Raw genomic sequence first — 56,794 nt, 5'->3', positions numbered from 1 at the left:
TGCTGATTGTGCTGGCGGTCCTGATGATCCTGTCCTGTGTGTTCCAGCTGATGAACCTTTACGCCGAAAAGTGACGGCCGGACACCCCTTGCGCGAAGGGGTCAGAGGCTGATCACGCTGCCTGTGCAGGCCAGGTCGATCAGTTCTGCGGCAGAACCCATCCGGGCGCCGTCGATCAGGTCCGCCTCGGTGATCTGTCGGGTTTTGGCGCAGGGGGTGCAGACGATAATGGGCACCTCGAAGGCCTGGAGATGGGCCATCAGATCCTCGGCCACGTCGCCGGTGGCGGCCCGGAGAAACTCGATGACGCCTTTTTTGGCCAGATAGACCGCCTCGTCGAGCAGAAAGAGGCTGACGCGCTTGCCCTGCTTCTGGGCCACGGAGGCCAGATGGATGGCGCGGGTCGAACGATTGGGGTTGTCGGTGCCGCACGAGGCGACGATGGTGATCTGATCGGTCATGGACTCCTCCGGATGACGGTTTGGGGTGATCGGGTTAGGCGCACCGGCCTGATGTCTGACAATGGATGCCATTATAGGCCGGACGTCGGGAAAAGAAAAGAGGGAAGGGGATCGGCGTACAAGATATCAACAATCATCTTGACAATACCACTGTATATAGTATTGATAAGGCATGTTACGATCAGCGGAAGGGGTGCCGGGCATTCCGGCGGCCGAATGCCCGCCGGGATGGATCCGATCTTCAACGTCATGGCCAAAGATAAAGGAACGATATGCTGACAACCCTGTCCAGCGCGGATTTTCTTCGTGCCTGCCAGATTCTTTTCAGTCCGGATATTCCTTTTTCACCGTCGTTTGTCAACACCCTGGATCCGTCGGTTCTGAAAACAGCCTTTCGGAAGAAAGCTCTGGAAACCCATCCCGATCGCGCCCGGGCCCTGGGACGAGCGGAAGCGGATCAGTCACGGATGTTCCAGGAAGTGAAACGGGCCTATGAGGCCCTATTGCCCGTGGCCGAAAAAACAGTGACCGTCGATGCCGGCGCCGGAGTCCGGCGGGGGCATCCCGGCGCCGCGACCCGACCCCGGCCCCGGCCCGGCAACGGCCCGGTCCGGTCTGCGGCGGGCTCGTATTACCGGGGTATTCTTCCCGGTCAGCGCCTGAAGCTGGGGCAGTACCTCTACTATTCAGGTGTGATCACCTGGCGCCACCTGATCGACGCCATCTCCTGGCAGCGCAGGATCAGGCCCCGCTACGGTCAGATCGCCCTTGACTGGAACATCATCACGGCCCACGATGTGGTTCAGATCCTTCAGAACAGAGCCCGCGGAGAACGGTTCGGGGAATACGCCCGGCGCGAGGGGTTTGTGTCCGGGTTCCAGCACATGGCCATCATGGGCAAACAGAATCGGTTCCACCGCAGGTTCGGGGATTATTTCGTGGTCCACGGCCTTTTGTCGGAACGGCAGGTCGAGATCCTCGTCCGGAGGGCGATGCAGCACAATCAGATGCACGGATGACGGCATCGGGAGTCATACGGATACAGTCAGCCGGATCGGCTCGCGACGGAGCCGGTCCGGCTTTTTTTTCATGGGTTTTCGATAAGGTGGGGGTATGAAGGTCTCTTCGGTTTGTGTGTGGGTCTTTCTTGCGATGATGATGACGGCATGTGTGTCCTCATCCCGGGGGATCAGGGAGGGCGGCGGTGAGTGTGTCGGCGGGAATTGTATCGACGGCTCGGGCGAGAAGCGCCTGGCCGACCGGGGGGTCTACCGGGGAGATTTTGCCGAGGGGCTGTTTTCCGGGGCAGGACGTTACGAGTGGCCCGACGGCCGGGTGTACATCGGTGAATTCAAAAACGGTCTCATGGACGGCAAGGGGAACGTGAACTTTCCCGACGGCGCCTGCTACAGCGGAGGGTTCGCCGGGGGCGCCATGAACGGGTTCGGCTCACTGTCTCTTTCGGGCGGGGCGCGTTACGCCGGGGAATTCAAAGACGGGCTGTACGAGGGTCTGGGCACGCTGACCCATGTGGACGGCCGGCGATACAGCGGCTATTTCAAAGCCGGTCGCAAGCACGGATTCGGAACCACGCTGTTCACCGGCGGGGTCCGCTATGTGGGCGAACACCGTGACGGCCGCATCGAGGGCACCGGCACCCTGATCTATCTGAACGGGGACCAGTACACCGGTGCGTTCAGGGAAAATACCTTCAACGGGGAAGGGTGCCTCACCGCCGCCGACGGCAGCGTGTGCGCGGGACGATTTGAGAAGGGCGAGCCGGCCGGAGCCGGCCGGCTCGCCTTCCGGAACGGAACGGTGTACGAGGGCACGCTCAATGCCGACTACCGCATGAACGGGACGGGCACCCTGATCCGTAGCGACGGCACCCGGTACCGGGGGGAGTTCAAAGACAATCTGTTTCATGGTAAGGGGCAGTTTTTTTTCGCCGAAGGGGTCTGTTTTTCCGGCACCTTCGAAGACGACGGCATTGCCGGAGCCGGCATCTGGCTGTTTCCCGACGGCAGCCGCCTGACGGGCCGACTTCACACGGGGGGGCTGTTGACCCGCGATGCCGCATCGCCGTTTGCAGGCAGACAGGGCGACGGGCCGGCCTTCAGGGTCTTTGAGGTCACCGGTGAGGGCGTGTTCCGGTATGCCGACGGCAGCGAGTACACCGGAGCCTTGATCCGGGGTGTGAAACATGGTATGGGCTGGTTGAAACTGGCCGACGGCAGTCGTTATGAAGGGCATTTCGACCAGGATCGCTATCACGGCGAAGGCTGCCTGACCACCGGCGACGGCAGGCGTATCGAGGGAATGTTTAAAGATGGCCGGCCACCGTCGCCTGAAACGCCGGCCGAAACGATCATCGAGTCCGCCGATGGCGAGGCGGCCGCGGCACCTGCCGACAGTACATCAACGGAAAACAGTGAGGACACCGATGAAAAAGACCGTCACATCGATTGATGAGCAGATACTGAGGGCCAGTAAGGAAATTATCGTCAAATTCATCGAGGTGGGGCGTGTGTCGCCCTCGGGCTTCGGCGAATCGTTTCGGGATATCTATCGCGCCATCGATGCCGCGGTCAAGGGTGCCCAGGATCCGGATCAGGGCGTTCAAACGACCGGCGAGCAGGCACCGCCCGAGGCCTGATCCCCCGCCGTTTCGGGTCCTTCTCCTTACCGTCGATCCCGACCGAGCAGTCGCCTGCTCCGGGAGAGGGCCGCATCAAAGACACCCATGTCTTCCCGCGCATAATCATCGAACCCCTGCTGGATTTCGATCTCGACCTCGTCGATCATAACGGGGTGGTAGGGGTGTCCTTCCCTGAAATGCCCTTTTTCGATGAGGGTGTTGATCAGGTCGATGCCCGCTTTTTCCGCCGCGTAGATCGCGTTGATACCGATTTCCGTTTTCATGTCTTCGAGTTCGGGGCGGGTTTTCGGCAGTTCGCCGATCCATCGCGTGTTGACGGGCCTGACCACAAACACCCGATCCATGGCCACAAGCTCCCGCAGAATCACCGGTCTGAAATATTCCCCGTCGATGTTGGGGCCCAGGTCCTCGGCAAATCCGTAGTCGTAGAGCCGGAGGGCGTCCCGGACCGCCGAGGGGGTGATCGCCCGGTACAGGACGTTCCGCGACCCGGTCCGGTCATGGAGGTTGAGCGCCTGACGAGCGGTATCGTTGACATAGACGGTTTCACAGCCTTTGCCCGGGTTGTAGCTGTTGAACAAAATGCCGACCCGCCCCTCGTCGTTGAAGCACCGGCTGACGGCATGGTAAAACGAGTCGGGGAAACAGGGTGTCAGCCATTTTGAGGGAATCAGGTGATAGAAATCGGACAGGGTCGTGAATGACGCCGGGCGGGTCAGGTTTCTCAGGACCAGCTGCCAGCTGTTCATGGCGACGTCGTTGAAAAATTGGGGATAGTCCGGCTCGATTTTCCCCGGCCGCCCCCACAGCAGCTGGGAGATCGCGCCCATGGGGCCTTCGGGCACGCTGTCGATGTCCTCCTTGAGAATCGAGCGCAGAGAAGAGGCCGTGTCCGCAGCCCGGCCCGCAGGCGGTTCGGCCGGATCATTCAGGGCTTTCAGATAATTGAACACCCAGTAGATCTGGCCGGATGTGCACGAGATGACCCGGGGGATGACGCCGACGGCCAGGGCCGCCTGGAGAAATCCGGCCCCGTGGGCATTGTTGCCGGCAAGACCGCTCAGGGCAAAGGCGATGTTTTTCGGTGGATGGTTCATGGTGGTGTCCTCCGCAGACGGCCGACCGGAGTCGGCCGGCCGTCGTCATGGGTGATGGTGAGACGTGTCGGGCTCCGGATCCGGGTAGTTGCCCGGAACCGGGGTCGGGGAAACAGGCGGGAATATAATAAAATGTTACCTCTAAAATGTCAATATTATGATTGATCGGAGCGTGGTGCGTCTCTGCAATGACGTTGACAAAGAAGATTGATGGTGATAAAAAATAATAAAAGCAAATAATTATATCTCAGGCCTTTGGCCGTGAACGCCCCTTAGCGCCCTCTTTATTTTAGGAGCTGGGCCGCCATGAAGAACGCGACAACATACCGCCCGTCGGATCTTTACGATCAGATGGAAAGCCCGGCCTTTTATCCCCATCCCGCGGACACCGTCACGTCCCTTGAAACCCACATTTCCCATGTCGTTTTGGCCGGTGATTTTGTTTACAAGATCAAGAAGCCGGTGAATTTCGGATTTGTCGATTACGATTCGCTGGACAAGCGCCGGTTTTTCTGTGAACGGGAGGTGACCCTGAACCGCCGTCTGACCGACGGCGTTTATCGGGGCGTTGTCCCGATCACCTGTCAACACGGGCGCTTTTGTCTGGACGGCCCGGGTCCCCCCGTGGAGTATGCCGTGGTCATGCGGCGGCTTCCCGAATCATGCAGTTTGAAAAATCTGGGCCGGCCGCCGTCCGATGCGGTTCTCCGGGACCTGGCCGCCCTGATCGCCGCGTTTCATGAACACAACCCCGCGGCCGAGCCCCCGCCCCGGGCCGAGACCTTTAAACGGCTCTGCGGCCATTGCCTGGAGAATTTTGGGCCGGGGGCCGGCAGCCTGGTCAGCCGGGAGTGTTTCGACCGGGTCCGGATGCGGACGGAAAGGATTCTTGCCCGTGATCGTCCGCTTTTTCTCCGGCGGATGACGGCAGGACGGTTTCGGGACGGTCACGGCGATCTGCGGTGCGGCCATGTTTATCTGACCGATCGGGGGATTCAGGTTCTGGACTGCATCGAGTTCAACGACACGCTGAGGTATCTGGATGTGGCCTCGGATACGGCTTTTCTGGTCATGGACCTCGAATTCCTGGATCAGCCCTGGGCGGCCGGGCGGTTTCTCACGCATTATGCGGCATGGGAGAAAGACGCCGGGCTGTACCGGTTTATCGATTTTTATAAGGCTTACCGGGCCATGGTGCGATTCAAGGTCGATCGGATCCGGATGGAGACCGGACATCTTGCCGCGCCGGAAAAAACGGCGACGGCGTCACGTATCCGAAGGTACCTGGCCCTGGCCGAGCGGTTCAGCGAAACGGCCGACCGGCCCAGACTCTGGATGGTCTGCGGCCTGCCCGCCTCGGGGAAAAGCACCCTGGCCTCGGGCCTGAGCGGGGCCATGACGGCGCGGGTGATCCGTTCCGACGCCGTGAGAAAACAGCTGTTTTCTTCTTCGGGCCGGGAGCCGGACGATCAGCCCTTCGAAACGGGGATTTACGAAAAGACCGCCACGGAAACAACCTACGACCGGATGATGACCCTGGCCGCAACGGCCCTCCGCCGCGGCCGATCCGTGGTTCTGGACGCCACCTTTCGTCTGCGGCGGCATCGGGACGCCGCGGCGCGTCTGGCCGCTGCCGAAGGGGCCGATCGGATCGCCGTCGAATGCCGGGCGACCCGGGCCGACCGGACCGCCCGGCTTTACGGGCGGGAAGGACGCAGGGACCTTTTGACGGACGCGCGCATCATTCATCAGGAGCCCATGGAGGCGCAGTTCGAGCCCCTTGCCGAGGTTGACGCCGGATCACGCCTGATCGTCGATACCCATGCGCCGCCCGAGGTTTGTCTACGTCGGTTGCTGGCCGATGCCTACACCCGCAGTCAGCGGGCATTGATTGATATACCGTGAATCCGGCGCCGCCTGGTGTCGCGCGGCCGGAGAAAGGAGGTCCCATGTTCAGACAGATACTGGCCGCCACCGATCTGGTCGGTGTTCCCGATCCGGTGGTCCTTGCGGCCCTGACCCTTTCCGTTCAGCAAAACAGTCCCCTGCACATCCTTCATGTTGCCGAATCGGATCACACACAGGGCGGACGGCGGGTGAGGGATGTTGCGACCGGAAGGGACATCGACTGGGATGCGGGGTATGCGGACCGCGTGAGAACGGCCATTGGCGAGAGCCTGGCCCAGGCGGGACCGGTCCCGGTGCCCGTGACCATTCATGTGATGCCCGGCTTTCCCTGGGAGGAGATTGTCCGGTGTTCCCGAAGGATCGGTGCCTCGATGATCGTGCTCGGCCCCCATTCGGGCCGGGGCGAACTCAAGGGGGTCGTCCGGGTGATGGGGAAAATCGGCAGTACGGCCGAAGGGGTGATGATGCGGGAGCCCTGCCCGGTGATGATCGTCAATCCGCTGGCGCGAATGCCGAAAGAGGGGTTCAGGACCATCGTGGCGGGGGTTGATTTTTCCCTGTCCTGCGAATGCGCCCTGGCCTTCGCCCGGGATCTGGCCGAGACCTTCGGTTCAGGCATTTTCCCCTTCCATATGATTCCCGTTCCGCCCTATCCCAAGTATTCCCGCGACGACTACGAAGCCGACCGGGCCGCGGCCCTGGGACGGCTTGAGACGTTCTGCCGGGACATCCTGAAGGACACGCCCCGATACTGCGGGGTCCGGGGCGGCGTGTTGCCCCATCTCGAACTGCTTCGCTGGGCCGCTGAAAAAGGTGCGGATCTGATCGTGGTGGGCTCCCATACCAAGGAAACGGACGGGAAATGGTATGCCGGCAGCGTGGTCGAACGGACCGCCGCCCGGTCGTCCTGCCCGGTGGTGGCGGTGACGGATCCCGAGGCCCTCCGGGTCTGGGACGCGGATGCCGGCGACGCCGAAGCGGTGGGCCCTGACAAGGACCGCTCAATCCGCGTGTTTACCCGGGAGTCGACCCGATCCTGAGAAAACCGGGGAGGTCAATGGGCTTCGGCCCAGTTGTCGCCCCGGGCGATATTGACCTTGAGGGGTACCCGAAGCTCCCAGATGTGTTCCATGACCTCGCGGATCTGTTCCATGACCGCGTCGCACCGGGTTTCGTCGACCTCGAAAACGATTTCGTCGTGAACCGAAAGCAGCATGCGGGCCGGAAGATGCTCTTCGTCGATGCGTTCCTGACACCGTATCATGGCCAGTTTGATCAGGTCGGCCGCCGTGCCCTGGATGGGGGTGTTGATGGCCGAGCGTTCGGCAAACTGCCGGACCGGAACATTGGAGCTGGTGATTTCGGGCAGGTCCCGGATACGGCCCAAAAGGGTGCTGGTGCGTCCGGTGGCCCGGGCCTCTTCGACGGCCCGGTCCATGTAGCGCTTGACCCCCTGGTAGCGGTTGAAATAATGGTCGATGTAGGTTTTGGCCATTTTCTGGCTGATGTTAAGCTCCCGGGACAGGCCGTAGGGACTCATACCGTAGACAATGCCGAAGTTGATGGCCTTGGCCTGGCGGCGGAGTTCGGCCGTGACCAGGGACGGATGGTAGTCGAAGACTTCGGCGGCGGTCCTTGTGTGGATGTCCTGGTCACAGACAAAGGCCTCGATCAGGATGGGGTCCTCCGAGCAATGGGCCAGAATCCTCAGTTCGATCTGGGAATAGTCGGCGGACACCAGGACGTGTCCCGGTTCCGGCACGAAGGCGCTTCGGATCAGGCGCCCCTCCTCGGTGCGGATGGGAATATTCTGAAGGTTGGGGTCCGAACTGCTGAGCCGTCCCGTGACGGTGACCGTCTGGTTGAACGAGGTGTGGATGCGGCCCGTTTCGGGGTGTATCATCTCGATCAGGGCGTCGGTGTAAGTGGACTTGAGCTTGGAAAGGGTCCGGTAGCGGAGGACCCGTGCGGGCAGGTCGTGCCGGTCGGCCAGGATGGTCAGGACGTCCACGTCGGTGGAATACCCCGTTTTCTTCTTGGTTTTTTTCTGAACCGGCAATCCCAGTTTTTCAAACAGAATCTGCCCGAGCTGCTGGGAGGATTTGATGTTGAAGGGTTCACCGGCCAGGGTGTAAATCTCCTGCTCGAGGGTCAGGATTTCCTGCTCGAAGGTGTGTGACAGGGACTCAAGCCGGTCCCGGTTTACCCGGATGCCGTTCATTTCCATCCGGTACAGCACCCGGCACAGGGGCATTTCGACGGTGTCGAACAGGGCCCTCAGGCCGGTCCGGTCGAGTTCCTCGCTGAACAGACAGGCGATCTGCCGGGTGATATCGGCATCCTCACAGGCGTAGGGTACGGCCTTGTCCAGGGGAACCTCGGAAAAGAGCAGCATGCTGCGCCCCTTGCCGGCCACGTCTTCAAAGGAGATGGTTTTGTGGTCGAGCCGAGTAAGGGCGATCTGGTCCAGCCCGTGGGAACGAAGGGTCGGGTTCAGCACATAAGAGGCCACCATGGTGTCGAAGGAAACCCCGGCCACCTCGATGCCGTGGCGGGCCAGGACGATCATGTCGTACTTGATGTTCTGCCCGGTTTTTCCGATGCAAGGGTTTTCAAGGACCGGTCTTAGGGCGTCTAAGACCGCCGTCAGGGCAAGCTGGGCCGGGGCGCCCTCGTAGTTATGACCGCAGGGAATGTACACCGCCTCGTGGGGCCGGATGGAAAAAGACAGGCCCACCAGTTTCGCCCGCATGGGGTCGGTGGACGTGGTTTCCGTGTCCAGGGTGATCATGGATTCAGCCGCCAGGTCGGCGACCAGACGATCCAGATCGCCTGGGGTGAGAATGGCCCGGTAAACGGTGTCGGCCTGCACCCTGCGTTTGGGAAATTCCTGCTGGAATTTTTTGAATTCCAGTTCCGCAAACAGGTCGGAGAGCCGGTCGGTGTCCGGATCGGCCGCCCGGCAGTCCTCCACGGAAAAGTCCATGTCCGCCGCCGTGTCGATGGTCACCAGTTTCCGGCTGAGAAAAGCCAGGTCCCGGTTTGCCGCAAGGTTTTCCTTCTGCTTTTTCGCCGTGATCCGATCGAGGTTGTCGTAGAGCCCTTCCAGGCTGCCGTAAGTTTCGATGAGGGCGGGCGCGGTTTTTTTTCCGATCCCGGGTACGCCGGGAACATTGTCCGAGGTGTCGCCGGTCAGGGCCATGACGTCCAGGATCTGTTCCGGATCGACCCCGGTTTTTTCCCGCACCGCCCTGCGGTCGATCATCTGCTCCTTGACCGGATCGAAGATCAGGATGCGGTCGCTGACCAGCTGCATGAAATCCTTGTCCCCGCTGACCACGATCACCGTGAAACCCTGTTCGGCTGCCCGGACCGCCGCGGTGCCGATCAGGTCGTCGGCTTCGAAGCCCGGTTTTTCATAGCGTTTGACCCGGAACCCGTCGGTGATGTCCCGGACAAAGGGCAGCTGCACGGCCAGATCGTCCGGCATGGGCGGCCGGTTGGCCTTGTAGTCCGGATAGAGTTCATGGCGGAAGGAGGGGCCCCGGCTGTCGAAGAACATCGCCAGGTGGGACGGTTTTTTGTCTTTGATCAGCTTGACGAGAATGCCGGTGAACCCCAGAACGGCATGGGTGGGCAGCCCCCTGGAATTGGACAGGGGCGGCAGGGCGTGAAAGCTTCGGTAAATGTATGCGCTTCCGTCGATCAGATAGATGGTTTTCGGGCTGGTCATCGGGTTTTCCTGTGATGGTGTCGTTGACATTGACCGGGGTCTGAATTACGTTGGGCCTCTTGATGACATCGATAAAAGGTACACCTATCATGAATGACAGTAAACGACAACAGGAAGAACGGGCCTCGGCGCGGGCCGGGAAACGCTCCGCCTACCAACTGAAAAAAATGCGGGCCCAGGCCATTCCCTGCCACTGCTGCGGGGTTCGGGATACGTTCTGCTGGCGCTGCCGATGCGGCTTTGCCATGTGCCAGTCCTGCATGGACGAGAACTTCTGGGGCGTGACCTGCAACGGCATCACCTGGGACTGCCCCGATTGCGGGGCCCAGAACGGGTTCGGAAATCAGTGACTCGGAAATCAGTGACGCCGTTTGGGTTTTTTCCCCGGCCCATGTCCCCAACCGATTTTTTAGTGTTCGATGGCGACGGTATGAAGCTTCAGGGAACACGCTTTATGAACGTTTGAACACGAAATCGGGTCAATAATGTTCGGTTCTGAACATTATGGCCGATCGGTCTTCGTATTCAACGGATTTCGATGTTCGAATATGAAAAGATATAAGTGTTTGATTGCAAAGACTTTACAATTATCAATTTGTGGACTATACGGATATTTTCGAATGAATCGCCGGGATGGGGGGGGATGTCATCGCATCGTCGGGGCCTTCGGGCGCCCCGCCGGATTATCGTTTTCAGACAATCGAACATTCCCCCTGCGGCTGAAGGAGTGAAAGACGTCATGGAAAAACCGATGGTTATTGTTCTTGCCAGTAGAAACAAAGGGAAGGCCGCCGAGATCCGGGACCTGTTGAAAGGGTATCCGGTGACCCTGATGACCCTCGATGATTTCGGGCCCATTCCCGAGGTGGTCGAAGACGGGTTGACCTTCGACGACAATGCCTACAAGAAAGCGAGTTTTACCTCCCGGGTTCTGGGGCTTCCGGCCCTGGCGGACGATTCGGGGCTGGTTGTCGAGGCCCTTGACGGCGCTCCCGGCGTCCATTCGGCCCGCTATGCCGGTGAACATGCCACGGACGAGGCCAACGTCGACAAACTGCTGGCCGCCATGGACGGGGTCACCAACCGGAAGGCCGCCTTCGAATGCGTGATTTCCCTGGCGATTCCCACCGGTCCGGCCCTGACCTACGAAGGCCGGTGCGACGGCGAAATCACCCGTGCACCCTCCGGCGACAAAGGATTCGGTTACGATCCGGTGTTTTTCTATCCCGAACGGGGAAAAACCTTCGCCGAACTCTCCATGGAGGAGAAAAGCGGTCTCAGCCACCGGGGCAAGGCCCTTTCCGAACTGGTCCGTGAGTTCGACAAGGTGATGATCTGGCTTGAGCAAAACATGCCCAGGCCGGCCAAATCCGACTGTGTGATATAGCGTGTCTTACATTGCTTTTATAGTTTAATCATTTTAATCATAGGCGCGGCGACCCTGTCGCCGCGCCATTCGACAAAGGCAGGGAAAAATGGCAGACAAGCAGTTGATGATCGGTGGGATCAGCACCATCGACCAGGCATTTACGCTTTTTGAAGCAAAAATGGATACGGAGAACCTGGCCAAGATCAGGACGATCCGGACGGAAGGCGCTCTCTTGAAGATCGCCAACGCCGCGGCCATGTGCGAACCGGATTCGATTTTCGTCAACACCGGGACGGACGCGGACAAGGCCTTTATTCGGCAGGGTGCCCTTGCCCAGGGGGAAGAGGCTCCCCTTGCCATGGTCGATCATACCATTCACTTCGATCTCAAGGAAGAGCAGGGGCGCATCACCGATCGTACCTATTATATGGCCGAACCGGACGAGGACATCAGCTCCCTGGCCAACCGCATGGACAGGACCGAGGCGTTCAACGACGTGACCGGCAAGATGACCGGCATCATGAAAGGCATGGTGATGATCGTCGGGTTTTATTCCCGGGGGCCCGTCGGGGCCGCGGGGTCCAACCCCGCCATCGAAATCACCAGCTCCTTCTATGTGGCCCACAGTGCCGAACTCTTGTATCGCAACTGTTTCGACCGTTTTGATGAGGAAGTGGGGCGCCAGGGCTATTTTTATTCGAACATCCATTCCCAGGGCAAGAACCGACCCGAGGATCTTCCGTCCGCCCGGGTGTTCATGGATCGCCACGAACAGACCACCTACAGCATCAACTGCACCTACGCGGGCAACACCCTTCTGCTCAAGAAGGGCAACCACCGCTTTTCCGTGGACAAGGCCGTCTATAAAAACCGGGGCAACGAGCTGTCCGAGCATATGTTCATCACCGGTATCGAAGGCCCCGGGGGCCGTCAGACCTGGTTTGCCGGCGCCGCCCCCAGCGGCTGCGGGAAAACCACCACGGCCATGGCCGGTCACTTTTTCGTGGGAGACGATCTGGCCCAGATGTGGATTGACGAGGAAGGGTATATCCGGTCCATCAATCCCGAGTCCGGCATTTTCGGCATTGTCGAGGATGTAAACTGGGAGGGCGACCCCAAGCTGATGGAACTGTTGCGCAAGCCCGGCACCGAAGTGATCTGGTCCAACGTGCTGGTCGATGAAGCCGGTGTGCCCCACTGGACCGGCAACGGGGAAGCGCTGCCCGCCAAAGGAAAGAATTTTCAGGGCGAGTGGTATCAGGGCATGGTCAACGGAGACGGCAAGAAGGTGCCGCCCTCCCATCCCAACGCCCGGGCGACCCTGGTGGCCAAAGCCCTGGCCAATTACTCGACCGAAGCTGAAAATCCCAAGGGTGTCAAAACCAGCGTGATTACTTATAGCGGAAGGGACAGCGACACCATGCCGCCGGTCTGGGTCGCCAAGACTCCCGAGCAGGGCGTGGTCATCGGCGCCTGCATCGTGTCCGCCGCCACGGCCACCGAGGTCGGCGCCACGGGCGTCAAGCGGGCCCCCTGGGCCAATGCCCCGTTTATTCCCGGTTCCCTGGCCGATTACATGGACGCCCAGTTCAAGTTTTTCGGCAATGAAAAACTCAACGCCAACGGCGGTCGGCCGATCATGGCCGGGCTGAACTACTTCCTCACCGACGAAGCCCGGGGCGGCAGCACGCCGAAGCTTCTCGGAGAAAAACGCGATGTGAAGGCCTGGCTGGCCTGGCTTGAACGCCGGGCCCACGGGGAAGTTGCCGCCATTGAAACGCCCATCGGCCTGATTCCCCGGTACGAGGACCTGAAAACCCTTTTCATGGAGGTGATCGGCAAGGAATACGGCAGCGAGCTGTATACCCGTCAGTTCTCCCTGTATGTGGACAACATCGTCGCCCGGATCGATCTCCAGCGGGCGGCCTACGGCAAGGAAAAGAATCTGCCGGCCCAGCTGTTCACCGTCCTCGACGCCCAGAAAGAGGGCCTTTTGGCTCTCAAAGCCAAGTTCGGACCGATCGTCAAACCCCAGGATCTGGCCTGATCGGCCCCATGACGGATACCATAAAAAAAGGGGAGCGCCCGGCGCTCCCCTTTTTGTTTGTGCGGCGGTCCGTCGCGATTTACTCGCCCGCCACCTCCATTTTGCAGTGCTTACAGATTTTCGCCTGCTTCTTGATGATTTCCGCGCAGAAGGGGCATTCCCGCGTAAAGCACCGTTCGTGAATCTTCGCGATGGCCGTGTCCACGGTCTCCTGAAGCTTGAGGTTTCCGAATTTGGTGTTGCGCAGGGGATCCACGGCTTCGGTCTCGGCAAGGTCGCCGAGCATTTCGGCGGCTTTCAATCGGACCCGCGTGGGTTCCTGCCCGTCCAGGGTCATTTTGAGAATCTGGACCAGATCCTTGTTCACGTAACAGTCGGCAAGAATGGAAAAACCTGATTTGATCGCCTCTTCGTGGGCTTTCTGTCGGGCGACGGTTTCATCGGTGACCACCTGTCCGCTGCCGCCGAAGGAACTGAAGACCGGCAGCATTTCAAACTGCTTGGTGCCGGGGTAATTCATGCACCGGACCGAGGACCGTTGGCCCACCTGTTCCATGATGTCGTCCCAGCCGTTGACGAACAGCGGGCAGTTATCATTGAAGCAGACGTACAGGTAGGGCACGCCCCAGCCCAGTCCGTCGCTGAAGGAGATGGGAGGCACCTCCCACAGGTCCATGGGCTGATTGCAGTGCGGACACTTGGGTTTGGGTGCGGCCATTATTTTTTCGAGGGTTTCTTCCCGGCTTTCAAAAGACATGATGTTCAATCTCCATCTATAGAATCGTTTAAGCGCCGTAACGGGCGCAGAATATTCAACAACGTAAGACAGAGCCGGGCGTTGTCAACCGTCCCGGTGTCGTTTAAATCCTGATTGACAATACGCTTTGCCCTGCGGTATAATTCGCGAAAATTTAATCTTTTCATAGTCATAACCGTGTTATCATAACGCCCGGCATCAAGGCCGGGCGATGCCCAATCACTTCCCAATTGTTCAGCAAACAGGCCGGGCGGCGTGTCCTGCGTCACCTTTCCGACCGTGTCCGTCCTGTTCAAAAGAAAACCGTCATGGAAAATCCTAAGGAAACGATGGAACACATCAAAAACGATCTGAATCACATCGCCCTCATGGTCTCGAATCTTGCGAGCGATGATATTCCGGCCCTGGGGAAATGTCTGAACAGCCTCGAAACGCTGGAGAAACGCTCGGAGGAACAGGGCTGGGACGATGTGAAGGCGGTGACGGCCCAGGCCCGGGATTATCTTGGGACCGTGGTCCTTGACGACAACCGGAACATCGATCCGGTGCGTGACGCCGTCTTCCTGATCCGGGCCATGACACGCTATCGGCTTCGGGACGAGCCCTTCGGGTTCGATTATGACGAGGTCCTTGAAAATCTCTGCCGCCCGCAGCCGCCGGCGCCTCCGGCTGCACCGGAACCCGCCGCCCCCCGTCCCCGGGCTTCCGAGACACCGTCTGCCGTTACCCGGCGGCTCGACGAGGACGATGTGGCGATCCTCCAGGATTTCGTCATTGAATCCCGGGAAAATCTGGAAACCATCGAAGTCAATCTGATCGATCTGGAAGAGCATCCCGACGATACGGACATCATCAACGCGATTTTCAGGCCCTTTCACACGATCAAAGGGATATCGGGTTTTCTGGATCTCCGAAAGATCAACCAATTGGCCCATTGCACGGAAAACCTCCTGGACAGCGCCCGAAAGGGGCGGTTCGTCATCGACCGGGAGGTCACCGATATTATTCTCCAGGCCGTGGACCTGCTCAAGCGGCTGATCGGACGGGTGGCCAGGGGCCTGGAGGCCGGCACCACGGCCGATGATGCGGACATCGACATCGAGGCCCTTTCGGCCGTTATCGAGCGCATGGACACGGAACTGGGCCGGGAGACGCCGCCCCGCCGCATGGGTGACATCCTGATAAGCAGCGGGGCCGTGACGCCGGAGGTTCTGGGTGAGGCCCTGCAGTATCAGGCGGATCATCCGGAGCGAAAGCTCGGCGAAATTCTCGTCGAGGAAAGCGGGGTTGAATCACGACAGGTGATTTCGGCGCTCCGCGAGCAGAAACGGGTCAGGAAACCGGGGCCCTTTCAGGTCAAGGTCGATACCGTCAAACTCGACAACCTGGTGGATCTGACCGGCGAGTTGGTCATCGCCCAGTCCATGCTGCGTCAGGAAGCGGCCTCGCGGGGCGGCTCCGGTCAGAAAATGGCGCAGAATCTCAACCAGCTCGGCCAGATTGTCTCCCATATCCAGAAAATCGCCATGTCCATGCGTATGGTTCCCATCAGCGCCACTTTCCAGAAAATGGTCCGGCTGGTCCGGGATCTGTCCAAAAGCTGCAAAAAGGACGTGGCGCTGACCATGTCCGGCGAAGAAACGGAAATCGACCGGAACGTGGTCGAGGCCCTGTATGAACCCATGGTTCACATGATCCGCAATGCCGTTGACCACGGCCTGGAGTCCGCCGAGGAGCGAAAACGGGCGGGCAAGCCCGAGAAAGGTTCCGTCAGCCTCAAAGCCTATCACAAGGGAGGGAACATCGTCATTGAGATCGTCGATGACGGCCGGGGCCTCGACACCATGACCATTCTTGAAAAGGCCGTCAAACAGGGTCTGGTGGACCCCGACGCCGTGCTTTCGGACAAAGAGATTTTTCAGCTGGTCATGAAACCGGGGTTCTCCACGGCCCAGGCGATTACCGATATTTCGGGCCGGGGCGTGGGGATGGATGTGGTGAAAAAGGCCATCGAGGCCATGAGCGGACGGGTGGATATCGAATCGGTTCACGGCAAAGGAACCACGGTGATCATCACCCTGCCCCTGACCCTGGCCATTATCGAAGGCATGCTGGTGCGCATCGGAGAAGGTCGCTTCATCGTGCCCACCATGGCGATCCTTGAATCGTTCCGGCCCCATCGGGAAGACTATTTCACCGTGGAAGGCAAGGGGGAAATGCTGATGTTCCGCAAGAACCTGATCCCGCTGATCCGCCTGGAATCAATCTGCGGGGGGGGCGTGGCGCACCGGGACGTCTGGGACAACATCGCCATAGTGGTTGAAAGCAACAAACAGCAGCGGGCGCTTTTGATCGACGAACTCCTGGGCAAGGAGGAATACGTGATCAAGAGCCTCGGTGAAACGCTCAAGCACATCAAGGGTCTGGCCGGCGGCGCCATCATGGGCGACGGCACCGTGGGCCTGATCCTGGATATCGGAGGGCTGTTCGATGTGGTGTCCCGTTCGTGAGGGCGCAAGGCGGAAGGGTTTGACAGGAACATCCTTGGACGAGGTCTTGTTGTGAGAACAATTGTCGGCGTATCGGATATGAAAGTCAGCGGGAGCAAGGACGATGTACTGATCACCTATTCCCTGGGGTCCTGTATCGGGGTGGTGGTCTACGATGTCAAGGTCCGGGTGGGGGGCATGCTTCACTACATGCTTCCCGAATCGTCGCTGGACAGGGAAAAGGCCGAAAAAAATCCTTTTATGTTTGCCGATACCGGCATCCCGGCGCTGTTCAAGGCGACCTATGCCCTGGGTGCCCAGAAAAACCGAATGCGCGTGGTCGTGGTGGGCGGGGCCCAGATTCTCGACCAGAAAGGGTTTTTCAATATCGGCAAACGAAACCACATGGCCCTGCGCAAGATTTTTTTCAAGAACAACGTGATCATCGATCACGAAGACGTGGGGGGCAACGTCAACCGGACGATCCGTCTGGACATCGGCAGCGGGGACATATTCATGAAAACATCGGGACGGGGCGAGGAGAAGCTATGAGCGCCATCAAAGAGCTGATCAGGGAAATCGACAACCTGACACCCATTCCGGCCGTGGTCAATCAGATCATGGCCGTGTATGAGAACCCCGGATCATCGATGGAGGATCTTGCCGAAATTATCCTCTATGACCCCATGATCACGGCCAATATCCTTCGGATGTGCAATTCCGCCTTCTACGGCCTGCCCCGACGGGTGGAATCGATCCAGGACGCCGTCACCATGATGGGCATGGACCAGGTCATCGACATGGTCCTGATGAAGTCCGGGGCCGTCAATCTGGCCAAGGGGCAGGCCGGTTACGGCCTCAACGAAGGGGAACTCTGGAAGCAGTCGGTGGCTTCGGCCCTGATCGCCCGGGACCTGGCTGAAAAAAAAGGGTCGAAGAACAAACAGATGATCTTCACCGCCGCCCTGGTCAAGGACATCGGCAAGGTGATCCTTGACCGGTTCGTGGGGGATTCCTTTGCGAAAATCGACCATCTGGTCACCCACGGCGGCTTGAGTTTCAAGGAAGCCGAAAAGAAGGTGATCGGCATCGATCATGCCGAACTGGGGGGGCTGGTGGCGGAAATGTGGGATTTTTCCGAAAAAATGGTGTTCATGATCAAGAATCATCACCTGAACGACGAGGCGGCCCGAAAGGATCTGGATACCCAGATCCTCTATGTGGCCGACAGTGTCTGCATGATGATGGGCATCGGCGGGGGCGCCGACGGACTGGCCTATCGGTTCCACAAGGACGTGCTGGACCTTCTGGGCATCACCCCGGTGGATCTCCAGGAGATCATCGCCGCCTTCGGGAGTGAGATGAAAAAAGTCGAAGACCTGCTGAAGGTCATCTGAAAACAGGTTTTTCGGGGGAAATTATGGGATTCAATATTCTGGTTGTCGACGATTCACTGCCCATGAGGAAGGTGATCAAGAAAACCATCAAGGCCTCCGGCTTTTCCATGGCCGAATACGACGAGGCGGCCGACGGGATGGAGGCCCTTTCGATTCTTCGGGAAAAATGGGTCGATATCGTGGTGACCGATTACAACATGCCGGGGATGAACGGTCTGGAACTGGTCCGGGAAATGAAAAAAGACGACCTGATGAAAACCGTTCCGGTCCTGGTCGTCACCACCGAGGGCGGCGAGGCCAGGATGGCCGAGTTCCGGAGTATGGGGATTGCGGGCTACATCCGTAAACCTTTCACGCCCGAAGAAATCCGGGCGAAGCTTCACGAGATTCTTGGAGAAGGCGACAATGATGAAGGAACTGAAGTCAGCGATGACGGCGTCGATTTCTGACGTGCTCGAAACCATGTTTTACATGCCCCTCGAATGTGATGACGCCGCCCGGCGCCGTCCCGAGGCCCTGTTCGATCAGCCGGACCTTCGGGTCTGCCGGCTTGATTTTGGCGGCAAACTCAGCGGTCGGTTTTTCATGGTCATCCCCGAGGCCCTCCTGGTGACCATGGCCGCCGATTTCATGGGCGAAGACCCCCGGAACATCAAGCGCCCGCACAGCGACGGCATTATCAAGGAGGTGCTGAACATGGTGGCCGGTCACATGTTCTCCAACATGGACAGCGCAAGTGAGTTCACGCTGGGTATCCCTGAGATCATCGAGGACCCGGCCGTCGTCGCATCCTGGAAACGGACTCTGCCCGAGGGGGCCGTGGCGGCCGAGGCCGTTGACGGCCTCATTGTTACGATCATCGAGTTGAACGGATGATCTGCAGCCTTATCGACATACGGCGGGGAATCATGCATGGGACGTGAGATCAAAGTGCTGGTGGTCGACGATTCGGCCATTGTCCGTAAAGTATTTACCGAAGAGCTGTCCAAGGAGAAGGATATCCGGGTCATCGGAACCGCACCGGACCCCTATGTAGCCCGTGACAAAATCGTTACGCTGAAACCCGATGTGGTGACCCTGGATATCGAAATGCCCCGCATGGACGGCCTGACCTTCCTGAAAAAAATCATGGCCTACGCCCCGCTGCCGGTCATCATCGTCAGCTCCCTGAGCCGTGAAGGCGGCAAGGTGGCCCTGGAGGCCCTGTCCCTGGGGGCCCTGGAGGTGATTTCCAAACCGTCGGCCGCCTATTCGGTGGGGGATCTGAGCATCCAGCTGGCCGACAAGATCCGTGCGGTGGCCAATGTCAAGGTGGCGCCCCGGCGGCCCGGCATCGCCGAACGGCCGGTTCGGGAAACCGCAGCCCTGTCCTCCAAGGCCCTGATTGCCACCACCAGCAAGATCATTGCCATCGGCGCGTCCACCGGCGGCACCGAGGCCCTGAAGGAAGTGCTGACCCGGATGCCCCGGAACGCGCCGGGCATCGTCGTGGTTCAGCACATGCCAGCCAAGTTTACCACCTCCTTTGCCGAACGTCTGGATTCCTTGTGTGAGATGAGCGTCAAGGAAGCCGAAGACGGCGATACGGTCACCAACGGACAGGTTCTGATCGCCCCCGGTAATTTCCACATGTTGCTCAAGCGAAGCGGTGCCAGATACTACGTGAATGTGAAAAGCGGTCCCATGGTTCACCATCAGCGGCCCGCCGTCGACGTCCTGTTCAATTCCGTGGCCCGGTACGCCGGGCCCAATGCCCTGGGAATCATCCTCACCGGCATGGGGGCCGACGGGGCCGAGGGCCTGGCCCGGATGAAGGACGAGGGGGCCATGACCATTGCCCAGGATGAGGCCAGCTGCGTGGTCTACGGTATGCCCAAGGAAGCCGTCAAGACAGGCAAGGTCGACAAGGTGGTGCCCCTGATCAAGGTGGCCCAGACGGCCCTTAACATGCTGTAGGGGCAGGCCCTTATCCTATAGGGTCTGAAATTCCATCAGGATGGGCCGGAGGGCCTCACGCTGGTCGGGCGGAATCATCAGAACCGAAAGGGGGCGGTTTTTCAGAAACCGTTCGTCCGGAGCGGCACAGGTGCCCGAGCGGCGGTAGGCGGCCATGGCCCCGGTTTCGGAGAGAAGGGGCAGAAGATCACTGAGGTTGGCGAAACAGCCGTTGGGATCCAGATGCTCCAGGTACTGCATGAACACCGTTCCCACGGTCATCATCAATTCGGTCATGTCGGCCATGCCCCCCGGGCCGCAGGGTGTCAGGGAAACCATGGACCGACAAGCGAAGGGGCGCCTGTCATAGACCGTGCAGAGTCCCTCGTCGAGCAGGGGGCAGGGCCCCCAGGCCGGATCGCTGTCTTCATCGGGTACGGGAAGTCCCTTCATGCACAGATCGGCCATGGTGTTGATGGTGATCGCAGGGGTCAGACGACGCAGGTGACGCCGGGCGGCGATGCGGTCGAGCAGGCCGCTGCGGGTTTCGGGGTCAAGGCCGTCCAGAAGATAGAAGGCTTCCAGGCTCGTCAGGGTCACGTTCCGGGTGCAACAGGTCGAACACCCCCGTGTGCAGGCCGGAGCCCATGTCCCGGTCAGCCGGTCGTGAATGCGGTACAGGGCCGCAAGGGCCGCAAGGGTTCTCACGGGGTCCGCAGGCATGATCGCTCCTTGTTCTTGACGAAAAACAGTCGGTTGATTACACTGATAGTCTTTTAACGCCAATCCGATTCAAATACAAGGCCGGGGTAAGATTCCGGATAGTGCAAACAGGGAGGACCTATGGCATCACCCGTTTATTTGACCGATTTCAGGGCCACGTTTCAGGAAAGCCTGACCGCCAAACTGGGGCGTCTGGTCCGGACGGCCGGTTTGTCCGAGGTGATCGGCAAACGCGATCTGACGGCGGTGAAACTCCATTTCGGGGAAAAGGGCAACACGGCCTTTATCCGCCCCGTTTTTGTCAGGGCCGTCATCGAAGAGATCAAAGCCTGCGGCGGCAGGCCCTTTCTGACCGACACCAACACCCTCTACGCCGGAACCCGCAGTGATACGGTCAACCATCTGGATACCGCCGTCAAGAACGGCTTCGCCTACGCGGTGATGGATGCGCCTCTGGTCATCGCCGACGGGCTCCGCGGGCTGGCCGATGTGGCGGTTTCCATCGGCGGAAAACACTTTGACCAGGCCTATATCGGCACCGACATCCACCACGCCGACGCCCTGGTGTCCCTGGCTCATTTCAAGGGCCACGAACTGTCCGGTTTCGGAGGCACCCTCAAGAACCTGGGCATGGGCTGCGCCTCCAGGCGGGGCAAGCTGGCCATGCATTCCACCGTGTCGCCCAAGGTGATCCGCAAGCGCTGTGTGGGGTGCAAGGAATGCATCAAGCACTGCCCGGCCTCGGCCATCGCCTTGAACGAGGACCGCAAGGCCGTCATCGACGAGGCCAAATGCATCGGCTGCGGGGAATGCATCGTGGTCTGCGCCGCCGAAGCCGTCCAGATCCGATGGAACCAGTCGGTGCCGGTCTTCCTCGAAGGCATGATGGAATACGCCAAGGCGGTGATCGAGGCCAAAAAGGGTAAAATTCTCTATGTAAATTTCATCAACCATATCTCGCCCATGTGCGACTGCATCGGTCACAACGATGTGCCCATCGTCCGGGACATCGGCATGGCGGCCTCGCTGGATCCGGTGGCCCTGGATCAGGCGTCGGTGGATCTGGTCAACGGCGAGCCGGCCTTTCCCGGCAGCTGCCTGACCGCCAACACCAGGGCAGGCGAAGACAAGTTCCGGGGGCTGTATCCCCAGGTCGATTGGGACATCCAGCTGGAATACGCCGAAAAACTGGGTCTGGGCAGCCGGGATTACACGTTGGAACGATTGAAGACCAAGGGTCTGAAAGACAGCGACGCGGATTGATCCGGTTTTTGATTTGTCGTGGGTTGATAAAGGAGATCAGGCTTCATGGAAAAACCCGATGCCCTTGAAAAACGCATCAAGCGTCAAGTGACGGCCCGGCAGCACCGGTTTTTCGTGGTGGTCTCGCCGGGACTGGGGCCGGTGTGCCGCGCCGAACTGAACCTTCTGTTCGGCGGGGAAAAGACCCTCATCGACGAGGACGGGGGCATCGCCTTCGACGGGCCGGTGACCGATGTGTACCGGGCCAATTTGCATCTGAGGACGGCCTCGCGGATTCTCATGCGCCTTACGTCCTTCGACGCCACGGATTTCAAAACGCTGGAAACAAAGACGGAGGCCCTGCCCTGGGAACTCTATCTGGATCCCGCGGCGCCGCTCGATGTCCAGGTGACGGTCAAAAAATCCCGGCTGTATCATTCCGGTGCCGTGGATCAGCGGGTCCGGGAGGCCATCGGCCGACGGCTGGGGCCTTTCGGCGCATCGGGCATGACGCAGACGGTGTATGTCAGAGCCGTTCAGGACCGCTTCGAGCTGTCCCTGGACAGCTCCGGCGATCTGTTGTACCGTCGCGGACTGAAAACCGTGGGCGGGTCGGCGCCCCTGCGTGAAACCCTGGCCGCCGGCATGCTGATGGCGGCCGGGTACGACGGCCGACGTCCCCTGCTCGATCCCATGTGCGGCAGCGGGTCCTTTTCCCTGGAAGCCGCCCTGATCGCCCGGAATATTCCGCCGGGCCGGTACCGGCGTTTCGCCTTTGAACACTGGCCCTGTTTCCGGGAAGGCGCCTTCCGGCAGATCCGCCGGGAGGCCGAGGCCGGGATCAATCAAACCCCTTCGGCACCCATCGTCGCTTCGGACCGGGACACCGGGGCCTGTGAGCGCCTGAGCGCCCAGGTCCTTTCCGTCGGTCTGGGCGATCTGATCCGGGTCCAATGTCGGGACGTGCTCGATCCCGATCCGGAGATTGTTGCAGGGCCGCCGGGGATCATCATGGCCAATCCCCCCTATGGCCTTCGCCTGGGCACCCGCAGGAACAGTCTCTCCCTGATCCGTGATTTTCTCGCCCTGGCCGGCCGATCCTACCGGGGCTGGACCCTGGGCCTGTTGTCTCCCTTTGACGTCCGCACCCTGAACCCGGCTTTCCCTCTGACGTCCCATCGCCTGTTCCACGGCGGCCTGAGCCTGTTTTTCCTGACCGGGCCCATCCCTTCTGCCCCTATCCGTTGACAAGCCGGGATCATTCCTCTATGGTGAAACACACATCCCTGCCGGACAGACGATCAGGATTCATACCCAGGCGCAATCATGCGGGAAAGGCGGAGTTATGCAGGACGAGGCTCAGGAGCTGAGCGACGTGATTTCCATGATCGATATCCATCTCGATGTCCCGCTGGCGGACAAGGACGCCCTGCTTGTCTACATTGCCGAGGCCGCCGGAGCATCGGGGCGGGTCGCTGATCCCCTGCGGCTTCTTTCGGGCCTCAGGGCTCGGGAGGCGACCCTGAGCACGGGTCTGGGCGGGGGCCTGGCCTTTCCCCATGCCCTTGCCGGACCGGATGATCGGCCTGTCCTGGTGATGGTCCGCCCCCGTCGCCCCCTTCCCTTTGACGCCGTCGACGACCGGCCCGTGGACCTCGTGTTCGCCGTCATCGTTCCCGAAACCGATCAGGGCCTTCACCTGCGCCTGCTGTCCGCCCTGTCCCGGCTCTGCCGGAACCGTGAGGTCACGGCCCTGTTCCGCGGGGCCCCGGACGCCGCGATCCTGTCCTCCTCGCTCCAAAACCTCGAATGTCAATAATTTAAAGCTCTGATGGGCAAAGCAACGCGTGTCCATCCATCGTATAAGACGTTTTTTTTAAGTTAATGACATGGCCGGCCAAATATCTGTTGACACGGACCGGTGTTTTTCATTATAACGCTTTTCACATATGGGGTTGTAGCTCAGCTGGGAGAGCGCATGGCTGGCAGCCATGAGGTCAGGGGTTCGATCCCCCTCAGCTCCACCAAAAAACAAACAAAAGGCCAACCGGAAACGGTTGGCCTTTTTGCGTTGGGAGGCACGGCGCATCACAGATATTAAATCATTTTATAGCTTAAAGAAATTTAAGGTTTTTTTGTCGCCGGTGCCGTTGGTCTAAGCCCCTCTGTTTTGGGTGTGAGTTAAAATAATGTCCATTTAATTCGATCAATTATCGCGTAATAGATGGGGCTTGACATGCCGTGGCACCTTTTTTGTATAAAACAGGGTAACCTTAACGAACCATATCCATTTTGAGGATGCGCATGCAAACACATCAAAAAGGCTTTACACTGGTCGAACTGCTGATCGCCATCGTGATTATCGGCATCCTGGCTGCGGTCAGCGCGCCGTCCCTGAGAGACTGGATGGAGTCCCACCGGCTGACCTCGTCGGCCATGGGCATCAAGGGCGTTCTGGAACTGGCCCGGTCGGAGGCCATCAAGGTCCAGTCCAATGTGGCGGTGGAATTTTCCCTGGGCGCCGGATCCGCCGGGGCTTATCAAATGTTCGTGGACGGGGCCACGCCCGAGGTGCGCGACGCCGGTGAAGCCGTGATCCGGTCGGGCAGTGTCCAGACCGGGGTGACCCTTTATCAGACCGCCTTCACCGGTGATCAGGCCGCGGTGGTCCGCTTCAACGCCCTTGGCCTGGCTCCGGTGGCAAGCGGTGTGGTCCGCATGAGAAACGATGCCGGAGACGCCTTCAAACAGATCCGGGTCACGCCGGCGGGGAATGTGATCATCGAGTCCAGCGATTCGGGCCTGGACGGGTCCTGGACGGATTAGAGGGGACAATCGGGCATGATGCCGTATCAACACAAAGGGGACAAGGGAATGAAAGGATCGGACGGAAAGGCGGGGTTTACCCTCATTGAAATCATGATCGCCATGGCCATCGCGGCGGCCGTGCTTTTGGGCGTCTATTCGGTGTTCAGCGGGCAGGTCCGGGCGAAGAGCATTCATGAACAGGTCGTCGGGGTTCAGCAGAACATCCGATCGGCCATGTTCCAGCTCGACAATGATCTTCGCATGGCCGGTTACCGGGGGGACCTCACCAATATCACCACGGGTTTCGTTGCCGGAACAGGCCCCACCTCCGTGGCTTTTACCATGCTGGCTGCCGAAGACGATGAGATCGATAACGACGGTGACGGCGAGACCGACGAGTTCGGCGAACTGGCCACGGTCATGTACGCCCTCTATGACGGCGATGCCGACGGCGTCGCCGACGATCTGGGGCGGACCATGGACGGGGCGACTCTCATGGTGGCCGACAATATCGAGGCCATTGAGTTTTTCTACACCACCATCGACAACACGGGAGCCCAGGCCCAGAGCACGGCCCCGGCGGCCCTGGATACCATTCGCAGTGTGACCGTGTCGGTTCTTGCCCGTTCCCGGCGGGAGGTGCCCGGGGGCTCAACCGGCGGGCAGTTCACAGCCGCCTCGGGCGCGGTATGGGGACCGTTTAACGACAATTTTTTCAGACGTTTCGAAACCAGCACCATCGAGTGCCGGAACATGTAACCATAACGTGAAATAAGGAACTGTTCAGGATGAAACACATGATTGAAAACCATGTTGCAGACGGTGAGCGGGGTTTTACCATCGTGGAAGTCATGATCGCCATCGTCATCTTTTCCATCGGGGTGCTGGCCGTGGCCCAGATGCAGGTCCGGGCCCTGAACGCCGGTCGCCAGTCGTTCAACCAGACCGAAGCGGCCATGTGGGCCGCCAACCAGGCGGAAACCTTTGTGTCCCTGCCGTTTACCGATCCCGCCCTGGCCAACGGCACGAACACGGTGGGCGACGGTATGTATCAGCTGAACTGGACGGTGTCGCAGCCGGGGGCGGACCCGGGAACCCTGCTTATTCAGATCACGGTGACCTGGAATGACCGGAACGTGGCCAAAAACCTCGTGTTCGACTACGTCAAAGTCCAGGGTATTTAACAAGGAGGCTTCCGATGAAACAAACGTCACACATACGGTCTGAACGGGGGTCGGTGGTTCTTTTCGTTCTGGTGGTTCTCGTTCTGGTCTCGCTTTACGGCATCACCTCGCTGAACACCGCCTCCTCCGAACTGATGATCGCCGGCAACAACCGTGTCTACAAACAGAATCTCTACCGGGCCGAGGCGGCGATCATGGAAGTCGGGCGGCTGCTCCAGCTGGAGGCCGCTCCCGAAACCAACCTGAAACCGGTAAACAGTTCCCTGACCTGGCTGACCGACGGCACGGCCGCTTCGCCGACCTTCGATCCGGAAACAGGGACGTGGGTCTTCGGTACCAACGCCCAGCTTTCGGCCCTTTATGCGGACAACGCCTCGGGTTATGCCGTGGTGTTCGAAGGGGTGGCCGCCGGCGGGTCCCTGAACATGACCGGCCCCCGGATGTGGCAATACGGGGTTTACGGTCTGTCGCAGCTCAACGGGGGACGGGTCGGCGTCGTCTCCGGCTACAGGCGGATGTTTTAGCCTTTGGATATTAAGGTGAAACCAAACAAAAGGTGAGACAATGAAAACAAATCAATTGATAAACCGATGGTGGAAAACCGCGCTGGGCACCCTTGTGCTTCTGGCAGGTCTTACCGTGAACGCCCTGGGAGCGGTCACGCTGCCGTTTACGGATAATTTTGACGACAACTCTCTCGACTTGACGGCCTGGGACAGCGTCGACAGAGATGGTGATAGCGGCTCTGCGGTGTTTGAAATCTATAAGGATTATAATTGGTGGGGTGCCCTCAGAAGCAGTTCCCTTCATATTGCGGCGTACGGAGAAGATGTATGGAACAGTAATGACGAATATGCTTCCCTTTATCTGAATGACATCAATGGCGATTTTGTTGCCATCGTTCAGATCAGGTACCAGGAGAATACGGACGGCTGGGGCAAGTGCGGGTTCATGGTCAAAAACGACATCACAACCACGGCGGCAAGCAGCGGTTATATGATCTGGGCCAGGACCCCCAATAACGGATTCACCCTTCAGGTCGACGGGGACGACAACGGCTATCTGGGAACGACCTGGTCGACCAAGCCGAATATCGCTCCCCCAAACGCCTGGTTGAAATTGGAAAAGACGGTTCAGGCCACCGGGGGTGCGATGTTCACCGTGTCCTATTCCAGCGACGGAAGCAACTGGGCCCCTTACATGGCGTATACCGAGAACACGGCGGCCGTTGTTCAGGATGTTGGTCTTTTCGTTACGTCACATGACGACAACGACCGATGTTCCGTTTTATTTGACAATTTCACCATTACGGGGTCAGGGGCTCAGAATACCTACTACTATGATGGGGATGACGACGGTTTCGGTGATCCCAACAATACCACGATGGCTCTGGCCCAGCCGGTCGATTATGTGACCGACAACACCGACTGTGACGATGACGATGGCACTACTTATCCAGGCGCCACGGAAGTCTGCGACGGCAAGGACAATGATTGTGACGGCACCATCGACGACGGGGTGGGGACCACGACCTACTACTACGACGGTGACGGTGACGGGTATGGGACCAACGCAAACACCCAGGTGGGCTGCTCGGCTCCGGCGGGCTATTCGGAGAACGGCGGCGACTGTAACGATGCCGACGCGGGCATCCACCCCGGTGCCTTCGACGTCTGCGGGGACGGCATCGACCAGGACTGTTCGGGAACGGATCGCCCCTGTGCCACCGGTCAGGTCTGCATGGACATTGCCGACGTGCCCCTGTCCACCCAGCTCAAGGCGGCGCCGCCCCTGATCATGTTTGTGTTGGACGATTCGGGCAGTATGGCCTGGGATGTGCTCTGCCCTGAAAACAACGGCCTGTTTAACGGCGAATCGTCGGTAGGCAATGTCAAATCTTACTGGAGATCACAGTATAACGATACGACCAGTGCTTCGAATTACTCCAACGGTATTTACTATAACCCGGCCGTGGACTACACCCCCTGGCCCACTCTGGGCAACGCCGATCCGGACAACCCCCGGATTCATCCTATCGACGCCTTCGGGACCGGCACCCGGGGCCTCAGCACCACCTTTACCACCCTCGACGGGGTTCCCGTCAAATATGCCCACTGGTACATGTGGTCGGCCATCGACAACGCCCCCTATCTGGTTAACCTGGACGGGGGGGCAGCCTCCTATTACAAGGTGACCAATTATGGATCGGGCGACTATGGACGGGTCTATGATCTTTCGCACGTAGCTACGCCGCCTTCGGATGTGGCCATCACACGCTCCTACACCCTTGAACGGCAGAATTTTGCCAACTGGTACACCTATTACCGGACCCGTGAGCTGGTGGCCAAGGCCGCCCTGGGCCGGGTTCTCAACGGGGTCAAGGCCGTGAAAGTGGGGATACATTCCATCAACCACAGCGTCATCGAACCGGTGCGCTCCATTGGTGTGGAAGGGGAAACGGACAACAAGGCCTACATGCTCGACCGCCTGTACCACGTCGACAAGAACGGCGGAACGCCCCTTCGTCAGGGTTTGGAGGATGCGGGTCAGTATTTTCATGCCGATGACGGGGACACCGGAAACATCGGCGCCTCTCCCTACGCGGATGAATCGGACGGCGGGGCCTGTCAGCAGGCCTATACCATCGTGATGACCGATGGGTATTACAATGGAAGCAGTCCTTCCGTTGGGAACGCCGACGGCGACAACAACACGGATTTCGACGGAACTCCTTACGGAGACACCACCTCGAACACCCTGGCCGACGTGGCCATGTATTACTATGAAAACGATCTGAACGCGAATCTGGCCAACGGGCTTCAGCCCAACGACCGGGATTCGGCCACCCATCAGCACATGGTCACCTACACGGTGTCCTTCGGGCTCACCGGCACCCTGACTCCCACAGCGTCCTGCCCGGAAACGGCGGCCGACTGTCCGGCCTGGCCCGCACCCACCAATGACGACCGCAAGATCGACGATCTCTGGCATGCGGCCGTCAACGGCCGCGGCGATTACCTGAGCGCCGCCGATACCCAGGCGCTGATCGACGCCTTAAGTCAGGTGATGGCCGATATTCAGGACAGGGCCCGGACCAGCGCGCCGGTGACCCTGAACACCCAGAAACTGGAAAGCGACACGGATCTGTACCAGGGCTTTTTCGATGCGGCCGACTGGTCCGGGGACCTGCACGCCTATGACCTTCTGGCCGACGGCAGCGTCAATCAGACCGCGTCCTGGTCGGCCCGGGCCAAACTGGTGGGGGTGGCCGCCGATGATCGCGAGATCCTGACCTACAGCGGTTCGGCGGCGGTGCCCTTCCGGTACGCAAGCCTCACGACCGACCAGAAAACCTCGCTGGATCCCAACGCCGTCACGGCCGAGCGGCTGCTGAATTATATCCGCGGCGACAACACCCATGAGGTGGCCAACGGCGGGGCCTTAAGGGATCGGAGCAGCGTGCTGGGCGATATCGTCAACTCCTCCCCGATCTATGAAAACGGCATGGTGTACGTGGGAGCCAACGACGGCATGCTGCACGCCTTCAATGCGACGACCGGGGTGGAGGAATTCGCGTTCGTGCCCTCCCGGGTCATCGAGAACCTCCGGCATTACGCCGATGTCACATACGCCCACCGTTATTTTGTGGACGGCACCGTCAACACGGCCACCATCGGCACCACGACCTGGCTGGTCGGCGGCCTGGGCAAGGGCGGCCGCGGGATTTTCGGCATCGACATCACCGACCCCGCCGCCATCACCGAAACGAACCGGCCCACCATCTGGGAATTTCCCCAAGGGGTGGACGATGACATGGGCTTTTCCTTCAGTACCATGAGCATCGTTCCGGCCAATAACGGAGACACGGTGGCGATTTTCGGCAACGGCTACGACAGCCCCAACGGACGGGCCGTACTGTATATCGTCAAAATGGACGGGACCCTGGTCCGGAAGATAGACACCGGCGTGGGTAATAACACGACCCAGTGCAACGGCCTGAGTTCCCCCGTGGTTATCGATGTGAATTACGACGGCAAGGCGGACTTCGTGTTTGCCGGCGACCTTTTGGGCAACATGTGGAAGTTCGACATCCGGTCCACGGTGGCGGCCAACTGGGATGTGTATTTCAAGGATGCCTCAACCAACGCGGCCCAGCCGTTGTTCCAGGCCAAAGACAAGGGCGGCACGCACCAGGCCATTACGGCCAGCCCGGATGTGATGCTGCATTGCGACAGACGGCTGGGCGGGCTGATGGTGGTGTTCGGCACCGGTCGTTACCTGTCCTTCGACGACATTCCCTCCACCCAGCCCCAGACCATCTATGGGATCTGGGACTGGTCCGCCGCCTGGGAGCGTCTGGGTGAAAGTTCGTCGGACAAGTCCCTGGGAGCCGTGAACGTTCCGGCGGGAACCCCGGCGGTCCGGACCCTGGCCAACATCGAGGCGTCGACCTATATCCACAGCGATATCGATCTGATCCTGCTCGAGCAGACCCAGACGGTTTTTGCCGGCGGCTGGCGTGAAACCACCTACCATGAGATCAACTGGTTCAACCCGTCCAAGTACCTTGAACTCAAGGCCGACGGTGATGAGGCGAGTTATGCCGGCGGGCGGCATGTGGGCTGGTTCTTCGACCTTCCCCTGGAACGGGAACGGGTGTTCTCACGGACCCAGATCCGGGACGGCAAGGCGGTGGTCGTATCGGTCATGCCGGCGGATTCGCCCTGTTCGGCCGGCGGCAGTTCCGTGGTCCACATCATGGACGCCTGCTCGGGAGGGGAGCTCCAGTCGCCGCAGTTCGACACCAATGACGACGACACGATCGACAGTGACGACGACCCCAAAACAGGCAAGTACTTTGAAGGTGAAGTGTATTTCGATCCGGCCATTCTCGAGGACAAGATGTATTTCAGCCGAGATGAAATCGAAGAGACCACCAGCCAGATTACCGGCCTGTATTACTGGCGCATGTTCTGATCGATGAAAAATAAACCGGAAGGCGCCGGTCCCTCTTTGGATCGGCGCCCAATATCAATATAAGAAAGGAAGATGGCTATGATCACACGACATATGAAGATCCGGGCGTTGGTATCGTTTCTGGTTCTCGGGCTTTTTCTTTCGATCGCACCGGCCTGGTCCGACGAACCCGCAGTGCCTGCGCTCAACCCTGAAACGGTGGAATACAAAACCGGCACCCTTCACCGGCTGGGTGAAACCGAGATCGTCATCGATGACTGTCTTTACAAACTCGCGGAGAACGTGCGGTTTTTGTCCAGCCTGGGCACGACCGTCGAACGGCGATGGTTTGTTGTCGGAAAGACGGTCAAATTTTATAAAAACGACGATTCGACAGTCCTGATCGTCCGGCTGCCCTGATTCGGTTCGGGGCTGTGACGGCTGCCCATGGCAGGATGGCTTAGGTCGTTCAGGCACGGCATCGGGAAAAGAAATTTGATGAACTCGTAAAAAGTCATCACATGACGGCAAAGAAAAAAGTTCGAGTTCAAGGCGCCGCGAATCCCGAGGAATGAGGAGTACTTAGGGTACGCCGCAGTGACGAGGGATGAAGCGCAACGCAGAAATCGGACTTTTTACGAAGCCGTCAAATTTGAATTTAAAAGCCGACACGAGGGGGGAGACGCAATGTCTCTTTCCGGATGTCGGCTTTTTTATTTTCGCAGACCTGGGGCCGGTTGGCGGGTAGGCAGCGTTTTGCCTTGTGTTGCCCGTAGAAGATGGGCAAAGCGCAGTGTGCCCGTCAATGACCGTTACCCCATCGTCGCCATGATATGCTCCACCGATTCGGTGACCGTGGTTTTCAGGGAGGCCCATTCCTCGTCGGACAGGCCGATGGATGCAAGGGCGGCGGGGTCGCGGGTGTAGTTGCGTTCAAGGGCGTCCTCGTTGGCCAGGGTGTCGGCGGCGTGGAGGATGTGGGTCAGGGGGTCGTCGCCGGACAGGGCCGGATCGTGATGGAAGCGGATGGCGTGAATCTGGGCCGGAGGCAGTTTCCATTTTTTGAAAAATTCCGCGGCGATCAGGCCGTGGTCAAAGCCGAAGACCCGGCGTTCGGCCTCCTGGAGGGTCGCGCCCTGATCCAGCAGGCCATCGAAAACCGCTTTCCCCTTGGCCACATGGTCATCTAAAATCACCATGCCCGAGTCGTGGATCAGCCCGGCGTTGAAGGCGTCGTGGATCAGGGCCGGATATTTTTTTTCGGCGATGAGCTTGGCCCCGATGGCCACGGACAGGGAATGCTTCCAGACCTCCCGGGCCTCGATGCCGTAGCCGGTCAGGGATTTGCCCATCATTTTGGAGGTGCTGACCACGGTGATCAGTTCCATCAGGGTCTGGAACCCCAGAAGGGCGGACGCCTGCTGAACCGAGGATACCGGCGTCCGCAGGCCGTAGTAGGCCGAGTTGGCCAGTTTGAGCACCCGGGTGGCCATGGCCTGGTCCGTGGCCAGCACGTCGCCGACCTCCTTGAACCCGGCGTTTTCGTTCGACAGCACCTCGTTGGCCTTGGCGATGATCTGGGGCATGGGGGGCAGGGCCCTGGAATTCTTGATAATGTCCTTCATCAGCGCCTCGCCGTCGGGCGTGGGGTCCGGTGAAACAGGACTTAAGGCGGCGGGTTTGCGCACGGTGATGACGGCGCCGCAGGCCGGGCAGGGCAGGGAGACATCTTTATCCGCCGGTATTTTTTCGTCGGGGAGCGAATAGTTTTTCTGACAACCGGGGCATTGGACTTTAATCACGATCACACCTCACAAATGGGTAAGACGTCCCACGGTGACGGTGGGGCGCACGGGATTCAGAACTCGATTGAAGGCCCTTTTCTCCGGACAGGGTCCATGGGCAAAAGGCTTCATCATATATCGTCCGGATACCGAAAACATTGAATGAAAAATCACACTTTTTCCGTGAAGCGTCAACGGGCCTCAGGATGTCTCACGCCCAGGCTTTGGCTTTTTCCACGGCCTTTTCCCACTGTTTGTAAAGCTTTTCGGCGGCTTCGTAGGCCATGGCCGGTTCGAATCGCCGTTCCAGTTGCCATGAATTTTCCACCTCGTCGGTGCCCCGGTACAGCCCGACGCCCAGTCCGGCCAAATAGGCGGCGCCCAGGGCCGTGGTCTCGAACACATGGGGCCGGTCCACGGTGGTCTGGAGGATGTCGGCCTGGAACTGCATGAGAAAGTTGTTGGCCACGGCCCCGCCGTCCACCCGCAGGCCGCGAAGATCCATCCGTGCGTCGGCCAGCATGGCCTTCACAATGTCGTTGGTCTGGTAGGCCATGGATTCCAGGGCCGCCCGGACGATGTGATACCGGTTGGTTCCCCGGGTCATGCCGGTGATGGTGCCCCGGGCGTACATGTCCCAGTGGGGCGCGCCCAGGCCCACAAAGGCGGGAACCAGGTAGACGCCGCCGGTGTCCGCCACCGTGAGGGCGAAGGCCTCGGACTGGGCCGCATTCGTGATCAGCCCCATTTCATCCCTCAGCCACTGGATCACGGCCCCCGAGATGAAGGCGCTGCCTTCGAGGGCGTAGAAGACCTTGCCGTCCAGACCCCAGGCCAGGGTGGTCAGCAGGCCGTTCTGGGAATTGACGGCCTTTTCCCCGGTGTTCATCAGAAGAAAGGACCCGGTGCCGAAGGTGCATTTGGCCATGCCCGGATCGAAGCAGCACTGACCGAACAGGGCGGCCTGCTGGTCTCCGGCCACCCCCCTGATGGGGATTTCACGCCCGAAGAGATCGGTCCGGGTAAGGCCGAAGTCCCCCGACGAGGGACGGACCTCGGGCAGCATCGAGGACGGGATGGTCAGGGCGTCCAGAAGATCCGCATCCCAGGCAAGCCGGTGGATGTTGTACATCATGGTCCGGGAGGCGTTGGAATAATCGGTGGCGTGAACCTTGCCGCCGGTGAGGTTCCAGATGATCCAGGAATCCACGGTGCCGAACAGCAGATCGCCGGCCTCGGCCCGTTTTCGGAGGCCCGGCAGGTGTTTGAGCATCCATCTTACCTTGGTGCCTGAAAAATAGGCGTCGAGCACCAGACCCGTTTTACGGCGGACCACCTGGTCAAGCCCTTCTTTTTCAAACCGCTTGCAGGTGTCGGCGGTGCGTCGGCACTGCCAGACGATGGCGTTGTATACCGGTTCGCCCGTATGGCGGTCCCAGACCAGGGTGGTTTCCCGCTGGTTGGTGATGCCGATGGCGGCGATGTCGGCCGGGGCGATTCCGGCCGTCTCGATGACCTTTCGGGCCACGTCGATCTGACTCTCCCAGATTTCCATGGGATCGTGTTCGACCCAGCCGGGCTGGGGATAGATCTGGCGGAATTCTTTGCCTTCCCGGGCGACAACACGTCCGTCGGGTGAAAAGACGATGGCTTTGGAACTGGTGGTGCCCTGGTCGAGGGCCAGAAGATACTGGGTCATGAATGATGATGTCCGTCTAAGCTAAGGGTTATGGAAAGCGGGCGTCTTATCCAGGTGTTTGATGATCCATCGGATCACATCATCGGCCACCTGGTCCCGGTTGATCTCGTTTAACATTTCATGGCGGCCCTCCTCGTAGAACCGGAGGGTGAGGTCCGTCACCCCGGCGCGCTGATAGGCGTCGTGAACCTTACGGACGCCCCGGGTGTTGCCGCCTACGGGATCCAGGGCGCCGGAGAACAGATAGATGGGCAGATCTTTCGGCGTCCGCTCGATGAGGGCCGTCCGGTTGACGGACAGCAGGCCGGCAATCAAGTCCGCGTAAAAACCCGCTTTGGCGATGAACCCGCACAAGGGGTCACGGATGTAGGCATCGACCTGATCGCTGTCCCGGCTCAGCCAGTCAAAGGGGGTTCTCTCCGGTCTGAACGCCTTGGCGTAGCTGCCGAAGGACAGGGTGTCCATCAGGGGGCTCGGGGACGTTGCGCCCTTGAGCAGAACCTGGAGGCGGGCGAGCAAAAGGCCCGCATGGCCCATAATCCCCGGATGCCCCGCCGTTCCGGAAAGGATGGCGCCGCTCAGGATGTCGCCGAACCGGGCGATGAAGTCGCGGCTGAGAAAGGAACCCATGGAGTGGCCGAACAGAAACAGGGGCCGTCCGGGATGCTCGTTCAGGATGATGTCGCTCAAGGTTTTCATGTCGTCGACCACCCGGTTCCATCCGTCGGACTCGGAGAAGAAGCCCAGGCGTTTTTCGTCTTCACCGGCCGTCAGGCCATGCCCGCGGTGGTCGTTGGCATAGACGGCGAATCCATGGGCCGTCAGGTTTTCGGCGAACCAGGCGTAGCGTCCGGAGTGCTCGGCCATGCCGTGGGCGATCTGGACCGCGCCGCGTACGGGCCGATCTGCGGGCAGTAGGCGTCTGTAGATGATGTCAAGGCCGTCTGCGGCCTGGAAAGAAAGAGTGTCCACGCGTTATTCGTCTCCATATGATGGTAAGGATGACCGGGCTTTTGCACCGGAAAAGGATCATTACCTGGGGTTAGGCGGTTTAAAAAACGTAGCAGGATCAGCCGTGTCTTTGCAAGATAAATTTCGCCTAAACCTCAAGGATCAACAGGGAAAATCGCCTGGCGTCGAATCACGGCTTACGGGATTCTATCCCGCCCATCGAAACCGGCCGCAGGGCCATGGGATATGCGTTTGCCCCGGCCCTGCGGGAAAGGCCGGTTGAAGTCGCCGAAATCCTGTGATATAGTCGTTTTCACCATCATAAACGTCTGTCCGTTGTTTACCGATTACCCGAAAAGCCAAGAGGTCGCCATGTCGAAGGGACTGGATGTGATCATCGTGGATGACGATGCCGAGGTTCTTGAGATCACCGCCGGAATCGTCAACCGGTTTTATGTCTGGGGGGATGTGTACGTGTTCACGAGTGCCGATGAAGCCCTGGAGTATTGTCGTCTCAGGGACACGGGGATCGCCGTGTTCATCGTGGATGTATTTATCGGCGACCGGACGGGGTTTATCTTTCTTGATGCCCTGGCCGATACCTATCCGTCGATCTATGAGGACACGGTGATGATGACCGGAGACGCCAGCGACGACGTGGTCAACGCCTGTGTGGCCTCGGGCATTCATCATCTTCTCGAAAAGCCGGTGCGGGCCTACGCCTTGCAACTGGCCGTGCGGGCCATTGCCTCAAGGTACATTTCCTTCTCGCGGCGACTGTTGAAAAACCCCGATTTCGCCGGGCTGGTGGCCGGTCTTGAAACGCCGGAACCCGCCTGACCGGGTATCAGGCAGACAGTTCCTTCGATCGTCGGGCGGCGGCGGACACGGCGCGGACAATGCTTTCCCGGAACCCCGACTCGGAAAGGGACCGGAGGGCCGCCTCGGTGGTGCCGCCGGGGGACGTGACCTTTTTCCGAAGAATTTCCGGTGAGTCGGAGCTGTTCTCGAGCAGTTTCGCCGCTCCCTTCATGGTCTGAACCGACAGGGTCAGGGCCGAGGAGTAACTGAGCCCCAAGGCCGTACCGGCTTCGACCATGGCCTCAATCATGTGGAAAAAATACGCCGGTCCCGACCCGGACACGGCCGTGACGGCGTCCATCTGCTCTTCGGTCACAGACACCGCCCGTCCCATGGATTCGAGAATGGTCCGGGTCGTGTCCGCATCGCCCGGCCGGGCCTGATCGTTCATGCAAAAACCGGACATGCCTTCGAGAACCAGGCAGGGCGTGTTGGGCATGACCCGGACGATGGGCAGCCCGGCCCGGCCGTCCGTGTCCAGGTTTTGGTAGAGGGCCGATTCGATGCGGGCCAGGGAGATACCCGCCGCGACGGAGATGATCAGTGTCCGGCCCGTCGGCAGACAGGCCCTCAACTGGTCCAGAACCCCGGGCATCACCTGGGGCTTGACCGACAGGACCACGATGTCCGCGGTATCGACCACCTCCGGCATGCTCAGGTCCGTCCGGATGGTGTAGGCCCGCTTGAGAGCCGAAAGCCGTTCGGCGTTGACATCGACGGCCATCAGGTCTGACGGGGTGACGGTTCCCGAAGCGATCAGGGCGCCGATCATGGCCTCGGCCATGTTGCCCGCTCCGATGAAACCGATGCGCGCGTCCAGTGTCTTCATGTCTGACCTCCAGAGTGTTTGGGGGATGTTTCAAATGACATCATTTATGATCCGGACGGTTCAAAGTCAATGCTTTTTTAAGCGAAATGCCTTGACTTGAGGGAGGGATATACCTTATTTTTAGGCATCGTTTACGCACAGTCATGACGTGGGGAGAAGAACCGGGCCGGGGGATTTCCCCTGATTTTATCCGCGATACCGAACCCGTGAGCCCGTCAATCCAATAGAGGTATTTTTTTACTATGTCGATTCTGGGAAACCTGTTGAACGCCGTGGCCATCGTTCTGAACATGGGCCTTTCACTTTACATGTGGATCATCATCGCCCGGGCGGTACTGTCCTGGGTCAATCCCGATCCGTACAACCCCATCGTCCGGTTTATTTACAATATCACCGAGCCGGTACTCCGGGCCGTCCGGTCGAAAATTCCCGGGATCGAAGGCATCGATATCTCGCCGATCATCGTGATTTTCGGCATTTATTTTCTTCAGGCCTTTGTGGTCAAAAGCCTCTTTGACGTGGCCCGCACCCTCATGTACTAGGCCGTGATGTGATGAAGAACACCAACAAACTGACCCCCCTCGAGATTCATCAGCAGCGGTTTACCGTAAGGTTCAGGGGTTACCATACCGTGGAAGTGGACGAATTCCTCGATCAGGTGTCCGAAACCCTGGAAATCATGATCGGCGAGGCCGAGGATTATCGTGAAACCATTCGAAGGCTGACCCGGGAGAACCAGGACTATCGCTCCAGGGAGGAATCGTACAAGCGGGTGATGCTCAATTCCCAGAAGGTGCTCGAACAGATGACGGACAACGCACGGAAATCCTCGGAACTGATTGTGGCCCAGGCCGAGGTGGATGCCGATGCCATCATTCAAAGCGCCCACCGGAAGCTCTCCCAGATGCACGACGAAATAAACGAACTGAAGCGTCAGGAGGTTCAGTTCCGCGCCCAGATGAAAGCCGTGATCGAATCCCACGCCCAGCTGCTCGAATTATCCCAGGTGTCGCTGGACGAGACACGGGACGAGACCGTTCGGCAGATCGATTACGATTGACGGGCAAGGATGATGGCCTCGAAAAAATCAGGTTTTAGACGGCTTTGTAAAACGTTCGAGTTCAAGGCGTACCTGGCGTACGCCTCAGTGACGAGGGATGAAGCGAAAGCGCAGAAATCGGACGTTTTACGACGCCGTCGGGGATGATACCGTCGGCTGCGCATCTTTTCGTGCGACGGCCGACTCGGCAGGATAATGAACGGGACGATTAGCAGGAGAGACCCATGGCAAAGATAGATGCGTTTTTCAAGTTGATGCATGACCAGGGAGCGTCCGATCTGCATCTTAACGCCGGCCAGCCGCCGGCCCTCCGGATCGACGGGCAGATCGAGCGCGTCAAGTACAAGGTGCTGGACAACAATTCCCTCAAGGGGATGCTCTATGAAATCGCTCCGGAAAACAAGATCAAGGTGTTCGAGGAAACCGGCGACGTGGATTTCGGGTATGAAATCCCCGGCCTGGCCCGGTACAGGGCAAACTTCTTTCAGCAGAAAAACGGCGTCGGCGCCGTGTTCCGGGAGATCCCCAGCACCATCCAGACCGCCGAACAGCTGGGCCTGCCCAACGTGGTGTCCCGTCTGGCCTCCCTGCCCCGGGGGCTGGTGCTGGTGACCGGGCCCACGGGAAGCGGCAAGTCCACGACCCTCGCCGCCATTCTCGATGTGGCCAACCGGACCCGGCGGGATCATATCATCACCATCGAAGACCCCATCGAGTTCGTGCACGAAAGCCGGGGCTGTCTGGTCAACCACCGGGAAGTGGGCTTCCACACCAAATCCTTTTCCGCCGCCCTCCGGGGGGCTCTGCGTGAAGACCCGGACATCATCCTGGTCGGCGAGCTTCGGGACCAGGAGACCATCGCTCTGGCCATCGAGGCGGCCAACACCGGCCATCTGGTGCTGGCCACCCTGCACACCTCCAGCGCCCCGAAAACCGTGGACCGTCTGATCGAAGTCTTTCCGGCCAACCAGCAGGCCCAGGTCCGGTCCACCCTGGCCGACGGTATCCGCGCCGTTATTTCCCAGACCCTGTTCAAGCGCAAGGACCAGCGGGGACGTTGCGCCGGTCTGGAAATCATGATTGCCACCCCGGCGGTCCGCAACCTGATCCGGGAAGGCAAATCCCACCAGATCCCCTCGGCCATCCAGGTGGGCCAGAAATACGGCATGCAGCTGATGGACGACTCGATCATGGACCTGCACAACAAGGGCTGGATTTCGTCGGAAGACGCTTACGCCAAGGCCTATGACAAACAGAAATTCCGTGCGCTGATGTCCGGAGCGCCCCAGGATTTCACGGACGCCTGATAACCAAAGGGAGCGTGAGAGCTCATGAGAAAACAGGAAATCGATTATATTCTGGCCCGGATGCTGGATTCCTACAACAACGTGTCCGACCTGAACCTCACCGTGGGCAAGCCGTTGCAGGTGGAGAGCTCGGGTAAACTGGTTCCGGTGGACATCGAACCTGAAATCAAGGAGCTGACCCCCTTCCAGACCGAGGTGTTCGCCCTGAACCTTATCGGCCAGGACCGGCGTCTGACCGAGATCCTGATCCGGTCGGGTTCCTGCGATCTGTCCTATAGCCTGCCGGGCAAGGCACGGTTCCGTGTGAACATCTTCTCCCAGTCGGGCAATTATTCCATCGTGCTCCGGCGCCTGGAAACCACCATTCCTTCCATCCGGGAACTGAACCTGCCCAAGGCCTTTGAGGAAATTCCCCGGACCCTGAACGGCATCGTGTTCGTCACCGGCGCCACCGGTACCGGCAAGACCACCTCCCTGGCCGCCGTGCTGGCGGAGATCAACGCCACCCGGCCGGAGCACGTGATCACCCTGGAAGATCCCATTGAATACGTGCATCCTCATAAAATGGCCACCTTCAACCAGCGGGAACTGGGCAGTGACTTCGAGAGTTTCGCCAGCGGCCTGCGGGCGGCCCTCCGCCAGGCCCCCAAGGTCATTCTGGTCGGTGAAATGCGTGACAAGGAAACCGTCGAGATCGGCCTTCGGGCCGCCGAAACCGGCCATCTGGTGCTGACCACCCTGCACACCAACAACGCCGGGCAGACCATCAACCGTATCCTGGGTATGTTCGACCCCGACGAAGAACGCCAGCTGCGCATCCGCCTGGCCGACTCGGTGCGCTGGATCATCTGTCAGCGACTGCTGCCGAAGATCGGCGGCGGCCGGGTGGCGGCCTTCGAGATTCTCGGCACCAGCCTGCGGGTCAAGGACATCATCCTCAACGGGGAAGTGAACGAGAATACCTACGAAAGCTGTATGGACGCGGGCAAGGCCTTCGGCATGACCACCTTTGACAACTACATCATCCAGCTTTACGAACAGGGGCTGATCACCCATGAAACGGCCATCACCTACGCCAGCCACAAAGCCGTGGTCGGTCGGGGTATCGACTCGGTCAAGAGTTCACGCGGGGAGAAGACCACGGACATCGAGGCCCTGGAAATCGACCACGGGTACAACAAGTCGTTCAAGTAGTCCCCATCGTGATGGCCCGTAAGACGGGCCGTGAGGAGAAGGCAAAACCATGAAAGTGATGTGCGACAAATGCCAGGGCCGGTACAACGTGCCCGACGAGAAACTGCCCGAAGGAAAGCCGTTCGGTTTTACCTGTCCCAAATGCAAGAACCGGATCACCGTGGTCCGGCCCAAGGACGAGCCCAGGGACGAGGACATCGTTTTTTCCCTGGCCGATGAGGAACCCCGGCCCAAGGCCGCCGCCCGACCGGCCAAGGGGGTGCCCATGACCTTTGACGAGGAGGATTCGTCCAAGCCGTCGATTTCTTTTGCCGAAGACGAGTCGGACTACGATTCGTCAGAAAAACCCTTCGATTTCGTGGAAGAGGATTACGAGACGGCCCTGATCTGCGAGACGGACCCGGGCATCCGGGAGAAGATCAAAATCGCCCTGGAACTGATGGAATACAGCATCACCATGGCGGAAAACACCCGGGACGCCCTGAAAAACATGCGCTACCACACCTATGACCTGATCGTGCTCAACGAGAGGTTCGATACGGCCAACCCCGATGTGAACGGCATCCTGATCTACCTGAACCGCCTGGTTATGGCCGAGCGGCGTCGGATTACCCTGTTTCTGCTGACCGACCGCTACCGTACCATGGATACCATGGAAGCCTTTCACCGCAGCGCCAATGTGGTGGTCAACGTCAAGGACATCGACAAAATCGATACCATCCTCCAGAAGGGGCTCAACGACACGACGGTGTTCTACAAGATTTTCAAGGAGTATCTGGTCCAGGCCGGGAAAATATAAAAGAAGGGGGCATGATGGCCGGCGCGAAAAGTTCGACCTACACATGCAGCGACTACCGTGAGGAGATGATTCTTTTAGGGCTGCAGAGACGATTGAACCGGGGGAACCTGACCGAGCAGGAAAAAAAGGACATCCTCAAGGAAATCGAGGCCGTTGAAAAACAGATGGGGCTGAGATAGCCAAAGGTCCGCGGTGAACGGGCCCGTGATTCATTAAACGCCGACCCGGGGGTTCGTTTCCCGGTCGGCGTTTTTTTTATGGGCTGATGGGTCAGGGGGCAGCCCGGACGAACACCTCGGTTCCGCCGGTGCGCGAGGCCGGAACGGTCAGGTCCAGAACGGTCCCGTCTGCCGCAATGGCGTCCACCTGGAACTCGAACCGGCCCTGTGCCGCCTCGATCAGTCCCACCGTCAGGATGATGGCATCGGCACCTTCGCCGATCTGGGTGCTCAAGCCGAACCCGTTGCCGCTCGGGGCCATATCCGCGAAAACGTTTTCAAACGTCAGGGACAGGGGTTCACCGGTGCAGTCGATGCCGGTGACAATGTCGAGGCTTCCTTCGGCGGAGACGAAAACTCGGTCGTCGGCCACCCGTTTGTGCAGGGTCACCGAGAGATCCAGATCTCCGTCGACGATCATCTGGGTGTTGGGGGGGGATGAGCAGCCCAGCATATGATAGGGCGCGGCCAGGGCCGTAAAGGTGCCGCCCGAGAAGCCCGGCCCGCCGTCCTGCCGGGTCAGTTCCAGGCCGTCGAACCGTATCCGCGTCAGACGGTCCGCACTGGAAAGCGAAAGGGAACACCGGTAGACGCCGGAGCTGTCGCGATCGACCCTAAGGGTGACCGGGGCATTGTCGCTGGTCAGAAAGCCTAAGGCATCGGTCTTGTCCACCTGTGCCGTCGCATCGATACGCAACGCGTCGTCGGTGACGGGATCCGTTGGGGTTCCATGGAAAACGACGGAATAGGACGGTGCCCAGGCGGGCGTGACCTCCATCGGCAGGAACAGTTCCCCCACGGCATGGGGCGGACCGTCGGGCGTCGGGGTGAGGGTCAGCGAGAACTGAATCAGACCGAAGGGGGCCTGAACCAGGTCCGTGGTGTCTCCGGCGGTGACGGCATGGGTGATGTATCGGGTCGTCCCCCCTGCGAGCACGAACCGTGCTCCGGAAAACGAGGCCTTAGCGTCGGAGGAGTCCAGCCGGGAAAGGGGCTGGATCAGGGTGCTCCGTGTGCCCAGGGCGTCAACAATCAGACGCATCTCACCGGTGTAGCGTGCGGCCTCACGCTGGGCCGGATTGTTCTGCGCGTCCCGGTAGGATTCCGTGACGACGGTTTTGGTGACGGTCAGCGTCAGGTGATAGTCCGTTGAGACCAAGGCGCCTGAAAGATCGGGGATATCGGGGAGGGTCCCCGAGGTCCGGAGCATCAGGGTCCGGTGTTCGTCGCTGTAGAGAACGGCCGTATCGACCAGGGCCAGGGAAAGAGGCGTCCGGTTGGGCGACAGTTCCTCCGGAAGATCAAGGGTCAACGCGGCCATGGGATTCAGGGCGTCGGTGTTGACGGTCAGGGTCAGGAGGTCGGCGCCCGGAACGGCGGAGATTTCGGTCTGGTCACTGTACTGTCTGCGGGGAAATCCGATGACGATCCCCGGGCTTTCCTTTTTCCAGGTGCTGTCGCAGAAGGACACGGGGGCGGCTGCACTGGTACGGAACACCTCGACATCAAAGGTGCAGCGGATGTCGAGGCCGGGGGCGTCGAACAGAACACGGCAGAGGTACATGCCGGCGGACGACCGGGTGATGGTCAGGGTCATGTCGACGGCGGTCCGGATCAGGCTGCCCGATCCGTTGGTGAGGGCGGCAACGGTGGATCCGGTGACGGTCAACCCGTTTTCGTCCACGGTCACCGGGGCGCCTGCGATCGAAAATGCAATGGGGTGTCCGGTGACGGACATGGGCGATTCGAGGGTGACGGCGACATCCCCCCGGATCCGATTGTCCTGCTCGACAAGGCTCAGGCTGACGGCGACATCCTCGTTGTCGCCTGTGCGGATCCGGGATGTCTGATCTCCGGTGATGGACGTAAAGGTGGCGCTCTGGGAATCGGAAAGGAGCCCGGTAACGGTGTTCCAATGCTCCAGGGTCAGAGCGTCGCCGGCCCCCGGGTCGGCCTCGGCGTCCTTGGCCGGTGTGTCACGCAGGGCCTCGTCGTTGTCCGCATCGATTTCCCCGCATCCGGGAAGGGCGGCCAGAACAAAAAACAGAAAAAGGACAAGGCCGATCAGGCCGGAAACAAGGGATTTGGGCTGTGCGGATGTCACGTGTCATCCTCCGTCTGGTGCCGGATTGCATCGGTTGATAGGATGGATTGCCCGAACACAAATTGATCGGGTGTACAATATATCCGTATGCATACCCCAAAGCGAGGGTCTTGTCAAACCGTAAGACACATCGGCCCGGCTCAGGCCGTCAGGTGCTCGTGGATGATGCGGAGGCCGAAAAGGGTCAGGGCCCCGTCGACCTCGTCGATGCTTTCGGACACGTCTTTCATCAGGGGGGCCAGTCCGCCGGTGGCCAGGACCAGGGGGGTGTCGTCCATGGCCGCCCGGAGCCGTGCCACCATGCCGTCCACCAGACCGGCGTAACCGAAGATGATGCCGGATTTCATGCTGCCGGCCGTATCCTTGCCGATCACCTGGTCCGGCGGCGAGAAGATCTCCACCCGGGGCAGTTTGGAGGCATTCTGGAACAGGGCGTCGGCGGCGATCATGATGCCCGGGGAAATGGCGCCGCCCAGGTATTCGCCGTTTTTCGAAATGACATCGAAGGTGGTGGCGGTGCCGAAATCCACGACGATCAGGGCCGTCTTAAACCGCTGATACGCGGCGATGGCGTTGACGATGCGGTCGGCGCCCACCTCCGCCGGGTTGTTGTAGCGGATGGGCATGATGGACCCCACGGTGGCGGCATCGACCCAGATCGGCGTGCGGTTCAGGTATTTGAGGCAGAAGGTGTTCAGAATCATCATCATCCGGGGCACCACGCAGGCGATGATGATACCCGTGAACGTTTCGGCCGAAAGCCCTCTCTCGTGGAACAGGCTGCTGACCAGGACGTTCAGCTCGTCTTCGGTCATGTTTTTGTCGGACCTTATCCGCCAGTGGTGAACCAGCGTCTTATCGTCGAACACCCCAAGAACCGTGTTGGTGTTGCCCACATCGATGACCAGAAGCATACCGCGTTAACCTTTCTCGTTGATGGTAAGGGTGAACAATTCCGGCTTCACCGAGATCAGGGTGAAATCCACGGGAAGACGAATGGCGGCACGGCGAACGTAAACCCCGGGTTTTAGGTCCTCCGTGTCGATGGATAGTCGGATGTCGGCGTTGATGTCAAGGGATTTGAACCGGTTTTCAGGCCCGCTGATTTCGAGGGTCGCCCGGGCGGGATGGGCCGTGGCCCAGGGGCCGGGCAGGGTCAGGGGGACGTCGATGATCTTGACCGCCATGATGTCGGCAATGGAAATCAGGGCGGTCACGGGGCCCGGGGGCAAAATTTGGGTTTCCGGGGAATCCTGATCGAACACCGCCTCTTTTTTGCAGGATTCGGTCAGGCCGCCGATATCCACCGGTTTGGTCCGGAGGCGGTCAAGGCCGTCGACCAGACCCGCCGGGCCGGTGACGGTCACCGACGGAGGCAGGGCCAGGATTCCCGCCAGGCGGTACCCTTTGGCCGGTGCGCCGCTGAAGGGAATGTCCACGGTCAGGGTCCGGGTGATTTTTCGATCCAGCGTGACCACGATCTCCGGGGGGATGGCTTCGTGGGCCCGGATTCCCGGAGGCAGGACAACCTGATCCGGTGATACGGCGATCCGGTTGTCGCCTTCCACGGCCGTGTCCAGGTTCAGGGTGATCGAGGCCGATGCAGGCCCCTCTAAGTGTTTGGGCTTTCCGGTAACCCGGATGTCGACGGTGCGGGTGCTCGCCGATGAGACGATCAGGTCCCCGGCCGGAAGGGTGAAGCCGACGGCGACACGGATCAGGGCCTCCTGGTCCCGGTCTGTGGCCGGATGCATGGCGCGATAGCCGAATACCCCGGCCGCAAGGATCAGGGCCGGAATCAGGAGTCGGATGGCGCGTGTCGGAAAAGCGGCTGGTTTCATGGACCGTCGTCAGCCTGAATCAGGATTGTTTCAGGGCGTCAATGATTTTTACGGTGGCCCGGGTTGCGGCCACGTCATGGACCCGGACGATATGGGCCCCTGCAAGAATGGAGGCCGATACCGTGGCCTGGGTTCCGATTTCGATGTCATGGGCCGTGGCCGGTTTGTCATCCGTGGCCAGTGTATTCCGGATGAAGGCCTTCCGCGAGGAGCCGACCAAAAGGGGAACACCCAGGGAGGCGAAGGCATCCAGATGTTTGAGCAGGGTGAAGTTGTGGGCGACGGTTTTCCCGAATCCGATACCGATGTCCGCGATGATCATTGACCGGTCAATACCCTGATCAACGGCGCGCTCGACGGCGGCGGCCAGGTAATCTTTGATTTCCCGGACCGGATCCTCATAACGGGGGTCCGTCTGCATGGTTTTCGGGGTCCCCTTCATGTGCATCAGCACCACCGGGACCCTGGATTCGGCCACCACCCGGGCCATGTCCGGGTCCATGGTCATGGCCGATATGTCGTTGACAATGGCGGCGCCGGCCTCAATGGCCCGGCGGGCCACCTCGGCCTTGTATGTGTCGATGGAAATGGGCACGGGGACGTTCCGGGACAGATGCTCAATCACCGGAATGACCCGGTCCAGCTCTTCGGAAAGCGAGACGGTCTCGGAAAAGGGGCGGGTGGATTCCCCGCCGATGTCGATGATGTCGGCCCCCTCTTCGACCATCTCAAGTGCCCGTGACACGGCCCGGCTGGTTTTGAAGAACCGGCCGCCGTCGGAAAAGGAATCGGGCGTGACGTTCAGAATGCCCATGATGCAGGTCGACGGGCCGAGTCTGAGGGTGTGGTTTCTGAACGACAGGCGGTAATCAGTCATCGGTTCGTGATTCCTCCGCCTCCGGTGCGATGACTTCCCCGATCTCATCCCGGACCGACGGCAGGGTGATGCCGGGCCGCATGGCAAGGATCAGCTCGTCCAGCTCGGCTCCCGAAATGGTTTCCTTTTCAAGAAGAAGGGTGGTGAGCCGGTGAAGGATATCCACGTTGTCGGTCAGAATCTGTTTGGCCGTGTCGTAGCCGTGGGCGATGAAGGCCGACACTTCCTGGTCGATCAGCCGGGCCGTTTCCTCGGAATAATCCCGGTGCTGGGAGATTTCCCGGCCCAGGAAGACCTGGTCGTTGCTCAGGGAGTAGGACAGGGGGCCCAGTTTCTTGCTCATGCCCCAGTCCCGGATCATCTTGTTGGCCAGTTCCGTGGCCTTTTTAATGTCGTTGGAGGCGCCGGTGCTCAGGCGGTTGTAGATGATCTCTTCGGCCACCCGGCCTCCCAGCAGGACCGCCAGACGGCTTAGAAGCTGTTCCTTGAAGCTGAAATCACGCTCTTCGGGAAGGAACCAGGTGACGCCGGCGGCCCGTCCCCGGGGGATGATGGTGATCTTGTTGACCGCGTCCGTGTCGGGCAGGAACCGTGCCACCAGGGCATGACCGCCCTCATGGTAGGCCGTGTTCTTCCGGTCTTCCTCCCGGACCACCTTGGACTTGCGTTCGAGGCCCATGAACACCTTGTCCTTGGCGTCCTCGAAATCCACCATGCGCAGTTTGTCCTGGTTGCGCTTGGCCGCCAGAAGCGCCGCCTCGTTGACCATGTTTTCCAGATCCGCACCGGAGAAGCCCGGGGTGCCCTTGGCCAGGGTCAGCACGTCCACATCGCTGTCGAGGGGTGTTTTTTTCATGTGGACCCGGAGAATTCCCTCGCGGCCCTTGATGTCGGGCAGGTCCACCACCACCTGGCGGTCGAACCGGCCGGGCCGGAGCAGGGCGGGGTCCAGGACATCGGGGCGGTTGGTGGCGGAGATCAGGATCACGCCCTCGTTGCTTTCAAACCCGTCCATTTCGACCAGCAGCTGGTTCAGGGTCTGTTCCCGCTCGTCATGGCCGCCGCCGAGTCCGGCGCCGCGCTGGCGACCCACGGCGTCGATTTCATCGATGAACACGATGCAGGGGGCGTTTTTTTTGGCCTGGGCGAACAGGTCCCGGACCCGGGAGGCACCCACGCCGACAAACATTTCCACGAAATCCGAGCCGCTGATGGTGAAAAACGGAACCTCGGCTTCGCCGGCGATGGCCCGGGCCAAAAGGGTCTTGCCGGTTCCGGGGGAGCCCACCAGAAGGACGCCCTTGGGGATGCGCCCGCCCAGCCGGGTGAACTTCTTGGGATCACGGAGGAATTCCACCACCTCGGCCAGTTCGTTCTTGGCCTCTTCCACGCCGGCCACGTCGTCGAAGGTGACCCGGGCCTTGTCGTCGGACAGAAGCCGGGCCCGGCTCTTGCCGAAGGACATGGCCTTGCCGCCGCCTCCGCTCTGCATCTGCCTCATGAAGAAAATCCAGACGCCGATCAGGATGATCATGGGCAGCCAGGACACGATAATCTCGAACCAGGGCGACTCGGCGGGGGGTTTTTCCTCGATTTCGATGTTGTGCCGCTTGAGGGTCGGGATCAGTTCGGGGTCATCGGGGGCGTAGACCCGGTAGTGGGTCTGGGTGGCGTCCACCGCATGGAGGTTCCGGGACTGGATGGTGACCTTGAGGATTTCGTTCTTTTCGATCTTGGTCAGAAATTCCGTGTAGTTGATCGGTTTTTCAATGCCCTGGGCAGGGTTGAAAATATTGTACAGCACGATCATCATCAGGACGATGACGATCCACAGGGATAGATTCTTGTAAAAGGGGTTCAACGGAAAGCACCTCCAAAATGCGTTGTGTCAACCTGTCCGGTCCATGGCGTCGTTTCGTAGTCGTTTGCCCCATCCCGGGGGAAATCGAATTATACCATATTAACCATCATCGCCTGTTTCGCAAGCAAAAGTTCCATTTTCAGAACTTTTTCCGGGCGGCTCAAGCCCATCGAAGGGGCGTGTCTGCCGCAGGGACCGGTTCTCCTGTTTGACGGTCAGGACGCCGCGGCGGCGGAGAATCCGGACCCGGCCGGGCAGATCCAGGCTTTTCCGCTCTCCGTCCGGCGTGATGAGACCTGCGGCCGCGTCGATATGAACCAGCCCCATGCCGTTCACGTTGCCCTTGACGGCCTCGATGGCCCGCCTTACAATCCGCCGCCTGGCCGCCGGGGGCAGACGGATCAGTCCCGGCAGATCCAGGTCCAGGCTATCGTTCGTCCGGCCAAGGACCAGGCCCTGGAACAGGGGTTCGATGAGCGAGGCCATCCAGGCCTCGTCGTCTTGGATGATCCGGGCGGTTCTCACCAGGGTCCGGCTGAATCCCTTTTGATAGCGGGCCTCGATCTCGGGCAGCAGGTCCAGGCGGACCCGGTTCCGAAGAAAGGCCCGGTCCTGGTTGGAGCCGTCTTCCCGGAAGGCCAGGCCCCGGGCGTCTAAGTGGGTTAAGATGTCGGAGCGGGTCAGGTCCAGGAGGGGACGGATCAGACGGCCGTCCGCGCTGAGGGGCGCCATGCCGGAGAGCCCCGAGGGTCCGCTGCCCCGCATCAGGTTCATCAGGACCAGCTCGGCGTTGTCCGAGGCGTGGTGGGCCGTGGCGATCCGCTGATAACCGTGCCGGTCCGCCGTTTCGAACAGAAATTCGTAACGGACCGTTCTTGCCGCCTCTTCCAGGGACAGCTTGTGCGTCTGCCGGAAGGCCGCCACATCCCTTTTTTCCCCGAAAAACGGAAGCTCGTGCCGGCGGGCCAGTTCCCGGACAAACAGAAGGTCGGCTTCGGACTCGGGGCCCCGCAGGGCGTGGTTCAGGTGAGCGACCCCCAGGGTCAGCGAGAAGGCCCCTCGAACGGCGAGCATCAGATCCAGCAGAACCACCGAATCGGCGCCGCCGGATACGGCGAGCAACACCGTGTCGAAGGGCCGCAGCAGGCCGCGACCATCGATGGTCCGGCGAAACCGGTCGGCCAGGGCCTGTGGCGAAGGAGGTCGTTTCATGTACGGGGTTATATCACCGATTATATCCCGCTTCAAGCGCACGATCGGCGATTCGCCGGAGGGCGGTGCGGACCTCCGGGCGTATTTTTTCATGAAATTTTCTTGAAAAAAGAATTGTTTAAGACTATAACGGGTCCGCCTGACCGTGCTGTCCGTTATCCGGCCGCCGCGCAACAGACACCCCCGAACCTTGTCAGGTCCGGAAGGAAGCAGCAATAAGGGGAGATGGCTGTGTCGTGGATCGATCCCGGGTATCGGCGGTGCGGTCAGGTTTTTTTTTAATTCCGCCTTGCCCTTCTTGACATCGTTTCAATCGGTCTTATTTTCTGTCACAAATCGCATTGCCGGTGGCCCTTGGCAATGTTTTCCATGTGATTACAGATAGTTTTAAATGCCCCGCGCATGATTTAGACATGAGAGATATCAATGCCGTTTTTGACGGCGGTGCAGGAGTGATCATTGTCAAAAAAACAGGAAAAGGCAGAGAAGAACGATAGCGCACGGGACGAGGAACAGATTCCCGAGCAGGCGGCGGGGGCCGCTTCGGCAGAAGGCGACGGCCCCGCGGACGGCGTTTTGGAAACGGATCCGGTCAAAGCCCTTGAACTGAAGCTCCAGCTGGCCGAACAGGCGGCGGCCCAGTCCCACGAACGGTTGCTGCGGGCGTCCGCCGAGTACGACAACTTCAAGAAACGGGCCCAGCGCGAAGCCGAAGAATTCAGGAAATTCGCCAATGAAACCCTGATCAAGGAACTGCTGCCGGTCATCGACAACCTCGAGCGGGCCGTGGAATCGTCCGGCACGGCCAAAGACGGCGGCAACGGCATTGTTCAGGGCGTGGAAATGACGCTCAGGGAAATCTACAAGATCCTGGAACGGTTTAATCTCAAGGCCCTGGATTCCGAAGGAAAGCCCTTCGATCCGAATTTTCACCAGGCCGTGCTTCAGGAAGAAAGCGAGGAGCATCCCGAGAACACCGTTCTGAAGGAAATGCAGAAAGGGTATCTGCTCCATGACCGGCTGATCCGTCCGGCCATGGTGGTGGTGGCCAAGGCGCCGATCAAGGAAAATGACAGTCAGCCTTCCGTTCAGGCATCCGCCGACCAGACTGACGACTGATATTAACGCACAGGATTACAAACACAACGATGCCCGCCTATACGGCTGACCAGGCAGGCAGGGAGGATGAACATGGGCAAGGTAATAGGAATTGATTTGGGTACGACCAATTCATGTGTCGCGATTATGGAAGGCGGCGATGCCAAGGTGATCACCAACCAGGAAGGCGGGCGCACCACGCCGTCGATCGTGGCCATCTCCGAAAGCGGTGAACGCCTGGTGGGACAGATCGCCAAGCGTCAGGCCATCACCAACCCCGAGAACACGGTGTTCGGCGTCAAGCGTCTGATCGGTCGGAAATTCGACTCCAAGGAAGTCCAGAACGACATCAAGATTCTGCCCTACAAGATTCAGAAAGCCGACAACGGGGACGTCCGGGTGAACATTCGCGGCAAGGCCCACAGCCCGGCGGAGATTTCCTCGTTCATTCTGGCCAACATCAAGAAAACCGCCGAAGCCTATCTGGGTGAAGAGGTGACCGACGCCGTCATCACCGTTCCGGCCTATTTCAACGACAGTCAGCGCCAGGCCACCAAAGACGCGGGCAAGATCGCGGGCCTCAACGTGCTGCGCATCATCAACGAGCCCACGGCGGCATCCCTGGCCTATGGTCTTGATAAAAAATCCGAAGAGAAAATCGCCGTGTTCGACTTAGGCGGCGGAACCTTCGACGTGTCGGTTCTGGAGATCGGCGAAGGGGTGTTCGAGGTGAAATCGACCAACGGCGACACCCATCTGGGAGGCGAAGACTTCGATCTGCGCATCATCGATTTTCTGGCCACCGAGTTCAAGAAGGATCAGGGCATCGATCTTCGGAACGACAAGATGGCCCTCCAGCGCCTCAAGGAAGGGGCTGAAAAGGCCAAGATGGAACTGTCCACGGCCCTTGAAACCGATATCAACCTGCCGTTTATCACCGCCGACGCCGGCGGCCCCAAACATCTGAACATCAAGCTGACACGCGCCAAGCTCGAATCGCTGGTGGCCGACCTGCTTGACAAGCTGACGGCACCCTGCACCACGGCCCTCAAAGACGCCGGTCTGTCGGCCGGGCAGATCGACGAGGTCATTCTGGTCGGCGGCATGACCCGCATGCCCGCGGTTCAGGACCGGGTCCGGAAGATTTTCGGCAAGGAACCCCACAAGGGCGTGAATCCCGACGAGGTGGTGGCCCTGGGCGCCGCCATCCAGGGCGGCGTCCTCAAGGGGGACGTGAACGACGTCCTGCTGCTGGATGTCACCCCGCTGTCTCTGGGCATCGAAACCCTGGGCGGCGTCATGACCAAGCTCATCGAAAAGAACACCACCATCCCCACCCGCAAAAGCCAGATTTTCTCCACGGCGGCGGACAACCAGCCCGCCGTGTCCATCCACGTGCTTCAGGGTGAGCGGGAAATGGTGGCCGGGAACAAGACCCTGGGCCGGTTCGACCTGGCGGACATCCCCCCGGCACCCCGGGGCATTCCCCAGATCGAGGTGACCTTTGATATCGACTCCAACGGCATTGTCCACGTTTCGGCCAAAGACAAGGCCACGGGCAAGGAACAGTCCATCCGGATCACCAGCGACAGCGGCCTGACCGAGGAAGAAATCCAGAAGATGATCAAGGACGCCGAGATGCACGCCGAGGAAGACAAAAAGCAGCGTCAGTTGGTCGATGCCAAGAACACCGCCGACTCGTTGATCTATCAGACCGAAAAATCCATGAAGGATGTGGGCGAGGCCGTGGACGCCGAGACCAAATCCAAGGTGGAAAGCGCCATCACCGCCCTCAGGGCCGCCATGGAAACCACCGATGTGGAAAACATCAAGAAGCTGACCCAGGACCTGACCGAGGCGTCCCATAAAGTCGCCGAAGCCGCCTATCAGAAAGCGGCCCAGGAAGGTCAGGCCGGAGGCGCAGGCCCCGAAGGCGCCGCCGGTCCCTCGGCCCAGGCCCACGATGACGATGTGGTCGACGCCGATTTCGAGGAAGTCAAGGACGACAAATAAATCATTTTGATTTTCGTCATGATCGTACGCTAAGATAAACCCGCTGTTCCGATGAACAGCGGGTTTTTTCATGCTCGTGACGCTTAAAAAACGGAACCTCAAATGAAGCTGTTTGATGTCCATACCCATCTTCAGGACGAGCGCATCCGCGATCAGCGGCAGGCTCTCATCGATCGGGCCCGGCGGGCCGGGGTCGATAAAATCATGGTCTGCGGCCTCGAGGAGCGGGACTGGGACGATGTGCTGGCCATGACTGCCGCCGATGCCTGTCTGGTTCCCGCCCTGGGCATACATCCCTGGTTTGTCGACGGGCGGAGCGACACCTGGGCTCTGACCCTTGCCGAGAAACTCGAAGCAGGCGGCGCAGCCGTCGGCGAGATCGGCCTGGATCGCATGATTTCCCACCGAAACGATGAGGATCAGGAACACGTGTTCGTCACCCAGCTGGATATCGCCCGGGATCTGGGCCGTCCGGTGAATATCCATTGCCGCAGTGCCTGGGGCCGGATGCTCGAGATCCTCAAAGGCCGGGGCGGACTGCCCCACGGGGGCGTGATTCACTCATGGTCCGGTTCGGCCGACATGGTCCGGGAATATGAACGCCTGGGGGCCAGTATTTCCTTTTCCGGGTCGGTGACCCGCCCGGACAACAAGAAAGTCCGCAAGGCCGTGTGCGCGGTCTCACGGGATCGGCTGGTGCTGGAAACGGACAGCCCGGACATCGTTCCCAGCGGCGTCGATGCGATGCTCAATGAACCGGCCTTTGTCCGGACGGTGCTTGGCGCCGTGGCCCGTCTGCGCGGCGAGACGGTGGATACCGTGGCGGCCGCTACCTGGGCCAATTCCGTCAGACTTTTTTCCGGTTGCCGGAATGTCATCGCTGAGGAGCCGTCATGACTTGGAACGACCGGACCCGTCTTTTGATCGGCGATGCGGGCATCGACCGGCTTGCCCGGGCCCGTGTGACCGTCTGCGGCCTGGGGGCCGTGGGATCCTTTGCCGTGGAGGCTCTGGCCCGGGCCGGGGTGGGCCATCTGCGGCTGGTCGATTACGATACCGTGGATCCGACCAACATCAACCGCCAGCTGTTCGCCCTCACCTCCACGGTGGGCATGAAGAAGACCCGGGTGGCCGAAGAACGGGTCCGGGACATCCATCCCGGCTGCCGGGTTGAGATCATCGATGCCCTGATCGACGAGCATTCTCGGCCCAGGATCATGGAGGGACCCATGGACGTCCTCGTCGACGCCATCGACAGTCTGTCGGCCAAGGTCTATCTGATCGCGGGCGCTTATCGGGCCGGTATCCCCGTGGTGTCGAGCATGGGGGCGGCCGGACGGCTTGACGCCAACGCCGTTGTCACGGCCGATCTGTCCGAAACCCATACCTGCCCCCTGGCCCGGTTCGTCAGGCGCAGGCTCCACCGACTGGGGATTTCAGGCGGGGTGCGCTGTGTGTTTTCAACGGAAACGGCGGTCAAAAAAGATGAGACCCGTCAACACCCCCACGACGGGAATCGGGTCGCCCCGGTTTTGGGCAGCATCTCTTACGTGACGGCTATCTTCGGACTCAAAGCCGCCTACGAGGTCATCGCCTGCCTGCTGGGAACGGAAGCCCGGCCCCCGACGACGGAGGCGGATCATGCCCCCTGACCGACTGTCTGCAGACGCATGGATATCGGCCCTTCAAACGGTTGATTCTGCGGAATCTCTCATCGCTCTCGGTGCGGGCATTCCCCTGATGCCCGCCGATCTCATAGACCGGGAACCGGACCCCGCGGCCGTGACCCGGCTGACCAGCCACATCAGCGACGCCGTCATCACGGCCTGCCTCAAGCTGGCCGCGGCCGAGCTGGGGCCTCCGCCCGCCGCCTTTTCCTTTCTGGTCTTCGGCAGCGTGGGGCGCCGGGAACAGACCTTGAAAACCGATCAGGACAACGCCCTTGTCTATGAGGATGTGCCGGAGTCCGAGGCGGCCGGGGCAAGAGACTATTTCCTTGCCCTGGGAAGGCGGGTCTGCACCCTGCTGCATCAGACGGGCTACACCTACTGCGACGGGGATAACATGGCCATGAATCCCCGTTATTGTCTCCCGTTGGGCCAGTGGAAGCGCCTGTTCTCCACATGGATCTGCTCGGCGGAAGCGGCGGATCTGCTCCGGGTCAATATTTTTTTCGATTTCAGGCCTGCCGGGGGGGAAGACCGTCCTGCGATGGCCCTTCGCCGCCATGTGAACGACATGCTGGCGGCAAACGACCGGTTCTTCCAGATCCTGGCCCGGAACATCCTCGGAATGACCTTGCCCGTGAGCTTTTTCGGCCGATTTATACTGGAGACCGAGGGGCCGCATCGGGGGTCCTTCAACATCAAGCACGCCATGATGCCCATCGTGGACATCGCCCGGATCTATGCCATGAAGCACGGCCTTGACACGACCAATACCCTGTCCCGCCTTGCGGAGCTTCAGGGCATGAGCATCATGAACGACATGGGACGCGATCTTGCCGTCGCCTACACCGATCTGATGCTCATACGGTTGACTGTCCAGGCCCGGGCCCAACGGTCCCGCACCGCCCTGGTGTCGAACCATGTCTACCCCAACAGCCTTTCCGCCGACGAGCAGAAACGGCTCAAGGACAGTTTTGCCAAAATCAAAACTTACCGGTCCAAACTCAGCCGTGATTTTATCGGCAGCGCCTCGATGTGACCCCGGTCTTCTCCGCAGGGCAATCGAATGTTTCGTGCCTTCTCCTGTGAGGACCGGCTCATGCCGTTCGCGATGGTGAGGTCAAGAAGTGGCATCCATTTTTCCTTCGTGCTTTTCGAGTCCTTCAGGGAGCGCAGCGACCGGGTGGTTGAATGGTTTGACCACGAAGCCCACGAAGAGCACGAAGGAAAAGAGCCGGGGCTCATTTCTGTCATGACAGGGGATGCCCACAGAAGCGTTGCCGTGCGACATGCCCCGGCATGTCCGGATTTACTCTTTGTGTCTCTGTGAGATCCCTGAAACCGGCTTCCCAGAAGGGTCGCCGGTCTTTTTGTTTTCTCACCAAGACACCAAGGCACAGAGAAAACAAGACCATGCCAGGGGCATGGTCCACGGCCTCAGGCTGTGTCACGCCAAGTTCATGTTCAGACGATTGCCCTGGTCTTGTCCGGGAAAGCGCTTGAATAATTCAGGCACATGCTTCATAGTAAAGGGCAGGTACGACGCGGCCCGGCCATCTTTCCTGAAACGACTTATCATGAGGCTCATGTGAGAGAACCACGCGTATTTACGGACACCGGGAATTTTTTTGCCATCGATTACGGCGACATCATCGAGGTCGAAGGACGGCGTTATCTGATCAAAGGGCACGAACGGGAGGAGAGGTTCGGCCTGGACGAGCCCAAGTTCTGGGTGAAGAAAGCCGTGGACATGGAGACCAATGAACGTAAAATCCTGAAGCTGGCGTTCTTCGAAACCTTTGAAACCAGCATCGGAGCCTTCCGCATCCCCTGTTTTCGCAATCCGGAAAAGGAGGGAATCGTCCTTTCCATCGTCGAAGGCCATCCCCATTTCATGCACGGTCATGCCTATCTGGACGCCAAGGGCAACAGCGTGCGGGTCATCGACATCGTGCCGGGAAAAAATCTGTATCGCTATCTCTCGGGCCTTGAGATGGATCACCGGGAGTACTTCTTCGAGGTCTTCCCCTCGGTCCTCGAAAATCTGATCAAGGCCTTCGAATCGCTGCGCGTGCTCCACATGAACGGCCTCCGGCACGGGGATGTGAGGAACGACCACATCATCATCGAGGAGGGGACGGGCAATTACGTGTGGATTGATTTCGACTACGATTACGAGTCCATGGAAAATCCCTTCAGTCTGGATATCATGGGCCTTGGCAACATCCTTCTTTATACCATCGGCAAGGGATTCCACAACATGCAGGAGGAGGATGAGAACGGCGAGCTGATCTACAAGGATCTGAGACAAATCGCCGTGCCCGAGGATTTTTCCATCCTCCACAAGTGGCGGTTTATGAACCTGAAAAAACTCTACCCCTACATCCCGAACGGCCTCAACGACATCCTGGCCCATTTTACCTTAGGGGCCAACATCTTCTACGAATCCGTCGACGAGGTGGTGGACGATCTGAAGAAGTTTATCTGACAAGCCGCTGTCCGGGTAAAAATAAAATCTGGTTATGCACTTCGCTCAAGTTGGAGGTGATTTTTCAATTGTTAAACCACCCGTTCGCGTTGCTCACTGAAGTGCACGAAGAGCACGAAGAAGTACGTAAATAGTGGGCTTTTCTTCGTGATCCTTCGTGTTCTTC

At 59.8% G+C, this 56,794-nt stretch carries 53 protein-coding genes, 1 tRNA gene and 1 other RNA gene (1 of these 55 cut by a window edge); 39 read left to right on the top strand and 16 right to left on the bottom strand.

The annotated features are described in order from the left end of the window. Window positions 1-74 carry the final stretch of a hypothetical protein gene (locus ACYQ11_RS13900; protein ID WP_459924402.1) on the top strand. It extends 175 nt beyond the left edge of the window, so 74 of the gene's 249 nt are visible here — the last part of the coding sequence; the start codon falls outside the window, past its left edge; it ends in the stop codon at window positions 72-74. Between the two features lie 27 nt (window positions 75-101). Here ACYQ11_RS13900 and ACYQ11_RS13895 read toward each other — a convergent pair whose 3' ends face one another. Continuing rightward, the gene (locus tag ACYQ11_RS13895; protein ID WP_459924401.1) at window positions 102-461 is read right to left on the bottom strand and encodes a DsrE family protein; all 360 of its coding nucleotides are present in this window, start codon (window positions 459-461) and stop codon (window positions 102-104) included. A gap of 272 nt (window positions 462-733) precedes the next feature. Between ACYQ11_RS13895 and ACYQ11_RS13890 the strand changes: the two genes are divergently transcribed. The 3 genes from ACYQ11_RS13890 to ACYQ11_RS13880 all read left to right on the top strand — a co-directional run bounded on the left by ACYQ11_RS13890 (window position 734) and on the right by ACYQ11_RS13880 (window position 3,117). Continuing rightward, on the top strand, window positions 734-1,480 hold the full coding sequence (locus ACYQ11_RS13890) for a J domain-containing protein (RefSeq protein ID WP_459924400.1): 747 nt from the start codon (window positions 734-736) through the stop codon (window positions 1,478-1,480). A 94-nt stretch (window positions 1,481-1,574) separates the two neighbouring features. Further along, window positions 1,575-2,930 carry an MORN repeat-containing protein gene (locus ACYQ11_RS13885; RefSeq protein ID WP_459924399.1) on the top strand — a complete coding sequence of 452 codons (1,356 nt, stop codon included), beginning with the start codon at window positions 1,575-1,577 and terminating at the stop codon, window positions 2,928-2,930. After that, window positions 2,905-3,117, top strand: coding sequence for a hypothetical protein (locus ACYQ11_RS13880; RefSeq protein ID WP_459924398.1), 213 nt, complete (start codon window positions 2,905-2,907; stop codon window positions 3,115-3,117). The genes ACYQ11_RS13885 and ACYQ11_RS13880 overlap by 26 nt, the downstream gene beginning before the upstream one ends. Before the next feature lie 26 nt (window positions 3,118-3,143). Here the strand turns inward: ACYQ11_RS13880 and ACYQ11_RS13875 are convergent, their stop codons facing one another. After that, on the bottom strand, window positions 3,144-4,217 hold the full coding sequence (locus ACYQ11_RS13875; RefSeq protein ID WP_459924397.1) for a hypothetical protein: 1,074 nt from the start codon (window positions 4,215-4,217) through the stop codon (window positions 3,144-3,146). A gap of 306 nt (window positions 4,218-4,523) precedes the next feature. Between ACYQ11_RS13875 and ACYQ11_RS13870 the strand changes: the two genes are divergently transcribed. Together ACYQ11_RS13870 and ACYQ11_RS13865 are read left to right on the top strand one after the other, a co-directional pair. After that, on the top strand, window positions 4,524-6,122 hold the full coding sequence (locus tag ACYQ11_RS13870) for a bifunctional aminoglycoside phosphotransferase/ATP-binding protein (RefSeq protein WP_459924396.1): 1,599 nt from the start codon (window positions 4,524-4,526) through the stop codon (window positions 6,120-6,122). A gap of 44 nt (window positions 6,123-6,166) precedes the next feature. After that, the gene (locus ACYQ11_RS13865) at window positions 6,167-7,165 is read left to right on the top strand and encodes a universal stress protein (RefSeq protein WP_459924395.1); all 999 of its coding nucleotides are present in this window, start codon (window positions 6,167-6,169) and stop codon (window positions 7,163-7,165) included. A gap of 14 nt (window positions 7,166-7,179) precedes the next feature. On the opposite strand, the gene polA is transcribed toward ACYQ11_RS13865, so the two are convergent. Further along, window positions 7,180-9,858 carry a DNA polymerase I gene (gene polA, locus ACYQ11_RS13860; protein ID WP_459924394.1) on the bottom strand — a complete coding sequence of 893 codons (2,679 nt, stop codon included), beginning with the start codon at window positions 9,856-9,858 and terminating at the stop codon, window positions 7,180-7,182. An 89-nt stretch (window positions 9,859-9,947) separates the two neighbouring features. On the opposite strand from polA, the gene ACYQ11_RS13855 reads away from it, so the two are divergent. The 3 genes from ACYQ11_RS13855 to ACYQ11_RS13845 all read left to right on the top strand — a co-directional run bounded on the left by ACYQ11_RS13855 (window position 9,948) and on the right by ACYQ11_RS13845 (window position 13,274). Then, window positions 9,948-10,208, top strand: a complete 261-nt coding sequence (locus ACYQ11_RS13855) for a hypothetical protein (RefSeq protein WP_459924393.1) — start codon at window positions 9,948-9,950, stop codon at window positions 10,206-10,208. Between the two features lie 389 nt (window positions 10,209-10,597). Further along, a complete protein-coding gene (locus ACYQ11_RS13850) occupies window positions 10,598-11,245 on the top strand; it encodes an XTP/dITP diphosphatase (RefSeq protein ID WP_459924392.1) in 648 nt (215 codons plus the stop codon). Window positions 11,246-11,333: 88 nt separating this feature from the next. After that, window positions 11,334-13,274 (top strand): phosphoenolpyruvate carboxykinase (GTP), encoded by a 1,941-nt coding sequence (locus tag ACYQ11_RS13845; protein ID WP_459924391.1) that lies wholly within the window; start codon window positions 11,334-11,336, stop codon window positions 13,272-13,274. A 79-nt stretch (window positions 13,275-13,353) separates the two neighbouring features. On the opposite strand, the gene ACYQ11_RS13840 is transcribed toward ACYQ11_RS13845, so the two are convergent. Together ACYQ11_RS13840 and ACYQ11_RS13835 are read right to left on the bottom strand one after the other, a co-directional pair. Beyond that, window positions 13,354-14,031, bottom strand: coding sequence for a zinc ribbon domain-containing protein (locus tag ACYQ11_RS13840; RefSeq protein ID WP_459924390.1), 678 nt, complete (start codon window positions 14,029-14,031; stop codon window positions 13,354-13,356). Window positions 14,032-14,036: 5 nt separating this feature from the next. After that, window positions 14,037-14,390, bottom strand: a complete 354-nt coding sequence (locus ACYQ11_RS13835; RefSeq protein WP_459924389.1) for a hypothetical protein — start codon at window positions 14,388-14,390, stop codon at window positions 14,037-14,039. On the opposite strand from ACYQ11_RS13835, the gene ACYQ11_RS13830 reads away from it, so the two are divergent. The 6 genes from ACYQ11_RS13830 to ACYQ11_RS13805 are packed head-to-tail and all read left to right on the top strand — an operon-like array spanning window position 14,361 to window position 19,873. Further along, a complete protein-coding gene (locus ACYQ11_RS13830) occupies window positions 14,361-16,541 on the top strand; it encodes a chemotaxis protein CheA (RefSeq protein ID WP_459924388.1) in 2,181 nt (726 codons plus the stop codon). The two genes, ACYQ11_RS13835 and ACYQ11_RS13830, sit on opposite strands and share 30 nt — an antisense overlap. Window positions 16,542-16,592: 51 nt before the next feature. Further along, window positions 16,593-17,072, top strand: a complete 480-nt coding sequence (locus ACYQ11_RS13825) for a chemotaxis protein CheD (RefSeq protein WP_459924387.1) — start codon at window positions 16,593-16,595, stop codon at window positions 17,070-17,072. Then, on the top strand, window positions 17,069-17,917 hold the full coding sequence (locus tag ACYQ11_RS13820) for an HDOD domain-containing protein (RefSeq protein WP_459924386.1): 849 nt from the start codon (window positions 17,069-17,071) through the stop codon (window positions 17,915-17,917). Before ACYQ11_RS13825 ends, ACYQ11_RS13820 begins: the two co-directional genes overlap by 4 nt. Window positions 17,918-17,940: 23 nt before the next feature. After that, window positions 17,941-18,366, top strand: a complete 426-nt coding sequence (locus ACYQ11_RS13815; protein WP_459924385.1) for a response regulator — start codon at window positions 17,941-17,943, stop codon at window positions 18,364-18,366. Continuing rightward, a complete protein-coding gene (locus tag ACYQ11_RS13810) occupies window positions 18,323-18,793 on the top strand; it encodes a chemotaxis protein CheX (RefSeq protein WP_459924384.1) in 471 nt (156 codons plus the stop codon). Before ACYQ11_RS13815 ends, ACYQ11_RS13810 begins: the two co-directional genes overlap by 44 nt. Before the next feature lie 36 nt (window positions 18,794-18,829). Beyond that, a complete protein-coding gene (locus ACYQ11_RS13805) occupies window positions 18,830-19,873 on the top strand; it encodes a protein-glutamate methylesterase/protein-glutamine glutaminase (protein ID WP_459924383.1) in 1,044 nt (347 codons plus the stop codon). A gap of 15 nt (window positions 19,874-19,888) precedes the next feature. Here the strand turns inward: ACYQ11_RS13805 and ACYQ11_RS13800 are convergent, their stop codons facing one another. Continuing rightward, window positions 19,889-20,575 carry a YkgJ family cysteine cluster protein gene (locus ACYQ11_RS13800; RefSeq protein ID WP_459924382.1) on the bottom strand — a complete coding sequence of 229 codons (687 nt, stop codon included), beginning with the start codon at window positions 20,573-20,575 and terminating at the stop codon, window positions 19,889-19,891. A 120-nt stretch (window positions 20,576-20,695) separates the two neighbouring features. On the opposite strand from ACYQ11_RS13800, the gene ACYQ11_RS13795 reads away from it, so the two are divergent. The 10 genes from ACYQ11_RS13795 to ACYQ11_RS13750 all read left to right on the top strand — a co-directional run bounded on the left by ACYQ11_RS13795 (window position 20,696) and on the right by ACYQ11_RS13750 (window position 31,185). Next, window positions 20,696-21,838, top strand: coding sequence for a DUF362 domain-containing protein (locus tag ACYQ11_RS13795; protein WP_459924381.1), 1,143 nt, complete (start codon window positions 20,696-20,698; stop codon window positions 21,836-21,838). 45 nt (window positions 21,839-21,883) lie between these two features. Continuing rightward, complete coding sequence (locus ACYQ11_RS13790) at window positions 21,884-23,065, top strand: THUMP domain-containing class I SAM-dependent RNA methyltransferase (RefSeq protein ID WP_459924380.1); 1,182 nt, start codon at window positions 21,884-21,886, stop codon at window positions 23,063-23,065. 97 nt (window positions 23,066-23,162) lie between these two features. Continuing rightward, window positions 23,163-23,636: a PTS sugar transporter subunit IIA gene (locus ACYQ11_RS13785; protein ID WP_459924379.1), complete on the top strand. Its 474-nt coding sequence runs from the start codon at window positions 23,163-23,165 to the stop codon at window positions 23,634-23,636. A 132-nt stretch (window positions 23,637-23,768) separates the two neighbouring features. Further along, window positions 23,769-23,844: transfer RNA gene (locus ACYQ11_RS13780), tRNA-Ala, on the top strand. Between the two features lie 277 nt (window positions 23,845-24,121). Further along, window positions 24,122-24,643, top strand: coding sequence for a GspH/FimT family pseudopilin (locus ACYQ11_RS13775; RefSeq protein ID WP_459924378.1), 522 nt, complete (start codon window positions 24,122-24,124; stop codon window positions 24,641-24,643). Between the two features lie 48 nt (window positions 24,644-24,691). Further along, window positions 24,692-25,384 carry a prepilin-type N-terminal cleavage/methylation domain-containing protein gene (locus tag ACYQ11_RS13770; protein ID WP_459924377.1) on the top strand — a complete coding sequence of 231 codons (693 nt, stop codon included), beginning with the start codon at window positions 24,692-24,694 and terminating at the stop codon, window positions 25,382-25,384. Window positions 25,385-25,422: 38 nt separating this feature from the next. Next, the gene (locus tag ACYQ11_RS13765; RefSeq protein WP_459924376.1) at window positions 25,423-25,809 is read left to right on the top strand and encodes a type IV pilus modification PilV family protein; all 387 of its coding nucleotides are present in this window, start codon (window positions 25,423-25,425) and stop codon (window positions 25,807-25,809) included. Window positions 25,810-25,823: 14 nt separating this feature from the next. Continuing rightward, window positions 25,824-26,333 (top strand): hypothetical protein, encoded by a 510-nt coding sequence (locus tag ACYQ11_RS13760; protein WP_459924375.1) that lies wholly within the window; start codon window positions 25,824-25,826, stop codon window positions 26,331-26,333. A gap of 40 nt (window positions 26,334-26,373) precedes the next feature. Then, window positions 26,374-30,786 carry a PilC/PilY family type IV pilus protein gene (locus tag ACYQ11_RS13755; RefSeq protein ID WP_459924374.1) on the top strand — a complete coding sequence of 1,471 codons (4,413 nt, stop codon included), beginning with the start codon at window positions 26,374-26,376 and terminating at the stop codon, window positions 30,784-30,786. 78 nt (window positions 30,787-30,864) lie between these two features. After that, a complete protein-coding gene (locus tag ACYQ11_RS13750) occupies window positions 30,865-31,185 on the top strand; it encodes a hypothetical protein (protein ID WP_459924373.1) in 321 nt (106 codons plus the stop codon). 392 nt (window positions 31,186-31,577) lie between these two features. On the opposite strand, the gene ACYQ11_RS13745 is transcribed toward ACYQ11_RS13750, so the two are convergent. From ACYQ11_RS13745 to ACYQ11_RS13735, 3 genes are all read right to left on the bottom strand, one after another. Further along, the gene (locus tag ACYQ11_RS13745; protein WP_459924372.1) at window positions 31,578-32,567 is read right to left on the bottom strand and encodes an HDOD domain-containing protein; all 990 of its coding nucleotides are present in this window, start codon (window positions 32,565-32,567) and stop codon (window positions 31,578-31,580) included. 193 nt (window positions 32,568-32,760) lie between these two features. Beyond that, window positions 32,761-34,248 (bottom strand): glycerol kinase GlpK, encoded by a 1,488-nt coding sequence (gene glpK, locus ACYQ11_RS13740; RefSeq protein ID WP_459924371.1) that lies wholly within the window; start codon window positions 34,246-34,248, stop codon window positions 32,761-32,763. A 21-nt stretch (window positions 34,249-34,269) separates the two neighbouring features. Continuing rightward, complete coding sequence (locus ACYQ11_RS13735; protein WP_459924370.1) at window positions 34,270-35,220, bottom strand: alpha/beta hydrolase; 951 nt, start codon at window positions 35,218-35,220, stop codon at window positions 34,270-34,272. A 351-nt stretch (window positions 35,221-35,571) separates the two neighbouring features. On the opposite strand from ACYQ11_RS13735, the gene ACYQ11_RS13730 reads away from it, so the two are divergent. Further along, window positions 35,572-36,039, top strand: a complete 468-nt coding sequence (locus ACYQ11_RS13730; protein WP_459924369.1) for a response regulator — start codon at window positions 35,572-35,574, stop codon at window positions 36,037-36,039. A 7-nt stretch (window positions 36,040-36,046) separates the two neighbouring features. Here ACYQ11_RS13730 and proC read toward each other — a convergent pair whose 3' ends face one another. Then, the gene (gene proC / locus ACYQ11_RS13725) at window positions 36,047-36,889 is read right to left on the bottom strand and encodes a pyrroline-5-carboxylate reductase (protein WP_459924368.1); all 843 of its coding nucleotides are present in this window, start codon (window positions 36,887-36,889) and stop codon (window positions 36,047-36,049) included. A 242-nt stretch (window positions 36,890-37,131) separates the two neighbouring features. On the opposite strand from proC, the gene ACYQ11_RS13720 reads away from it, so the two are divergent. The 6 genes from ACYQ11_RS13720 (at window position 37,132) to ACYQ11_RS13695 (ending at window position 41,428) form a co-directional block, all read left to right on the top strand. After that, on the top strand, window positions 37,132-37,431 hold the full coding sequence (locus tag ACYQ11_RS13720; protein WP_459924367.1) for a YggT family protein: 300 nt from the start codon (window positions 37,132-37,134) through the stop codon (window positions 37,429-37,431). 11 nt (window positions 37,432-37,442) lie between these two features. After that, the gene (locus ACYQ11_RS13715; protein WP_459924366.1) at window positions 37,443-37,949 is read left to right on the top strand and encodes a DivIVA domain-containing protein; all 507 of its coding nucleotides are present in this window, start codon (window positions 37,443-37,445) and stop codon (window positions 37,947-37,949) included. Window positions 37,950-38,173: 224 nt separating this feature from the next. Beyond that, a complete protein-coding gene (locus ACYQ11_RS13710) occupies window positions 38,174-39,256 on the top strand; it encodes a type IV pilus twitching motility protein PilT (RefSeq protein ID WP_459924365.1) in 1,083 nt (360 codons plus the stop codon). A gap of 24 nt (window positions 39,257-39,280) precedes the next feature. After that, a complete protein-coding gene (locus ACYQ11_RS13705; RefSeq protein ID WP_459924364.1) occupies window positions 39,281-40,450 on the top strand; it encodes a type IV pilus twitching motility protein PilT in 1,170 nt (389 codons plus the stop codon). 49 nt (window positions 40,451-40,499) lie between these two features. Further along, window positions 40,500-41,249 carry a zinc-ribbon domain-containing protein gene (locus ACYQ11_RS13700; RefSeq protein WP_459924363.1) on the top strand — a complete coding sequence of 250 codons (750 nt, stop codon included), beginning with the start codon at window positions 40,500-40,502 and terminating at the stop codon, window positions 41,247-41,249. A gap of 11 nt (window positions 41,250-41,260) precedes the next feature. Next, window positions 41,261-41,428 (top strand): hypothetical protein, encoded by a 168-nt coding sequence (locus ACYQ11_RS13695; protein WP_459924362.1) that lies wholly within the window; start codon window positions 41,261-41,263, stop codon window positions 41,426-41,428. 91 nt (window positions 41,429-41,519) lie between these two features. On the opposite strand, the gene ACYQ11_RS13690 is transcribed toward ACYQ11_RS13695, so the two are convergent. The 6 genes from ACYQ11_RS13690 to tilS all read right to left on the bottom strand — a co-directional run bounded on the left by ACYQ11_RS13690 (window position 41,520) and on the right by tilS (window position 49,362). Then, window positions 41,520-43,571 (bottom strand): hypothetical protein, encoded by a 2,052-nt coding sequence (locus ACYQ11_RS13690; RefSeq protein ID WP_459924361.1) that lies wholly within the window; start codon window positions 43,569-43,571, stop codon window positions 41,520-41,522. Between the two features lie 140 nt (window positions 43,572-43,711). After that, complete coding sequence (locus ACYQ11_RS13685) at window positions 43,712-44,485, bottom strand: type III pantothenate kinase (protein ID WP_459924360.1); 774 nt, start codon at window positions 44,483-44,485, stop codon at window positions 43,712-43,714. A 6-nt stretch (window positions 44,486-44,491) separates the two neighbouring features. Then, window positions 44,492-45,412, bottom strand: coding sequence for a CdaR family protein (locus ACYQ11_RS13680; RefSeq protein WP_459924359.1), 921 nt, complete (start codon window positions 45,410-45,412; stop codon window positions 44,492-44,494). 19 nt (window positions 45,413-45,431) lie between these two features. After that, the gene (folP, locus tag ACYQ11_RS13675) at window positions 45,432-46,289 is read right to left on the bottom strand and encodes a dihydropteroate synthase (RefSeq protein ID WP_459924358.1); all 858 of its coding nucleotides are present in this window, start codon (window positions 46,287-46,289) and stop codon (window positions 45,432-45,434) included. Continuing rightward, on the bottom strand, window positions 46,282-48,150 hold the full coding sequence (ftsH, locus tag ACYQ11_RS13670; RefSeq protein WP_459924357.1) for an ATP-dependent zinc metalloprotease FtsH: 1,869 nt from the start codon (window positions 48,148-48,150) through the stop codon (window positions 46,282-46,284). Before ftsH ends, folP begins: the two co-directional genes overlap by 8 nt. A 99-nt stretch (window positions 48,151-48,249) precedes the next feature. Then, entirely contained in the window at window positions 48,250-49,362 is a 1,113-nt protein-coding gene (tilS, locus tag ACYQ11_RS13665; protein WP_459924356.1) for a tRNA lysidine(34) synthetase TilS, read from the bottom strand. A gap of 157 nt (window positions 49,363-49,519) precedes the next feature. On the opposite strand from tilS, the gene ffs reads away from it, so the two are divergent. From ffs to ACYQ11_RS13630, 7 genes are all read left to right on the top strand, one after another. Beyond that, an RNA gene (gene ffs / locus ACYQ11_RS13660) (signal recognition particle sRNA small type) lies at window positions 49,520-49,618 on the top strand. 203 nt (window positions 49,619-49,821) lie between these two features. After that, window positions 49,822-50,481, top strand: a complete 660-nt coding sequence (grpE, locus tag ACYQ11_RS13655) for a nucleotide exchange factor GrpE (RefSeq protein WP_459924355.1) — start codon at window positions 49,822-49,824, stop codon at window positions 50,479-50,481. Between the two features lie 72 nt (window positions 50,482-50,553). Then, complete coding sequence (gene dnaK, locus ACYQ11_RS13650) at window positions 50,554-52,473, top strand: molecular chaperone DnaK (protein WP_459924354.1); 1,920 nt, start codon at window positions 50,554-50,556, stop codon at window positions 52,471-52,473. A 102-nt stretch (window positions 52,474-52,575) separates the two neighbouring features. Next, window positions 52,576-53,370, top strand: coding sequence for a TatD family hydrolase (locus tag ACYQ11_RS13645; RefSeq protein WP_459924353.1), 795 nt, complete (start codon window positions 52,576-52,578; stop codon window positions 53,368-53,370). Beyond that, entirely contained in the window at window positions 53,367-54,125 is a 759-nt protein-coding gene (locus ACYQ11_RS13640; protein ID WP_459924352.1) for a tRNA threonylcarbamoyladenosine dehydratase, read from the top strand. The genes ACYQ11_RS13645 and ACYQ11_RS13640 overlap by 4 nt, the downstream gene beginning before the upstream one ends. Next, complete coding sequence (locus ACYQ11_RS13635) at window positions 54,115-55,179, top strand: DUF294 nucleotidyltransferase-like domain-containing protein (RefSeq protein ID WP_459924351.1); 1,065 nt, start codon at window positions 54,115-54,117, stop codon at window positions 55,177-55,179. The genes ACYQ11_RS13640 and ACYQ11_RS13635 overlap by 11 nt, the downstream gene beginning before the upstream one ends. Before the next feature lie 549 nt (window positions 55,180-55,728). After that, window positions 55,729-56,628 carry a protein kinase gene (locus ACYQ11_RS13630; protein WP_459924350.1) on the top strand — a complete coding sequence of 300 codons (900 nt, stop codon included), beginning with the start codon at window positions 55,729-55,731 and terminating at the stop codon, window positions 56,626-56,628. The last annotated feature ends 166 nt before the right edge of the window (window positions 56,629-56,794 follow it).

It is taken from the genome of Desulfatiferula olefinivorans, assembly GCF_054657895.1.
This window is presented reverse-complemented; position numbering and strand designations above follow the sequence as displayed.

What these genes read in the sequence shown, in the direction of transcription:
- ACYQ11_RS13895 (WP_459924401.1), bottom strand. Translation starts at nt 461, where the DNA reads ATGACCGATCAGATCACCATCGTCGCCTCGTGCGGCACCGACAACCCC.
- ACYQ11_RS13890 (WP_459924400.1), top strand. Translation starts at nt 734, where the DNA reads ATGCTGACAACCCTGTCCAGCGCGGATTTTCTTCGTGCCTGCCAGATT.
- ACYQ11_RS13885 (WP_459924399.1), top strand. Translation starts at nt 1,575, where the DNA reads ATGAAGGTCTCTTCGGTTTGTGTGTGGGTCTTTCTTGCGATGATGATG.
- ACYQ11_RS13880 (WP_459924398.1), top strand. Translation starts at nt 2,905, where the DNA reads ATGAAAAAGACCGTCACATCGATTGATGAGCAGATACTGAGGGCCAGT.
- ACYQ11_RS13875 (WP_459924397.1), bottom strand. Translation starts at nt 4,217, where the DNA reads ATGAACCATCCACCGAAAAACATCGCCTTTGCCCTGAGCGGTCTTGCC.
- ACYQ11_RS13870 (WP_459924396.1), top strand. Translation starts at nt 4,524, where the DNA reads ATGAAGAACGCGACAACATACCGCCCGTCGGATCTTTACGATCAGATG.
- ACYQ11_RS13865 (WP_459924395.1), top strand. Translation starts at nt 6,167, where the DNA reads ATGTTCAGACAGATACTGGCCGCCACCGATCTGGTCGGTGTTCCCGAT.
- polA (WP_459924394.1), bottom strand. Translation starts at nt 9,858, where the DNA reads ATGACCAGCCCGAAAACCATCTATCTGATCGACGGAAGCGCATACATT.
- ACYQ11_RS13855 (WP_459924393.1), top strand. Translation starts at nt 9,948, where the DNA reads ATGAATGACAGTAAACGACAACAGGAAGAACGGGCCTCGGCGCGGGCC.
- ACYQ11_RS13850 (WP_459924392.1), top strand. Translation starts at nt 10,598, where the DNA reads ATGGAAAAACCGATGGTTATTGTTCTTGCCAGTAGAAACAAAGGGAAG.
- ACYQ11_RS13845 (WP_459924391.1), top strand. Translation starts at nt 11,334, where the DNA reads ATGGCAGACAAGCAGTTGATGATCGGTGGGATCAGCACCATCGACCAG.
- ACYQ11_RS13840 (WP_459924390.1), bottom strand. Translation starts at nt 14,031, where the DNA reads ATGTCTTTTGAAAGCCGGGAAGAAACCCTCGAAAAAATAATGGCCGCA.
- ACYQ11_RS13830 (WP_459924388.1), top strand. Translation starts at nt 14,361, where the DNA reads ATGGAACACATCAAAAACGATCTGAATCACATCGCCCTCATGGTCTCG.
- ACYQ11_RS13820 (WP_459924386.1), top strand. Translation starts at nt 17,069, where the DNA reads ATGAGCGCCATCAAAGAGCTGATCAGGGAAATCGACAACCTGACACCC.
- ACYQ11_RS13815 (WP_459924385.1), top strand. Translation starts at nt 17,941, where the DNA reads ATGGGATTCAATATTCTGGTTGTCGACGATTCACTGCCCATGAGGAAG.
- ACYQ11_RS13810 (WP_459924384.1), top strand. Translation starts at nt 18,323, where the DNA reads ATGATGAAGGAACTGAAGTCAGCGATGACGGCGTCGATTTCTGACGTG.
- ACYQ11_RS13805 (WP_459924383.1), top strand. Translation starts at nt 18,830, where the DNA reads ATGGGACGTGAGATCAAAGTGCTGGTGGTCGACGATTCGGCCATTGTC.
- ACYQ11_RS13800 (WP_459924382.1), bottom strand. Translation starts at nt 20,575, where the DNA reads ATGCCTGCGGACCCCGTGAGAACCCTTGCGGCCCTTGCGGCCCTGTAC.
- ACYQ11_RS13795 (WP_459924381.1), top strand. Translation starts at nt 20,696, where the DNA reads ATGGCATCACCCGTTTATTTGACCGATTTCAGGGCCACGTTTCAGGAA.
- ACYQ11_RS13790 (WP_459924380.1), top strand. Translation starts at nt 21,884, where the DNA reads ATGGAAAAACCCGATGCCCTTGAAAAACGCATCAAGCGTCAAGTGACG.
- ACYQ11_RS13785 (WP_459924379.1), top strand. Translation starts at nt 23,163, where the DNA reads ATGCAGGACGAGGCTCAGGAGCTGAGCGACGTGATTTCCATGATCGAT.
- ACYQ11_RS13775 (WP_459924378.1), top strand. Translation starts at nt 24,122, where the DNA reads ATGCAAACACATCAAAAAGGCTTTACACTGGTCGAACTGCTGATCGCC.
- ACYQ11_RS13770 (WP_459924377.1), top strand. Translation starts at nt 24,692, where the DNA reads ATGAAAGGATCGGACGGAAAGGCGGGGTTTACCCTCATTGAAATCATG.
- ACYQ11_RS13765 (WP_459924376.1), top strand. Translation starts at nt 25,423, where the DNA reads ATGATTGAAAACCATGTTGCAGACGGTGAGCGGGGTTTTACCATCGTG.
- ACYQ11_RS13760 (WP_459924375.1), top strand. Translation starts at nt 25,824, where the DNA reads ATGAAACAAACGTCACACATACGGTCTGAACGGGGGTCGGTGGTTCTT.
- ACYQ11_RS13755 (WP_459924374.1), top strand. Translation starts at nt 26,374, where the DNA reads ATGAAAACAAATCAATTGATAAACCGATGGTGGAAAACCGCGCTGGGC.
- ACYQ11_RS13750 (WP_459924373.1), top strand. Translation starts at nt 30,865, where the DNA reads ATGATCACACGACATATGAAGATCCGGGCGTTGGTATCGTTTCTGGTT.
- glpK (WP_459924371.1), bottom strand. Translation starts at nt 34,248, where the DNA reads ATGACCCAGTATCTTCTGGCCCTCGACCAGGGCACCACCAGTTCCAAA.
- ACYQ11_RS13730 (WP_459924369.1), top strand. Translation starts at nt 35,572, where the DNA reads ATGTCGAAGGGACTGGATGTGATCATCGTGGATGACGATGCCGAGGTT.
- proC (WP_459924368.1), bottom strand. Translation starts at nt 36,889, where the DNA reads ATGAAGACACTGGACGCGCGCATCGGTTTCATCGGAGCGGGCAACATG.
- ACYQ11_RS13720 (WP_459924367.1), top strand. Translation starts at nt 37,132, where the DNA reads ATGTCGATTCTGGGAAACCTGTTGAACGCCGTGGCCATCGTTCTGAAC.
- ACYQ11_RS13715 (WP_459924366.1), top strand. Translation starts at nt 37,443, where the DNA reads ATGAAGAACACCAACAAACTGACCCCCCTCGAGATTCATCAGCAGCGG.
- ACYQ11_RS13710 (WP_459924365.1), top strand. Translation starts at nt 38,174, where the DNA reads ATGGCAAAGATAGATGCGTTTTTCAAGTTGATGCATGACCAGGGAGCG.
- ACYQ11_RS13705 (WP_459924364.1), top strand. Translation starts at nt 39,281, where the DNA reads ATGAGAAAACAGGAAATCGATTATATTCTGGCCCGGATGCTGGATTCC.
- ACYQ11_RS13700 (WP_459924363.1), top strand. Translation starts at nt 40,500, where the DNA reads ATGAAAGTGATGTGCGACAAATGCCAGGGCCGGTACAACGTGCCCGAC.
- ACYQ11_RS13695 (WP_459924362.1), top strand. Translation starts at nt 41,261, where the DNA reads ATGATGGCCGGCGCGAAAAGTTCGACCTACACATGCAGCGACTACCGT.
- ACYQ11_RS13685 (WP_459924360.1), bottom strand. Translation starts at nt 44,485, where the DNA reads ATGCTTCTGGTCATCGATGTGGGCAACACCAACACGGTTCTTGGGGTG.
- ACYQ11_RS13680 (WP_459924359.1), bottom strand. Translation starts at nt 45,412, where the DNA reads ATGAAACCAGCCGCTTTTCCGACACGCGCCATCCGACTCCTGATTCCG.
- folP (WP_459924358.1), bottom strand. Translation starts at nt 46,289, where the DNA reads ATGACTGATTACCGCCTGTCGTTCAGAAACCACACCCTCAGACTCGGC.
- tilS (WP_459924356.1), bottom strand. Translation starts at nt 49,362, where the DNA reads ATGAAACGACCTCCTTCGCCACAGGCCCTGGCCGACCGGTTTCGCCGG.
- dnaK (WP_459924354.1), top strand. Translation starts at nt 50,554, where the DNA reads ATGGGCAAGGTAATAGGAATTGATTTGGGTACGACCAATTCATGTGTC.
- ACYQ11_RS13645 (WP_459924353.1), top strand. Translation starts at nt 52,576, where the DNA reads ATGAAGCTGTTTGATGTCCATACCCATCTTCAGGACGAGCGCATCCGC.
- ACYQ11_RS13640 (WP_459924352.1), top strand. Translation starts at nt 53,367, where the DNA reads ATGACTTGGAACGACCGGACCCGTCTTTTGATCGGCGATGCGGGCATC.
- ACYQ11_RS13635 (WP_459924351.1), top strand. Translation starts at nt 54,115, where the DNA reads ATGCCCCCTGACCGACTGTCTGCAGACGCATGGATATCGGCCCTTCAA.